Origin of the sequence: Candidatus Leptovillus gracilis (assembly GCA_016716065.1) — a bacterium.
Lineage (GTDB): Bacteria > Chloroflexota > Anaerolineae > Promineifilales > Promineifilaceae > Leptovillus > Leptovillus gracilis.
The window spans coordinates 342,763-387,095 of the sequence record JADJXA010000005.1; the positions used below are offsets into that span (position 1 = coordinate 342,763).

At 59.1% G+C, this 44,333-nt stretch carries 40 protein-coding genes and 1 pseudogene; 11 read left to right on the forward strand and 30 right to left on the reverse strand.

From position 1 onward, the window contains the following. Positions 1-32: 32 nt before the first annotated feature. A complete protein-coding gene (locus tag IPM39_16175) occupies positions 33-824 on the reverse strand; it encodes an enoyl-CoA hydratase/isomerase family protein (protein MBK8987588.1) in 792 nt (263 codons plus the stop codon). A 4-nt stretch (positions 825-828) separates the two neighbouring features. Beyond that, positions 829-2,127, reverse strand: a complete 1,299-nt coding sequence (locus tag IPM39_16180) for an MFS transporter (GenBank protein ID MBK8987589.1) — start codon at positions 2,125-2,127, stop codon at positions 829-831. A 255-nt stretch (positions 2,128-2,382) separates the two neighbouring features. Between IPM39_16180 and IPM39_16185 the strand changes: the two genes are divergently transcribed. The 3 genes from IPM39_16185 to IPM39_16195 are packed head-to-tail and all read left to right on the forward strand — an operon-like array spanning position 2,383 to position 5,114. Further along, the gene (locus IPM39_16185) at positions 2,383-2,880 is read left to right on the forward strand and encodes a DUF427 domain-containing protein (protein MBK8987590.1); all 498 of its coding nucleotides are present in this window, start codon (positions 2,383-2,385) and stop codon (positions 2,878-2,880) included. Between the two features lie 31 nt (positions 2,881-2,911). Then, on the forward strand, positions 2,912-4,075 hold the full coding sequence (locus IPM39_16190) for a CDP-alcohol phosphatidyltransferase family protein (GenBank protein ID MBK8987591.1): 1,164 nt from the start codon (positions 2,912-2,914) through the stop codon (positions 4,073-4,075). Between the two features lie 4 nt (positions 4,076-4,079). Continuing rightward, the gene (locus IPM39_16195; protein ID MBK8987592.1) at positions 4,080-5,114 is read left to right on the forward strand and encodes a flippase-like domain-containing protein; all 1,035 of its coding nucleotides are present in this window, start codon (positions 4,080-4,082) and stop codon (positions 5,112-5,114) included. 86 nt (positions 5,115-5,200) lie between these two features. Here the strand turns inward: IPM39_16195 and IPM39_16200 are convergent, their stop codons facing one another. From IPM39_16200 to IPM39_16215, 4 genes are all read right to left on the reverse strand, one after another. Beyond that, a complete protein-coding gene (locus IPM39_16200; protein ID MBK8987593.1) occupies positions 5,201-6,394 on the reverse strand; it encodes a glycosyltransferase family 4 protein in 1,194 nt (397 codons plus the stop codon). A gap of 67 nt (positions 6,395-6,461) precedes the next feature. Further along, positions 6,462-7,205, reverse strand: coding sequence for a 1-acyl-sn-glycerol-3-phosphate acyltransferase (locus IPM39_16205; GenBank protein MBK8987594.1), 744 nt, complete (start codon positions 7,203-7,205; stop codon positions 6,462-6,464). A gap of 404 nt (positions 7,206-7,609) precedes the next feature. Further along, on the reverse strand, positions 7,610-8,356 hold the full coding sequence (locus tag IPM39_16210; GenBank protein ID MBK8987595.1) for an HAD family hydrolase: 747 nt from the start codon (positions 8,354-8,356) through the stop codon (positions 7,610-7,612). A 78-nt stretch (positions 8,357-8,434) separates the two neighbouring features. Continuing rightward, positions 8,435-10,861, reverse strand: a complete 2,427-nt coding sequence (locus IPM39_16215; GenBank protein ID MBK8987596.1) for a Smr/MutS family protein — start codon at positions 10,859-10,861, stop codon at positions 8,435-8,437. Between the two features lie 86 nt (positions 10,862-10,947). Between IPM39_16215 and IPM39_16220 the strand changes: the two genes are divergently transcribed. Next, positions 10,948-11,328, forward strand: a complete 381-nt coding sequence (locus IPM39_16220; GenBank protein MBK8987597.1) for an MGMT family protein — start codon at positions 10,948-10,950, stop codon at positions 11,326-11,328. A gap of 309 nt (positions 11,329-11,637) precedes the next feature. Here IPM39_16220 and mutY read toward each other — a convergent pair whose 3' ends face one another. Beyond that, positions 11,638-12,732 carry an A/G-specific adenine glycosylase gene (gene mutY, locus IPM39_16225; protein MBK8987598.1) on the reverse strand — a complete coding sequence of 365 codons (1,095 nt, stop codon included), beginning with the start codon at positions 12,730-12,732 and terminating at the stop codon, positions 11,638-11,640. A 17-nt stretch (positions 12,733-12,749) separates the two neighbouring features. Next, positions 12,750-13,832 (reverse strand): MBL fold metallo-hydrolase, encoded by a 1,083-nt coding sequence (locus IPM39_16230; protein ID MBK8987599.1) that lies wholly within the window; start codon positions 13,830-13,832, stop codon positions 12,750-12,752. Between the two features lie 390 nt (positions 13,833-14,222). Here IPM39_16230 and IPM39_16235 point away from each other — a divergent pair, with 390 nt between their 5' ends. Together IPM39_16235 and IPM39_16240 are read left to right on the forward strand one after the other, a co-directional pair. Continuing rightward, complete coding sequence (locus IPM39_16235; protein MBK8987600.1) at positions 14,223-14,681, forward strand: hypothetical protein; 459 nt, start codon at positions 14,223-14,225, stop codon at positions 14,679-14,681. Positions 14,682-14,738: 57 nt separating this feature from the next. Beyond that, entirely contained in the window at positions 14,739-14,987 is a 249-nt protein-coding gene (locus tag IPM39_16240; GenBank protein ID MBK8987601.1) for a hypothetical protein, read from the forward strand. Between the two features lie 107 nt (positions 14,988-15,094). Here the strand turns inward: IPM39_16240 and IPM39_16245 are convergent, their stop codons facing one another. The 10 genes and pseudogenes from IPM39_16245 to IPM39_16290 form a co-directional block, all read right to left on the reverse strand. Continuing rightward, positions 15,095-15,979, reverse strand: a complete 885-nt coding sequence (locus IPM39_16245) for a TIGR03560 family F420-dependent LLM class oxidoreductase (protein MBK8987602.1) — start codon at positions 15,977-15,979, stop codon at positions 15,095-15,097. A 2-nt stretch (positions 15,980-15,981) separates the two neighbouring features. Beyond that, the gene (locus IPM39_16250; protein MBK8987603.1) at positions 15,982-16,383 is read right to left on the reverse strand and encodes a cupin domain-containing protein; all 402 of its coding nucleotides are present in this window, start codon (positions 16,381-16,383) and stop codon (positions 15,982-15,984) included. Positions 16,384-16,710: 327 nt separating this feature from the next. Continuing rightward, positions 16,711-17,088 (reverse strand): MerR family transcriptional regulator, encoded by a 378-nt coding sequence (locus IPM39_16255; GenBank protein MBK8987604.1) that lies wholly within the window; start codon positions 17,086-17,088, stop codon positions 16,711-16,713. Between the two features lie 324 nt (positions 17,089-17,412). After that, a complete protein-coding gene (gene kynU, locus IPM39_16260; GenBank protein ID MBK8987605.1) occupies positions 17,413-18,678 on the reverse strand; it encodes a kynureninase in 1,266 nt (421 codons plus the stop codon). Next, a complete protein-coding gene (locus tag IPM39_16265; protein MBK8987606.1) occupies positions 18,675-19,352 on the reverse strand; it encodes a sensor histidine kinase in 678 nt (225 codons plus the stop codon). The genes kynU and IPM39_16265 overlap by 4 nt, the downstream gene beginning before the upstream one ends. Next, positions 19,349-19,888 carry a hypothetical protein gene (locus tag IPM39_16270; protein MBK8987607.1) on the reverse strand — a complete coding sequence of 180 codons (540 nt, stop codon included), beginning with the start codon at positions 19,886-19,888 and terminating at the stop codon, positions 19,349-19,351. Before IPM39_16270 ends, IPM39_16265 begins: the two co-directional genes overlap by 4 nt. 239 nt (positions 19,889-20,127) lie before the next feature. Continuing rightward, positions 20,128-21,456 (reverse strand): HAMP domain-containing histidine kinase, encoded by a 1,329-nt coding sequence (locus IPM39_16275; protein ID MBK8987608.1) that lies wholly within the window; start codon positions 21,454-21,456, stop codon positions 20,128-20,130. 73 nt (positions 21,457-21,529) lie between these two features. Continuing rightward, positions 21,530-22,051, reverse strand: a complete 522-nt coding sequence (locus IPM39_16280) for a response regulator transcription factor (protein MBK8987609.1) — start codon at positions 22,049-22,051, stop codon at positions 21,530-21,532. A 173-nt stretch (positions 22,052-22,224) separates the two neighbouring features. After that, positions 22,225-23,581, reverse strand: a pseudogene (locus IPM39_16285) (transposase). Further along, positions 23,556-23,795: a response regulator gene (locus IPM39_16290; GenBank protein ID MBK8987610.1), complete on the reverse strand. Its 240-nt coding sequence runs from the start codon at positions 23,793-23,795 to the stop codon at positions 23,556-23,558. The pseudogene IPM39_16285 and the gene IPM39_16290 overlap by 26 nt, the downstream one beginning before the upstream one ends. Positions 23,796-23,977: 182 nt before the next feature. Here IPM39_16290 and IPM39_16295 point away from each other — a divergent pair, with 182 nt between their 5' ends. Both IPM39_16295 and IPM39_16300 read left to right on the forward strand, forming a co-directional pair. Continuing rightward, the gene (locus IPM39_16295; protein MBK8987611.1) at positions 23,978-25,192 is read left to right on the forward strand and encodes a pyridoxal phosphate-dependent aminotransferase; all 1,215 of its coding nucleotides are present in this window, start codon (positions 23,978-23,980) and stop codon (positions 25,190-25,192) included. Positions 25,193-25,558: 366 nt separating this feature from the next. Then, a complete protein-coding gene (locus tag IPM39_16300) occupies positions 25,559-25,960 on the forward strand; it encodes a VOC family protein (GenBank protein ID MBK8987612.1) in 402 nt (133 codons plus the stop codon). Positions 25,961-25,992: 32 nt separating this feature from the next. Here IPM39_16300 and IPM39_16305 read toward each other — a convergent pair whose 3' ends face one another. Continuing rightward, on the reverse strand, positions 25,993-28,446 hold the full coding sequence (locus IPM39_16305; GenBank protein ID MBK8987613.1) for a tetratricopeptide repeat protein: 2,454 nt from the start codon (positions 28,444-28,446) through the stop codon (positions 25,993-25,995). A 168-nt stretch (positions 28,447-28,614) separates the two neighbouring features. On the opposite strand from IPM39_16305, the gene IPM39_16310 reads away from it, so the two are divergent. The 3 genes from IPM39_16310 (at position 28,615) to IPM39_16320 (ending at position 33,439) form a co-directional block, all read left to right on the forward strand. After that, positions 28,615-29,094 carry a hypothetical protein gene (locus IPM39_16310; GenBank protein ID MBK8987614.1) on the forward strand — a complete coding sequence of 160 codons (480 nt, stop codon included), beginning with the start codon at positions 28,615-28,617 and terminating at the stop codon, positions 29,092-29,094. Positions 29,095-29,153: 59 nt separating this feature from the next. After that, positions 29,154-29,507 carry a CSLREA domain-containing protein gene (locus IPM39_16315; GenBank protein ID MBK8987615.1) on the forward strand — a complete coding sequence of 118 codons (354 nt, stop codon included), beginning with the start codon at positions 29,154-29,156 and terminating at the stop codon, positions 29,505-29,507. A gap of 62 nt (positions 29,508-29,569) precedes the next feature. After that, positions 29,570-33,439 carry a beta-propeller fold lactonase family protein gene (locus IPM39_16320; GenBank protein MBK8987616.1) on the forward strand — a complete coding sequence of 1,290 codons (3,870 nt, stop codon included), beginning with the start codon at positions 29,570-29,572 and terminating at the stop codon, positions 33,437-33,439. Positions 33,440-33,530: 91 nt separating this feature from the next. Here the strand turns inward: IPM39_16320 and IPM39_16325 are convergent, their stop codons facing one another. The 11 genes from IPM39_16325 to IPM39_16375 all read right to left on the reverse strand — a co-directional run bounded on the left by IPM39_16325 (position 33,531) and on the right by IPM39_16375 (position 44,087). After that, the gene (locus IPM39_16325) at positions 33,531-33,980 is read right to left on the reverse strand and encodes a Rieske (2Fe-2S) protein (GenBank protein ID MBK8987617.1); all 450 of its coding nucleotides are present in this window, start codon (positions 33,978-33,980) and stop codon (positions 33,531-33,533) included. A 14-nt stretch (positions 33,981-33,994) separates the two neighbouring features. Next, complete coding sequence (locus IPM39_16330; protein MBK8987618.1) at positions 33,995-35,323, reverse strand: hypothetical protein; 1,329 nt, start codon at positions 35,321-35,323, stop codon at positions 33,995-33,997. Then, the gene (locus IPM39_16335; protein MBK8987619.1) at positions 35,320-36,366 is read right to left on the reverse strand and encodes a cytochrome b N-terminal domain-containing protein; all 1,047 of its coding nucleotides are present in this window, start codon (positions 36,364-36,366) and stop codon (positions 35,320-35,322) included. Before IPM39_16335 ends, IPM39_16330 begins: the two co-directional genes overlap by 4 nt. Next, complete coding sequence (locus IPM39_16340; GenBank protein MBK8987620.1) at positions 36,363-37,115, reverse strand: PocR ligand-binding domain-containing protein; 753 nt, start codon at positions 37,113-37,115, stop codon at positions 36,363-36,365. Before IPM39_16340 ends, IPM39_16335 begins: the two co-directional genes overlap by 4 nt. Before the next feature lie 59 nt (positions 37,116-37,174). After that, the gene (gene nrfD, locus IPM39_16345) at positions 37,175-38,371 is read right to left on the reverse strand and encodes a polysulfide reductase NrfD (GenBank protein MBK8987621.1); all 1,197 of its coding nucleotides are present in this window, start codon (positions 38,369-38,371) and stop codon (positions 37,175-37,177) included. Between the two features lie 2 nt (positions 38,372-38,373). Continuing rightward, complete coding sequence (locus IPM39_16350; protein ID MBK8987622.1) at positions 38,374-39,186, reverse strand: 4Fe-4S dicluster domain-containing protein; 813 nt, start codon at positions 39,184-39,186, stop codon at positions 38,374-38,376. Between the two features lie 70 nt (positions 39,187-39,256). Next, complete coding sequence (locus IPM39_16355; protein MBK8987623.1) at positions 39,257-41,434, reverse strand: molybdopterin-dependent oxidoreductase; 2,178 nt, start codon at positions 41,432-41,434, stop codon at positions 39,257-39,259. A 33-nt stretch (positions 41,435-41,467) separates the two neighbouring features. Next, positions 41,468-42,052 (reverse strand): YeeE/YedE family protein, encoded by a 585-nt coding sequence (locus IPM39_16360; GenBank protein MBK8987624.1) that lies wholly within the window; start codon positions 42,050-42,052, stop codon positions 41,468-41,470. 2 nt (positions 42,053-42,054) lie between these two features. Beyond that, a complete protein-coding gene (locus IPM39_16365) occupies positions 42,055-42,588 on the reverse strand; it encodes a YeeE/YedE family protein (GenBank protein ID MBK8987625.1) in 534 nt (177 codons plus the stop codon). 83 nt (positions 42,589-42,671) lie between these two features. Then, the gene (locus IPM39_16370; GenBank protein MBK8987626.1) at positions 42,672-43,619 is read right to left on the reverse strand and encodes a hypothetical protein; all 948 of its coding nucleotides are present in this window, start codon (positions 43,617-43,619) and stop codon (positions 42,672-42,674) included. A 129-nt stretch (positions 43,620-43,748) separates the two neighbouring features. Next, on the reverse strand, positions 43,749-44,087 hold the full coding sequence (locus tag IPM39_16375; protein MBK8987627.1) for a winged helix-turn-helix transcriptional regulator: 339 nt from the start codon (positions 44,085-44,087) through the stop codon (positions 43,749-43,751). Between the last annotated feature and the right edge of the window lie 246 nt (positions 44,088-44,333).

Here is a 44,333-nt window from a genome sequence, read left to right on the forward strand (position 1 = left end):
TGGTTACACCGCGCATCGTTTCCCGTCTGCGGTTATTTTCCTTGCCAGCGAGACGGCCGTTTCATCATAAACGCCTGCGCCCCTTCCATGAGATCGGCCGTGTTAAAAAGCTGGCTTTGCGCCCAGCCTTCCAACTGCAGGCCCCGGTCCACGTCGCTCAGGCCGTCAATCACCCGCTTGGCCATGCCCACGGCCAGGGGCGCGGCCAGGCAAATCTCCGCCGCCAGTTCCTCCGCTTTGTCCATGAGCTGTTCTTCGGCCACGACGTAATTAACAATGCCCCACGCTTCCGCCTGGGCGGCGTCTATGTGCCGGCCGGTGAAGATGAGTTCTTTGGCCCGCGCTGGACCCACCAGCCGGGTCAGGCGCGTTGTGCCGCCCACGTCGGGAATCATGCCCAGGCGCGATTCTGGCAGGCCCAATTTCGTGCCCTCGGCGGCGATGCGGATGTCGCAGGCCAGGGCCAGTTCCAGGGCCATGCCCAGGCAAAAGCCATGCAGCAGGGCGATGGTGGGCAGTTCCAGCCGTTCCAGCCGGGTGAGTACTGCCTGGAAATCGTCGGTGATACGCCGCATCCGCTGCTGCCAATGCGGGCCGTACTGGTCGGCCAGGAGCAGCAGGTTGCTGACGTCTATGCCGGCGGAGAATGCCCGGCCTTCGCCGCGAATGAGGACGGCGCGCAGGCCGGGGGTGCGATTGGCCTGGGTAACGGCCGTATCAAACTGGGCAAACAGCTCCAGGTTGATGGCGTTGCGCTTATCCGGCCGGTTCAAAACAATCTCGAATATCTGGTCACGCTGCTGGGTTACAACAAGTTCAGTCATCGCCTTAACTCCTCACTTTTTGCGCCTGCACGCGGGTCATCGTCACCCAGGCAAAGGCCATGAAGACCGTGCTGAAGATGAACAGCCAGCGGTACTGGTCGCCCAGCGTGTCCACCATCACGCCGCCCAACGTTGGCCCTAAAACGGCCGCCGACTGCGACGAGAAATAATACAGCCCGGTATAGGCGCCAATTTTGCGCTCGTCGCCATAGTCGTAGACCAATGGCAGGCTGTTGACGTTGACGCAGGCCCAAAAGAAGCCAATCAGCGCCAGGATGAGAATAAACGTGACCACACCCTGAATGACAAAATAACCGGCCAGCAGCAGCACCACCAGCCCGGATAAACCGATGAGAATGATATGGCGACGGCCGTATTTCGTCCCCAAATAGCCCGCCGGAATGGCAAACAAAATGAAGGAAACCGTAATCGAACCGGCGTAGATGGAAGCCGTGCCCGGCGACATGCCCAGAGTAAACACGGCAAACGACGACAACCCCGCTTCCAGGGCGTTGAAGGCCATAAACCAGAACAAAATGCTCACCAGCACAAATATCCCGCTTTTGTCTGGATTGCTGAACAGCAGCTTGAGATTGGCGATGACGCTGCCCCCTTTGTCCTCCTCGTCCAGGGTGATTTGCCGCGGTTCCTTCACCTTCCAGACGGCCACCAGCGAGGCGGCGATCAGCACCACCGCCCCGGCGATAAAGGGCGCCGCCCGGCCAAACGCCTCATACAAATAGCCACCAGCAAAAAAGGCCAGCAGCCCACCCACACCGCCCATCAGGTTGATGATGCCGTTGGCCTTGCTGCGGTCGTCCACCTCGAACAAATCGCCCAGCCAGGCCACCGTGGGCGAGCGGAACAGGGCCATGCCAAAATTGGTGATCAAAATAAAGGCGGCTATCGCCAGGGCGGATTGGGCGAACGGGATCAGCAAAAAACCGGCGACGGCGATGGGCATACCCAACAAAATCCACGGTTTGCGCCGCCCAAAACGGTTCCAGGTATGGTCACTTTTGGCCCCGACCCACGGCTGGACAAAGACGTTGATCAGATTGTCCCAGGTCATAATGAACAAGGCCAGCGACGGGGCCAGACCAAAGCCGACCACGTCGGGAATTTCACGCCCCGCTTCGATGAGCTGCCGCTCAAATTCTGGGTTGCCGGCCTGCAAAAAGATAGGGATGTACTGGTTGAAGATGGGCCAGATGATGCTGATGCCCAAGAAACCAAAACCGACGATAAATGTTTTGCTGAAGGTGAATCGTTTGCGGTTTGCCTGATCTGCGGCTGTGGTCATATTGCCTCCTTTGAAAATGGGAGCGCGGACGTCCCGTCCGTCCTGGCAGGCGAGACGCCTGCGCTCCCAGGGTTTTCATCCATCGTGGTGCGCCGCGGTTCATGTTGAACTGCTGATGGTTTTTTAACGACAAGGCGCCAAGGTGCAAAGAGATTAAGAGTTGCTAATGGTCAACGGCCGTTACCGTCATCCTGCGGCACAATGTTAACCCGATGTCGCAAATGTGGCATGGAAATCAAGCAAGAGGATGCGCCTATGTTCAAACCTAAACCCATTCAACCCGGAGCGGGCCAGGAATCGGTGTGGGATTACCCGCGCCCGCCGCGCCTGGAACGAACCGATAAGCATATTCAGATCGTGTTTAACGGCCGTGTCATCGCCGACACCCACCGCGCTTACCGCGTGCTGGAGACGAGCCATCCACCCGTCTACTACATCCCACCGGAAGATATTCAGATGGACTGTCTGGTGATGGCCGACGGCCGTTCCTTCTGCGAATGGAAAGGCCAGGCCAGCTATTACACCGTCAGCGTCGGCGGCAAACAGGCCGTGAAAACGGGCTGGACCTACCGCCGGCCCACGCCGCCCTTCGCGCCCATTAAAGACCACGTCGCCTTTTACGCCGCGCCGATGGACATCTGCACCGTAGATGGCGAGCGCGTGACACCGCAGCCGGGTAACTTTTACGGCGGCTGGATTACGGCGGATGTTGTAGGGCCGTTTAAAGGGGAGTTGGGGAGTATGGGGTGGTGAGGAATTATGAATTTCGGATAACGGATAACGGATGATGGATGACGGATTACGACAACGCGCAATAACTGCCACCGCTTTTTCCACCGGTGTCTGGCTGCTGCTGGCGGTGGGTTTGTGGCGGGTCTGGCCGGAAGGCGGGCGGCGCTGGGCGCTGCTGTCTGGCCTGCTGCTGGTTTATGTGCTGGCCCTGTTCTGGCGCAATTTACCCTACAACCACCGCCAGGGGGAAACGGCCGTCTTGCCCACCCTCGGCCTCGGCAACAGCCTCACGCTGTATCGTGGTCTGGCGACAGCGCTGTTGGCCGGTTTCCTGTTCTCGCCCTGGCCCGGCGGCTGGCTGGCCTGGCTGCCTGCCATCCTTTACATGACCGCCGACATCGCCGACTACCTGGATGGTTACGCCGCCCGCAGAGCCAACCACGCCACCCGCCTGGGCGAAATTCTGGACATGGAATACGACGGCCTGAGCGTGCTGATTGTCACCCTGCTGGCCGTCTGGTATGAGCAGCTTCCGCTGTGGTATCTGCCGTTGGGGCTGGCCCGCTACCTGTTTGTCTTTGGCCTCTGGCTGCGGGCACGGCGCGGGCTGCCCATCTACGACATGCCGCCCAGCGTCCATCGGCGCATCTTCGCCGGTTTCCAGATGGGCTTTCTCAGCGCCGTGTTGTGGCCCATCACACCGCCAGCCGGGGCGACGATTGCCGGGGTGGTGTTTGGCGCGGCCACGGCCGTTAGCTTTCTGCGTGATTGGCTGGTGGCAGCCGGTCGCCTGGACCCGGCCTCGGCGTGTTATCGGCGCTGGCAGCGGCGCATCTATGTGGCGGCCACGCGCTGGCTGCCGCTGCTGCTGCGCCTGATTCTGGCGTTTTGTCTGGCGGCGCTGTGGCCGCCGGATTGGACAGCGTTGTTCGTCACCTGGGGGCTGCCGGGAGCGGCGGCCTGGGCGATTGGCTGGCTGGCGGTGATGGCGGCGGCGGGCACGGCCGCGGCCCTGGGCGTGATGGGGCGGCTGGCGGCCATCTTTCTGGTCTTTCCCCTGGGCTTCGACATGCTGACGCGCGGCCTGACGTGGGCCAATGGCGCGGCCCTGGCCGGCGTCATCGCCATCATGCTGCTGGGAACCGGCGCATTTTCGCTCTGGCAGCCGGAGGAACGCTGGATGGCGCGCCGGGCAGGGGAGAGGGTGACAGGGTGACGGGGTGACAGAACGGCTTGAATCCAAAATCCGCAATCCGCAATCTGCCATCCGAAAGTGGGCGGTTGTGCTGCCCTGGGTGGTGGCGGTTGGGTTGTTAGCTCTGGCGCTGCGGACTATTTCGCTGGCCGAGGTTTGGGCGACGTTGCGACGGTTGAGCCTGGGTGGGTTGGCGGTTCTATCGCTGGTGAATGGGTTGGTGCTGGTGTCGTTAAACGGCCGTTGGTGGATTATTTTGCGCGCCCAGGGCCATACGATTCCGTTTTTTAAGCTCTTTGGCTATCGTCTGGCGGCGTTTGGCGTCAGCTACTTCACCCCTGGCCCACACTTTGGCGGCGAGCCGGTGCAGGTGGCCCTGGTGGAACGGCGGCATGGCGTGCCCCGCGCCACGGCCGTCGCCGCTGTCGCTCTGGACAAATCATTGGAGCTGCTGGTCAATTTCTTTTTCCTGGTAGTGGGCGTGTTGGTGATTATGCGGCAGCGTTTGTTTGGCGCGATGGTGGATGGGACAACGGCCGTACTACCCATCGTGCTACTGGCCGTTCCTTTCCTCTTTCTGGCGGCCACCTGGCGCGGCTGGTATCCCGTCACCTGGGGGCTGCGCCAGATGGCCCGCCTGCCCTGGCCCTGGCGCGCCCGCTGGCAGCCCAGAGCCGACCGGCTGCTGGCCGGGCTGCAAGCCAGCGAAGCGCAGGCGACCCTTTTCTGCCAATCCAGCCCGGCCGCGCTGACGGCCGCGCTGCTGGTTTCGCTGCTGAGCTGGCTGCTGTTGATTGTGGAATATGGGCTGATGCTGCGCTTCTTGGGGTTGGAGTTAACGGCCGTGCAAACCATCGCCCTGCTCACCGCCGCCCGCATCGCCTACCTGCTGCCGCTGCCCGGCGGCCTGGGCACGCTGGAAGCCAGCCAGGTTCTCACCCTGACGCTGCTAGGGCTGGACCCGGCCGCCGGCCTCAGCGCCAGCCTGCTGATCCGCGCCCGCGATGTGCTGCTGGGTGTATTGGGCCTGTGGTGGGGCGGCCGGCAGTGGAGGAAGTAATTATCAAACCTTCGGCAAGCTCAGGACCAATCGGCAATTCTAAAATCCAGCCTGCTGCCTGGCGTGTTAGTTGGGGAGGGGCAGGCTCATGGTTGACGATAGGCCTGCTCCACCAGGTCTGCCAGGTGGGGCCAGGCAAAGTGGGCGGCGTAATGGCGACGGCCGTTGGCCGCCAGCCGGTCACGCTCCTGCGGCTGGGTTAACAGGTGGATGAGGTCGGCCGTCAGACCCGGTATATCGCCAGGGGAGCGCAAGAGGCCGGTTTGGCCGTGCAAAACGTATTCACTCACCTGCCCCACCGCCTCGCCGACAATGGGGATGCCCAGGGCGACCATATCGGCCAGTTTGACGGGGCATTTGGCCCGGTTGAGCAGCGTATCTTCCATGAGGTAAATGCCCACGTCGGCGCGGCGCAGCAGGGCGGGCAGCGCCGCTTCATCTATCCAGCCCACATCTTCCACTGCGTCTAACAAATCGGCGGCGGCCAACTGCTGGCGGAATTGGGCGGCGTCGGCCTGGTAGAGGCCGGCGCCGACGGCAAGGATGTGGAGCTGGGGTACGGCCGTTTTCACCCCGCGCAAAATAGCCACCAACCGCTCCGTCTCAAACTCAAACAATCGGCTGTACAGCAACAGTTGGGGCTCTTCTTTAAGATGGTAAACGGGTCCAGGTTCCCCGTTCACCCTTAACTCTCCCCTCTCCCCTCTCCCCTGTTCCCCAATTCCAGCCCCATTGGGCACATACACCACCCGCTCCGGCGGCGCGCCATGTCCCCAGGCCAACGTTTGCAGGGCGCGGCTGGCGACGGTGAGGGCGTGGCAGTGCGTGAGACCCCACCGTTCCTGCCGGGCGAAGAGCTGTTTTTGCGCCCTGGAGTAGGGGGCCAGGTCATTCCAGCCGCCCCAACCTTCCCAATCGTCGCTGTCTACCACCAGGCGCACCTGGCGGCGGTGGAACTGCCACAGCCACCAGGCGACCAGACCGCTGTACGCTTTGGGCTTGAAGCAGTGAACCACGTCCGGCTGCCAGGCCAACACCTCGCGCGTCAGGCGGTGGGTGATACCTGGCGTTCCACCGGACAGGGGCACGTTACGGATAAAGACGCCATCTTCTTGCCAGGTTTTATCGGCTTCGGCGGGGGTATGCCAGGGGGGCATAAAAATTTGCACAACATGGCCGCGGGCGGCTAACGGCCGTGCCAACCCCAGCGCCCGGCTGCGCATTGTCTTGTTGGGATGAAAGCCAAACGGCCCGACCATGGCAATTCGCATGTGTGTCATTCATATTTCACTGTCCAGTGCGCCTTTACCAGCCTACACACTGAACACTGAACACTGAACACCAACCCTACGCCGGCGTCTCGCCGGACAGACCGGGGTAATTCTGGAAATCGGTGGGGGGAACGGCCGTGCTGTCAGCCCGTTCGGCCAATAAAAGATGCAGTTGGGGATGGTCGGCATACACGCCGCGATACTGTGGCGGCAGCATGGCGGCAATCTGGCACATCACTGCGTCGGTTTGCCGGCGCAAAAACAGATCGCGTTCCTTGCTGCGCGGCATGGGCGGCAGGCTGCATGGTTCACCAATGCGCACATGAATCGTCAACCGCTGCAGCCGCTTCAGTTTGTTAATGACCATACGGTCTTCCGTGCCCCACACGGCGATGGGAATGACCGGCGCGCCGGTTTTGGCGGCCAGGAAAGCCACGCCTTCTTTGCCTTCCTGAAGCGTTTCTGTCTTGCTGCGCGTGCCCTCCGGGGCCATCGCCAAAATTTGGCCTTGTTTTATCCGTTTGATCACTTCGCGCAAGGTGTCGTAATCGGCTTCGTAGCGGTTGAGCCACAGGGCGTCCAACTGCTTCATCACCCAGCGCCAGAAGAAAGATTCTTGATACTTTTCGGCGACCATCAGGACAAAGTCCTCCCGGTTGGAGATGATCACAGCCAGCGCCGCGTCGAGTCGGCCTAGATGATTAGAGGCAACGATGACGCCGCCGGTTGACGGAATGTGTTCAAGCCCTTGCACGTCAATCTCGGCGATGACGCGCAAGATAGGGCGAGTGACTAACCGCATAAAGCGAATAAACTTCATAAGGTTTCCTATTAGGTTATGGCGTCAGCAGTGGTGCAGGGATGGTTGTTGCGCCAAAAGTCGGCGTCATTTTCGCCAAACTTCAGCAGTTAAGGCTTTTTTGGCATGGTTCATCGGGCGAAACATCTTCTTTACAAATTTACGCGGCATTGTCATGCTGAGCGGAGTCTTCGGAGCGAAGCATCCCGCTAACGCCAGAGGAACGGGATGCTTCGGAGGATGCTTCGGCTTCGCTCAGCACAGGCTCTCAGCATGACACGCTTTTTTGCTAAATTTGTAAAGCACAAATCAACTGAAATGAACCATGCCGCATTTTCGGAATTAAATAAGCCTTCAATCCGAAAATGCCTCAAGCGAATTCCGAAATACATCGAATTTTCACTCGATTGTTTTTCGGAATTCGCCTAAGACCAATTGGCGAGTACGGCCGTTAGCTCCATCAAGTTCTGAATCGTCGCATCGGGGGTCAGCCCGGCTGGCAGGTGGAAGCGCTGGCTGGCACGGATAAGGACGGCGCGCATCCCGGCGGCGTGCGCCCCCACAATGTCATGCTCCGGCGCATCACCGATGAAGACGGCGTTGGCCGGGTCCACGCCCAATTCGCCCAATACGTGCCAGTAGGGGGTTGGCTGTGGTTTCCATTTGCCGGCGTCAGCGGAAAAGAGCATGGCGTCGAAGTAGCCGTCCAGCCCAAAACGGCGCAAATCTTGGATATGGGCCGCGCCGCTAAACATGGTGTTGGACAACAGCCCAACCTTGTAACCGGCGGCTTTCAGGTGGGCCAGGATGTCTTGCGCGCCGGGCAGGGCGTGGGCCTGGGAACAAAGCGCGGTCTGGTACAGTTCCGCCGCTTCGGCCAGCCAAGCCGGTTGGATACCATTGGCGCCGCAGCAGGTGTGCAGAATATCGGCCAGAAAATCTACCAGGCGCAGGTTTTGGCCGCCGGATACGGCCGTTTCCCATTTCCCCGGCAAAATCGCAAAGCCAGTGTCCCGGAAAGCAGCAAACTCCGGCAGTTGGTCGCCCTGCTGCCGCAAATGGTCATAGGCCGCCTGCAAACCGGGCGTTTCCAACATCGGCCAGGCATCGTAAGGCCCGGTATACTCAATCAACGTCCCACCCAGGTCGAAGATGACAGCTTTTATGGTCAAGAGTTTACTCCGTGTTCCGTGTTGCGTGTTCTGTAAACCTCAACTGAATACTGAACACTGAACACTGAATACAGGCTTCTAATTGTATTCCACCAACTTGGCCACCGTAACACCGGGGCCGCCTTCGCCGTCTTTGCCCTCTTCCCAGGAGGCGACGTGGGTGTTGCTTTTCAGGGCTTCGCGCACCCCTTCGCGCATCCGACCGGTGCCCTTGCCGTGAATGATGCGCACCCAGGGCATCCGGGAGAGGAAGGCCGTGTCCAGAAAACGTTCCAATTCGGCCAACCCTTCTTCCACGCGCTTGCCGCGCAAGTCCAGTTCAAAGCCGGTGACGGCGGCGACGGTGGCGGTATAGCCGGTTGTCTCTTCTTCTTCCATCGGTCGCCCTTTAAACTCCAGGTCTTCAAACCGGGCGCGCATTTGCAGGCGGCCCATCGCCACCAGCGCCTCGTGGCTGCTAATGGCAACCACTTCCGCTTTGCGGTCCAGCGATTTTACCAGCACGGTATCGCCCACTTGCAGCTTGCGGCGGATTTGTTTGGTGGGTGGTTTGGGCGGCAGGGTAACGGCCGTAATCGGCTTCAATTCCGTCTCTTCCACCGCCGCCACTTCCTGACTGACCTTCTTGAGCTGATTCAGCGACACCGCGTCCCGAATCTGGCGGCGGGCGCGGGTCAATTCCGTCTGCACCGCCTCGATTTCTGCCCGCGCCTGCGCCTGCGCCTCGGCCAAAATCTGACGGCGCTCTTCTTCGATATGCGCCAGCCGCGCCGCCAGCTCATCCCGCTGGGCATCCGCTTCGCGCAGCGCCAGCCGCGTGCCCGCCTGCTCCGCTTCCATTTTTTCGCGCAAATCGTAAATGGTGTCCAGCAGCGTCTCCGCCTTGTGGCTGCCCGCGCCCAGCAGGCGCAGGGCGTCTTCCAAGATGGTCTCATCCAGCCCCAGGCGACGGGCGATGGCAATGGCGTTGGAGCGGCCAGGCAAGCCGATGGTCATCTCATAGGTCGGCGAGAGCGTTTCAATGTCGAACAGCAGCGAGGCGTTGGTCGCCCCTGGCGTTTGCCCGGCGTACAGCTTCAGCTCCGGGTAATGGGTGGCGATGAAGGTCGTCGTCCCTTTGTCGCGTAGGAAGTTGACGATGGCCTGGGCCAGGGCGGCGCCTTCGGCCGGGTCTGTGCCGGAACCCAATTCATCAAACAACACCAGGCAGCGATCATCCACCTGCTGCAAGATGCGGCTGATGTTGTTGACATGCGCCGAGAAGGTAGACAGGCTTTGCTCGATGGACTGCTCGTCGCCGATGTCGGCGAACACGTTGTCGAAAATGGTCAGGCGGGCTTCGGTAGCCGGCAGGTGCAGGCCAGATTGGGCCATGAGGACCATCAGGCCGGTGGTTTTCAGGCTGACGGTTTTGCCGCCGGTGTTGGGACCGGTGATGAGGACGATGAAAATGTCATCCGCCAGCGTCAGGTCGGTGGGCACGACGCTGGCCGGGTCTAGCAGCGGATGGCGCGCCCCTTTGATCCAGATGGCCGAGCCGGGGTGGGGATTGGGCGGCGGCGGCGTCCATTTTTCACGTTCGTTGGCGTGTTTGGGCGGGCGAGGAGCCGCAAAGACGCGCCAATCCACAAAATCCGGGGCAACGCCGTTGATCATAGAGGCGTAGCGGGCGCGGGCAAAGATGAGGTCCAACTCGGCCAGGCGGGCGACGACGCGCTTGATGCTGTCGCCTTGTTCGGCCACCTGCCGCGATAGTTCGGCCAGGATGCGCTGGACTTCATTTTGTTCGGCGATTTGCAGGCCGCGATATTCGTTGTTCAGTTCTACCGTCGCCAGCGGTTCGATCCATAACGTTGCGCCGCTGCCGCTTTGGTCGTGGACGATGCCTTTGATGCGCCCTTTGGCGTCGGCGCGCAGGGGGACTACGTAACGGCCGCTGCGCATGGAGACCAACGGGTCTTGCAGGTATTGGTTTTGGCTGCTTTGCAGGATGCGCTGCAATTTATCCTGGATACGGCCGTGTACCACCCGTAATTCCTGCCGCAGTTTCGCCAGCTTAGGACTGGCGCTGTCCAGCACTTCGCCGCGCTCGTCCAACGTCTGGCTGATGGCCGAGACCAGGCCGGGGCATTCTTCGATTAACTCGCCAATTTCCGCCAGGCGGGGGAATTTTTCTTCGGCTTTCAGCAGGTTGCGGCGCAGGTCGCGGCCGGCCGCCAGGGTACTGCGGATGGCCAGCAGGTCTTCGGCCAGCAGGGTGAAGCCGCGTTCGGCGTTGTCTACCGAGCGGCGCACATCGCGCGCGCCGCCGATGGTGACGCTGGTGTGGCTGTCTAGCAGGCGCACGGCTTCGCTGGTTTCCGTCTGCCATTGGCGGGCTTCCAGGATGTCGGTGGTGGGCGTGAGGCTGCGGGCCAGCTCTTCACCGCCGCTGAAGCTGGTGTAACCGGCCAGAATATGCCGCACTTTATCAAATTCCAGGGTGAACAGACTCTTGGTATCCATGCGGGCTAGTATAACTGAAATTCGCTGCCTATAATAAAAGCTGGACGGTGGATAAAGTGGCCTGTGGAGATAGAGAGGAGCGTGTGATGATGACGCAGCCGATAAATTTTTATGAGCAGGTGTATGCAGTGGTGCGGCGTGTGCCGCGGGGGAAGGTGACGAGTTACGGCCGTATCGCCAACATACTCGGCCATCCCCATGCGGCGCGGGCTGTCGGTTACGCCCTCAACGCCCTGAAAGACAAAGATGCTCCAGCTTATCAGGATGTGCCCTGGCAGCGGGTGGTCAACAGCCAGGGACGCATCAGCATTGTTAACCGGGAGTACGGGGCCAACGTGCAAGCCGATCTCTTGCGCGCCGAGGGCGTCGTCGTCAGCGAAGAGTTAAAAATTGACCTGCGGGTGTATTTATGGGAAGGGCTGAATCTGGCCGAGATTGATGAAATCTTGGCGAGCAAATCAGGCTGAAGGGGAATATATGACAAAGGGACAAAGTAACGAAGGCACAAAGGAATCAGAAAATCGGCATGGTTCATTTCAGGCGATATGTGGTTTACAAATTTAGGGCAAAGACATGTCATGCTGAGAGCCTGTGCTGAGCCTGCCGAAGCATCCTCCGAAGCATCCCGTTCCTCTGGCGGTAGCGGGATGCTTCCCCGTTCGACGTTGCTCAGGGCCGAAGACTCCGCTCAGACCTTGTCCTGAGCAACGCCGAAGGAATGACAATGTCGCGTAAGTTTGTAAAGAAGATGCTCAATGAACCATGCCAAAAATCTCTTACCCAAACGATTCTCTGAGACGGGCGATGATTTTGCGGTCGGTGACAGCGAAGGCGTAGCGGTCCAGGTCGGCCAGGGTGACCCAGGCGTGGTCGGCGACGCCAATGTGTTGGGGATGGCCGCCAATGTGGCTGGCGTGGTAAGCGTGGAGGGTAATGCGGAAGTGGGTGTAGGCATGTTGGATGCTGGTCAGGTGGTCGCCGACGCGAATTTGCAGGGCCAGTTCTTCTTCTATTTCCCGTTCCAGGGCAGCGGGCAGCGATTCGCCGGCTTCCTGTTTGCCACCGGGAAATTCCCACAAGCCACCGAGCAGGCCGTTTAACGGCCGTTGGGCAATCAAAAACCGCTCATCCAGCCCCGGGCCATTTTGCCAGATAATCGCGGCGACTACATCGTAATGGGGGGTGCGCTGGCGTGGTGGTTTCACCGGTCTTTCAAGCTGTGTGCCACGCTGCCGCGCCAGGCAGTGGGCAGTCAGTGGGCACAGCAGGCAGAGCGGCTTTTGCGGCAGGCAGATCGTCTGGCCCAACTCCATGAGCGCCTGGTTGTAATCGCCGGGACGATCCGACGGCACGAGGTCGGCGGCAAGCTGCCAGAGGTGGTTTTTGGTTGCCGTTTGTGTCACATCGTTGGGCAGGTCGGTGAGACGGCTGAGGACGCGGATGACATTGCCATCCAGCACAGGGACCGGCTCGCCATAGGCGATAGAGGCGATGGCTCCGGCGGTGTAACGGCCGATGCCTTTGAGCGTTTGTAATTGGGCGGCGGTGGGGGGGAAACGGCCGTGCCACTCCGTCACCACCGTTTGGGCGGTGGCGTGCATATTGCGCGCCCGGCTGTAATAGCCCAGCCCCTCCCACACTTTCAGCACGTCATCCAGGGGCGCGGTGGCCAGGTCTTGCACGGTGGGGAAACGAGCCAGCCAACGCTGGTAATAAGGCAGCACAGCAGCGATTTGCGTCTGCTGAAGCATAATCTCGGCCACCCAGATGCGGTAAGGGTCGCGCGCGCCGCGCCAGGGCCAATCGGCGTGCCCGGCATCCCACCAGTCGAGGAGGAGGGTAGGAGGGGGAGGGAGGGTGTGGTTCGTCATTTGTGGTCCGCTGCGTGTCAGGCCCGGAGGTACTGCACCACCGGATGGCGCTGACCGGCGATTTCGTCCAGGTTGGCGGCGACGAGTTCGCCGCGCTGATAGAGGTGTTCCACATGCGCCCCGGTCTCTTCCAGCGCCAGCAGCACGTGGTAGCTTTCGACGCGGCCAAATAAATCACGGCTGATGTCGGCGATGGATTTGGGTTCGCAGCAGATGTCCATCACTTTTTGCAGGCGTTCGTCGTGGGATTGGCGGATGGCGGCGATACGGCCGTATACATCTTCCATCGGCTCCTGATGCCCACCCAGCCCCAGCCGGATGCCCGGCACTTTTTCGATTTTCTTGAGTGAATCCAGGTAATGGCCCAGGCCCATGTTATTGGTGATGGATTCGGGCGACTGGTGCGGCGTGATGCGCGACAGAACGTGGTCGGCCGTCAGCAGCACATCGTCTACGTGCAGGCAAACCTGGCCGGGGCAGTGGCCGGGCACATGGTAAACATGGATGCCGCCCACCGTCAGTTCGTCTTCATCCAGCAGAAATTGGACCGGCATAGAGCGATAGTAATTTTTGCCGAAGTGGTAAGCGGCCATCAAGCCTTGCCGATGTTTGTCGGCCACGCCGGCGCGTTCCAGAAAAATATCCAGGCGGCTGGCGGCAAAGACAATGCGCTCCTCGAAATTGGACAATACACGCCGGTCTAAAATGTGGACGCCAATGGGGGCGTTGGTGAACTGGCGCACAAAGGGCAGCCCGCCGAAATGGTCTATATGGCCGTGGGTGATGAGGATGGTGGTGACGGCCGTTAAACCAATGGCTGGATCATACTGCTCGGCAACGGCCGTCACGCCGGCCAGCAGTTCGTCGTTGGCCTTGTCGTAGCCGGAGCCACAGTCCACCAGGATAAGCTGGTCGCCATCGCTGATGAGATAAATGTTGTTGACGAGGGTCGGAAAGGAACGCACCGGAAAGGAATAAATAACCCGGCCGGCGCTGGTGGTGAATTTTTGGATGGTTTTCATGGAGAGGATTATAGAATTGTCAATGGTCAATAGCCAATTGACAATTGACAGTTCGAGCAGGACCAGGCTGGTTTTCATCCGCTGCCGCGTCCTTTTTCGCGCGGTATCGTTCCCTGACATACACTTCGCGTTATAGAACCGTACCAGATTCGGGAGGTCGCCGTCCTCTGCTCTGGCACGGTCTTCCGTGATACGGTGCAGTTGGCGGGTATACTCTATTGGTGCAGCAAGTACGGCCGTCGAGTTGGTGATTGGCAAGTGAAAGGGGTTGGGCGACGCTGTGCAGACGCAGCGCCGGAACGTGGAGCCTGGTGGCCCAAATCGGTATCGACATAATGGGCAAAGCTTACACCGGAAGCGTTTGGTCTGGCAAACCTTTCGGCCGAAAACGTCACCCACCGCGCGCTAAATTGTTCCGGCCGGCATGATACAATCACCGGCAAAGTCAAGATCAACGAAGAGGTTTCAGTGCATGCTGCAACTGCTTCACGGGCGCGGCGGTTCAGAAAACTACTGGTGGCCGTGGTCGCCGGCATCATAGGCGGTGGCATTGCCGGGGCGCTATTTGGCGCCGCCTTCGGATTATTGATTACCTATGGTGGAGAAGACATAGGCATGGGCCTCATTGTTGGCGCTTTAGCTGGCGCTCCTATCGGAATGGTGGTCGGTGCGCTGACCGCCTCAGTCAGCGGGGTGATAGCCCAACTCCACCGCACAGCGCTCACCCCTAGGCTTGGCTCCTGGTTGGGCGCAATCTTCGGCGCGACGCTGACAGCGCTTTGGTTCAGCGGCCAATTCATGTGGCCGGTTTCGCTAACATTCCTCGTTACTGCCGCTGGCGCGCTCTGCGGCGCCGCGGGCGGCTGGCTCGCCGGCCGTTTCTACAGATACGCATGGGCAGAGCCGGACCAGGATGCAAATACGTGATGGGGAAACCAGTGGCTGTCATTCCGCTTCAAGACGTTCGCTTGCGCGCTGAAGTGGATGGTCAGCGCCAGTATCCTGGCGAATAAGCTAAACCGCCACCCAGAGTGGATCAACACCTACGAGCGGGTAACGGTGAATCCCTATACTGGGGCCGGTCTTCCAGACCATACCACATTTGGCTGCGACAACGGCCGTTCCCCATTCACTTTTGGCGATTGGTTGGTGGGCAACGGCCGTTCCCCATTCCCTGTTAGCTGTTGGTGTTGGGGAAACGGCCGTTCCTCGTCCAATTCGGCGCTTCGATAACGTAGTCAAACTCTCTGAGGACGGTTGCGACTCCGGTGTGAATGTCCACCGTTTCCAGGATGCTGATTGCCTCGCGTTCAGCGGTCCACTTTCGCAATGTCTCCTGACTAGAGATCGGCCGCTGCCGGGATAACCTCTTTGGCAAAGGTTTCGAGCGGGGTGATTTTGTAAACATCCGGCATATTGAATATCGCGTGGGAGAAACCCATCGCCGAAAGTTCCTTGAGACGGCCGATGACGCTGTCTAGAGTGTCATCTCCGGAGAGATTCACGGTGCTGAGGGACGTTTTCTCGATTGTGTCGTAATCGCGTCCTAGCGCTTCGCAGTGCGCTTTGAGTGTGTCGAGCGCTTTTTGCATATTTTCCTTACCCACCCACTCGCCGATATTGCAGGCGTCGGCATATTGCGCCACCATTCGCAGGGTCTTATTCGGTCCCGTACCGCCAACCATGATACGTGGATGTGGGGTTGAGAGCGGGCGGGGATTGTTGGTGATGGCCGGCGCGGAATAATGCTTGCCGGCAAAGGACGCCTCATCGCTGTTCCAGAGCGCCTGCGCCAGCTGCAAATTGTCCTCTAGCTGCTCGAAGCGTTCGGATGTGGAGGGGTAGGGGATGCCGTAACCTTTTGCCTCTTCTTCATACCAGGCCGCGCCAATGCCCAGATAAGCGCGACCGCCGGAGAGAATATCAAGGGTGTTGACCATCTTCAGCAAAACGGAAGGGTGGCGATAAATAACGCCCGTCACCAACACGCCGAGATAGGCTTTTTCAGTTAATCCGGCAAAATAGCCGAGCGTGGTATAGCTTTCCAGCATCGGGTCGGTATAAGCTTCGCCGAACAATCCCTTGATTTGATAATAATGGTCCATGACCCAGAGGCTGTAAAACCCGGCTGCTTCGGCGGTGGTGACGATTTCTTTGAGTTTTGGACGGATAACGGCCGTTCCCCCTGGATACTTAAAAGACGGAATTTGTAATCCAATGCGCATGATCAATCTCCTTTTTGATATTGTTCGTCGCTGACCTGTTCCAGCCAGTCAACAGCTTTGCCGTCGAGGTATTCCTGGATGGCGATGTGGGTAACGGCCGTTTCCGGCGCAGCCCCATGCCAATGTTTCTCACCCGGCGCAAACTGCACAACGTCGCCCGGTTTAATCTCCTCAATCAGGCCGCCCCAGCGCTGCGCCCGACCACAACCGGCCGTGACAAGCAACGTCTGCCCCAGCGGATGCGTATGCCAGGCGGTACGCGCCCCTGGCTCAAAGGTGACGCTGGCGCCACCCACCCGCGCCGGTTCTTTGGCCGCAAACAAAGGATCAATCCGCACCGTACCGCTAAACCAGTCGGCCGGACCTTTACCAGCAGGCTGTGTGCCATTTCGTTTGATTTCCATTTGGAACTCCTTAACCTGGACAAGCCAGAACCAAAAAGAGGTCATCAAAGATTACACAGATTACACAGATTGAAGATAAAAATCTGCGTAATCTGTATTGGTTACAATTTGGTCGAGGTCATTCCTTCGACAGACTCAGGACAAGTTCTGAGCGGAGTCTTCGGAGCGAAGAATCCCTATTTATCGGCAGCAAGGGGATTCTTCCTCGAAGACTCGTCAGAATGACATCGTTTCCAACCAAATCGTGACCATTACAAAAATTTGCGTAATCTGCGTAATCTTTGACAATATTCTTGCTCACTGTATAAAAAATTGGCTCGTAAGGTATTAATCAGCCAGTTCTTGCTCTCTCGTCAAGACCGCGTTTTCATACACCTGTATTTTGTGGTTGAGCAAGTTTAAGATTTCTTGCAGTTCAGCCATCCTGGCCATAAGTTGGGCGCGCTGCGCCTGCAAGATTTCTTTCCTGGCTTCAATGGTCTCATCCCCCTGCTGCACAAGCGCGAAATACTCAATCAGCACTTCAATCGGCAGCCCGGCCGTTCGCATACACTTGATGAAATCAACCCGCCTCAGATCAAGTTCGTTGTAATCTCGGATGCCGCCATCAGTCCGGCTGACTGGTGGGAGCAGGCCAACTTTCTCGTAGTAGCGCAGCGTATCTACCGACAGCCCGGATTGTTCGCTCACTTCTGAAATCTTCATGTTTGCACCTCCGCAGGGTAGTGTAACACCTGGAGTTAACTCCAAGTCAAGGGGGAATTTTGCTATTGGCTCACTTTGGGAGTTTTGGCCCAACCCCTCAAAATGGTTCAATCTCGCCTGTGGGGAACAGACCCGCCATATCCTCTGCTCTGGCACGGTCTTCCGTGATACGGCGCAGTTGGCGGGTATAATCTATTGATGCAGCAAGTACGGCCGTCGAGTTGATGATTGGCAAGTGAAGTGTGGCGCGGCGGGACGCCGGCCACAGCCCGCTTGCCAGTCACCAACCTGCCCGCCATATTGCCAACGGTTGACCATTGACAATTAGGTAACGGCCGTCATTTCCCCCCGATATTTCTCGTACAGCTTATCTTCGACGACGGTGCGCAGGCGGGCAACGGCCGTGTAAATCTCGCTAAACGTCGTGTACAGCGGCGTCAGGCCCAGGCGGATGTTGTCTGGGCGGCGAAAGTCGGGGATGACGCGCATTTCCTGGATGTACGCCTGGCTGATGCGCCAGGCGTCGGGGTGGCCAAAAGAGACGTGGGAACCGCGCCAGGCCGCTTGCCGCGGCGAGTTGAGGCGGAAGCCCAGTGGTTCCAACCACGCCTGCCACAAGGCAATCAGGTACTCGCTTTGGCGGACAGATTTGGCGCGCAGACGGTCCATTCCCGCTTCCCACAGCAGGTCTACGCCGGGTTCAACGGCCGTCAACGCCACAACCGGCGGCGTACCGCTGAGGAAGCGGGCCAATCCAGGGGCCGGTTCATATGCCAGGCTGAACTCAAACGGCCGGTTCTGCCCCATCCAACCAGCAATGGGATTTGCCAGCTTTTCCTGCCCGTCGCGGCGAACGTAAAGGAAGGCCGGCGCGCCGGGGCCGCCGTTGAGATATTTGTAGGTGCAGCCCACGGCCAGGTCGGCCTGGGCGGCGTTCAGGCGCACAGGCAGCGCCCCGACCGAGTGGCTGAGGTCCCAGAGCATGAGCGCGCCGTGTTGATGGGCCAGATGGGTAACGGCCGTCATATCATAGGTATAGCTGCTTTTGAAGGCGGTGTGCGAGAGCGTGACCAGGGCTGTGTCCTCATCCACTGCCTGCGCCAACGCATCTACTGGCCCATGAATGCCATCCGGCGATGACACAACTTCAACATAACAGCCTGACCCCAACAAACGGCAGATGCCCTGTAAAATATACAAGTCAGAGGGGAAATTCAGGTCGTCGGTGACAATTTTGTGGCGGCCGGGTTGGGCTTGCAGCGCCGCCAGGGCCAGCTTGTAGAGATTTACCGACGTAGAATCGGCCAGCAGCACCTCGTCGGGCTGCGCGCCGACCAGCCCGGCGATTTTGCCGCCAACGCGGGCAGCCAGGTCCATCCAGCCCTCGTTCCAGCCGCGAATCAGCCGGTCGCCCCACGCCTGCGCCACCACATCGGCCAGCCGGGTTTGCGCCGCCAAAGGCAGCCGCCCCAGCGAATTGCCATCCAGATAAATCAGGTCTGGGTCGGTGATGAGGAACTGCTGACGAAATGCGGCCAACGCATCCTGCGCGTCAAGCTCTTGGGCGTAGGCGGAATCGGTTGGCGTCATGAGGCGAAGATGATGGATAACGGGATGGTGTGGGCAACGGCCGTTTCCCTTTTCGGCGTTGTCATTTGCGCCGCCGGGTGGTCTGGTCGCAGTGGATAAACGGCCGTAAATGTGGTCCCATCGGTTGGGTCTGTGGCAAAGCTGACCCGCCCACCCAAAAAGCGTTCGCTCAACAGCCGCATACTATACGTGCCCAGGCCGCGCTGCGCCCCTTTGGTCGAAAAAGAGCGCAAAAAGACCTGCCGCTGCACGGGGGGACGCATAAAGGTGGGATTATGCACCCAAAAATAGGCCCGACCATTGGCCGACCGGCTGCCTACCGTTACCGTATCGCCCACGGCGCAGGCTTCCAGCGCATTTTTGATCATATTACCCAAGACGCGGCCAAGGACGGCCGTATCCGTCACCAAAAGAAAATTCTCGGCCTCTGGCGACAGACATACTTCACATCCCCGGTCGGTGGCCTGCATGGTGTACAAAGCGACAAGTTCTTCCAGCAGCGGTTGGGACAAAGCGTCGGCCATTTCCAGCTCCAGACGGCCGTTCTCCGCCGCTAACAACTGCTGCTGCGCCGCAATCTCATCCATCAGCTTGTGGGAGGCCCGGTTAAGCATCTGGCTTAACGGCTCGTCACCCATTTGCATTTCCACCAGTTCGGCGACGCCATGAATCACCGTCGCCGTATTGCGCAAATCATGAAAAAGATGTGTTCCAAAACCTGCCGCCGCTTCTCATCGGCGATATTGGTCACGGAGAAAACAGTTATCTTTTCCCCATCTACAGTTAACGGCGTGGCCTTCACGCGCAGATCCAACACATCAAACTGGTTGTCAACATGACGCGCAATCCGGCACTCCTGCACGTTGGCCTGGCCGTCCTGAGCGATTAGAATGGCGGTAATGGCCCCACAAGAACGGCAAAATTCAGTCGTACCGCAGCCGCCGAATGTGGTAAAGGCGTGGTCGCAGCCGATAACCTCGCCCACCCGCAGCCCAATGGCCTCATCTTTGTCAGATAGATTGGCAAACTCGGCTAAGGGTTGATTGATGTAAATGACTTGCCGCTGCGGATTCAAAATGACGACCCCGTTTTCGATGGCGTCTAACACCTGGCACAGAACCCCCAATTGGGAGAACTGCTGGTGGCTCCACATCACTTGAACAGGTTCTTCGCGCGCGGCGCTGGCAAATTGTGTCTGGTAACTGCTCATCCTACGGCCCATCCTCATAACTTCTGGTGGTTTTTGCGCTGTTGCCCACAGCCGATTTGCTCTTCGTATAACGTGCTTTGTGCCAGACCCAGAAAGGGATGTACACAATAAAACCATACTCCATCTGGGCGGTTCTGAAAATAGGCCATAAATCATAGGGGAGAGGGGACGGCCGTTTCTCCCCGCCATCTCGCCCTCAATTATATTCAGGACAAGTCAGACATTACGGCTTACGGCTGCTAGAGCAAAATGGTGAACGTGGCGCCGCTGCCAGGGGTGGAGGTCACCTGAATCGCGCCGCCATGGGCGGCTATCAGCGATTTGGCGATGGCCAAACCGAGGCCAGATTCGCCGCCCTCCTGGCGCGCCTTGTCGCCGCGGTAGAAGCGGTCGAAGATATGGGGCAAATCTTCCGGGGAGATGCCGCTGCCAGTATCGGTGACGCTTAGCTGCAGGCCGTCGGGTTTGGCCGTTGAGGGGTCGGCGCGCAGGGTGATGTGGCCGCCGGTCGGGGTATGGCGCAGCGCGTTGCTGACCAGGTTGCTTAATACCTGGCGCAGCCGGGCCGGGTCTACGTGGGCTGGGGGCAGATGCGGCGAGGCAACCACTGCCAGGTGGACATTTTGCTGCGCAGCCTGGTGGGCATACGCCGACTGGACCTGAATGAGCAGTTCGTGCGGGTCTAATGGCTCTTTGTATAGGGTCAGGTTGCCGGCGTCGGCCAGGGAGAGGGTGCGCAGGTCTTCGACCAGCCGTTTGAGGGTATCCACTTCCTGGGACATCACTTGCAGCCGGGGCGGCGTGGGGGTCAGGTCGCCATCTTCCATGGCTTCCAGGTAGCCAGAAAGAACCGTGAGCGGGGTGCGCAGGTCGTGGGCGATGTCCGCGGTCATCTGGCGGCGCTGCTGGTTAGCGCGGGCCAGTTCGGCGCTCATCTGGTTGAAGGTGGTCGCCAGATCACCCAGTTCGTCCTGGGTACGCACGGGGACCTGCTGCTCCAGGTCGCCGGCGGCCATGGCCCGGCTGGCGGCGGCCAATTCTTGCAACGGCCGTGTCAGGGTCTGCGCCAGGACAATCGCCAGCACAATGGCGACGGCCGTTGCCGTTAACGCCCCCATCAGCAGCGCCCGATTGATTTGCCTGATGTACGCCTGTTCCTCTGAACTGCGCGGCGGTGGTTGGTTCACCGGCAGCACCACACCCACTTGCACCTCGTCTACCATCAAGGGAATGCCCGCGGCCAATTCTTCAGCCGCAATGACCGTATCGCGCCGGTAGGGGCCGTTTTCAATGAGGATACGGCCGTTCTCGTCTGCCAGGGCAAACGGCGAATCGGGCCGCCGGAAACCAACCCCATAGCCATGACCCCGCCGCCCAATGCCGGCCCACGAACCGTTTGCCACGTAATAGGCCAGGGCATCGTCTACAAAACTGCCCCGTACCTGCTCTTGCAACAGCGTGTTAAAGGCCCGCTCATTGGACTGCCGTACGATAATCGCGGCAATCAACGAGCCGGTCAGGCTGACAGCCAGAAAGGTTAAGATGAGTTTAACGCGCAGTGAACGCATACGGATTGCCCGGGGGAAAGTGTTCAGTATTCAGTGGACGGCAAACTGAACACTGAACACTGGTTACTGAACACTATTCCATACAGAATCGGTAGCCCACGCCAAACACCGTTTCCACATAACGCGGGTTAGCCGGGTCTGGTTCGATTTTGGTGCGCAGGTTGCGGATGTGGACGTTGATGGTTTTTTCTGCGCTTTCCAGGGCGATGCCTTGTAGTTGTTCCAATAATTCCAGCCGCGAGAAGGCGCGGCCAGGGGAGGCCATGAACATCGCCAACAGGTCAAATTCCGACGGCGTGAGTTGGGCTTCTTTCCCGGCGACAGTGACACGACGGCCGTTTCGATCCAACACCACATCCGCGACGCGCAGCACTTCGGCCGGCGTGTCGCTGTGTCCCGCGCGCCGCAGCACGGCCCGCACACGGGCCACCAATTCGCGCATCCCAAACGGCTTGGTGACGTAATCGTCGGCCCCCAGTTCCAGCCCCAGCACCTTGTCTGTCTCCTCCAACTTGGCCGTCAGCAAAATGATGGGCGCGTCTGCCTCCTGGCGGAAGGTGCGCATGAAGGTATACCCATCCATCTCCGGCATCATGATGTCTAGCAGGCTGTCGGAAAAATATCTTCTGAAGGCCCGATGATAGACAAATAACGATTTCAAAGCATCAAGACAAGCAGTTTGCAACTCATATTGGCCTCATTACCATGAATTTTGCACGGTTTTACAGCCCGTTTTCGGGCATCAGGCAGGGGGCAATAACGCCCCCATCAACCAACCTGCAAGGTATGCAATCGTTTCAAGTTGTAAGCCAGACAAACCAATGTCCATTCGCCACCGGCAGCAACCAGGCCTCGCAGAGAAAACTGACGGAAACCCAAGGTTTCCTTGATGATACCGATAACCGGTTCAACCGTCGATTTGCGCAAACGGTAGGTGGCTTTGCCGAGGGTGGTCTGCAGTTTGTAAGCCATTTGCTCTTTGACGGAAGCATCATTGGGTGGCGGGTTGGGATTGTCCAGGAAAAGGCACGCCAACCCTGATGGTGTGGGCTGCGACCGGTGGCGATGTAGGGGTCAATGCCGCGCGCTTCCAAGCTGGCGATGTTGTTTTCGCTGAAATAGCCGGTGTCCAAATTGACCTTTTTCGGCTGACCCACGACTGGTGGTACGGTGTCGAGAGTTGGCAGGGCGGCCTGTTTATCGTTGGTATGGTCACACAACCAATTGCCCACTACCAGACGACTGTCATGGTCAACCACTACCTGGACGTTATAATGTTGGTCAAAGCCGCTGTTGGTGGCGTTTTTCATGATGCGCGATTCGGGGTCGGTGAAGTTGTACTGGTCTTTATCTCTGGGTCCTGGAGTGGGTGGCTGCGGTGGTTTGCCCGGCGGCTTTTTCCCTGTGGGTCGGTCTTTTCGGCCCGGGCTTGCATCTTGGCCTCGTATTCGGCTTGCTCGGCTTCATACCGGGCCTGGGCGCGTTCCTCCAGCACCTTCTTGGCTTCGGCCAGCCGCGCCAATTGCTGCTGGCGTCGGGCAATCTCATCGGGAATGTTCATCTCTTCGGGCAGTTGTCCTCCATCGGCAACTTCAGCCAAAGTGAACAACTCCTCGACTTCGGCTTGCAGATAGGCTTCGATAGCCAACAGCCGCTGGTAACTGACCGCTTTGCTCTTGGACGCATCGGCATGGATTTTGCTGCCATCCAGACTGACGTTACCCAATTGCAAATAGCCCATCGCCTGGGCAATCAACAGTATCTGGACAAACAACTCTTTCAGTTCAGCCAGAAATTGTTGGCGGAAAGCCGCAATCGTGTCATGGTCGGGGTGCATGTCACCGGTAATGAAACGAAAGGGAATCACCTCATGGGTGGCGCGTTCAATCTTGCGCGAACTGAATACGCCGCTGGCATAGCTGTAGAACAGCAATCCCAACATCACTTCCGGGGCGTATGGTGGCGCACCCTGCTCACTATACTTTCTATACATGATCCCCAAATCAAGTTGGGCGACGACAGCGACAATGAAGCGAGCCAAATGGTCGGGTGGCAGGACATCGCGCAAGGTGATTTGCAGGTCCAGGGTCTTTTCGTAATCAGCAGTTCTGAATTTTCTTGCCATACCCAAAGTTTACACCGAAATCATTTTTGTTCGGAGAAACGTATCTTCTCCGACAAGCTGCTAGCAAAATGATGTCTGGCTTTTCCTGGCGAGCGGTGAAGAGGGCGACACGGCCGTTTTCGGCCGTCACCACCCGGTAGCCTTGCTCGGTCAGATATTCGCGCAGCAGCGTGCGCACGTTGGCTTTGTCGTCTACTACCATGATTGTTTGCATAACGCCTTCATTATACCTGAGCAATGGTTAAGATTTTATTTAGACCAGATTTATAGTTGATTTACGATTGGTCCTGAGCTTGCCGATGGGTTGATGATTGACAGGGGCGAATCTGTCGCGCAGCGACATTGACAATTGACGATTGACCATTGACAATTGACCATCATTTCTTGGAGGCAACCATGACGTTTAACTTTGACACCGAAATTGACCGCAGCGGGACCGACAGCGTGAAATGGGGCTATGTGTTTAGAGACGGCCGTTTTACTGCCAGCGACCAAAGCCACGCCAAACACGGCGCGCAGCGGCTGCTGCCGATGTGGGTGGCCGACATGGATTTTAGCGCGCCGCCGGCGGTCATCGCGGCGCTGCAAGCGCGAGCGGCGCATGGCGTTTTTGGCTATACAGTGCCCGGCGACAGCTATTATGAGGCCGTAATTGAGTGGATGGCGCAGCGTTACGGCCGTCCCGTGCAGCGCGACTGGTTTGTGCTGACGCCCGGTGTGGTGACGGCGCTCAACTTGTTGGTAAGCACCTTTGTGCAGCCCGGCGAGAAGGTATTGGTGCAGCGACCGGTGTACTACCCGTTTTTTAGCGCCATCACCAACCACGGCGCCGAGATTGTGTCTAATTCGTTGGTGCTAGAGAACGGCCGTTACCACATAGACTTCGACGATTTAGCCGCCAAAGCCGCCGACCCGGCCGTCAAAATGGCAATTCTGTGCAGCCCGCACAACCCCGTAGGCCGCGTCTGGACGCAGGAAGAACTGACCCGCTTCGGCGACATCTGCCTGGCAAACGACGTCCTGGTGGTCTCCGACGAAATCCACTGCGACCTCATCCACCCCGGCTCCACCTTCACCTCCTTCGCCGCCATCAGCGAAGAGTTCAACCAGAAAAGCATCATCTGCACCGCGCCCAGCAAAACCTTCAACCTGGCCGGCCTCAAAACATCCAACATCCTCATCCCCGACAAGGCCATGCGTCTGGCTTTCCACAAAACCCTGGACCACAACGGGCTGATGGGCGGCAGCGTCTTCGGCCTGACGGCCACCGAAGCGGCTTACCGACATGGCACAGCCTGGCTGGAAGAGGCATTGGTCTACATCCACGACAATTACCGCTTCATGGCCGACTACATCGCCCAACATCTGCCCCAACTGCACGTCATTGAGCCACAGGGCACGTATCTGGCCTGGGTGGATTTCCGCGCCCTGGGCCTAGACCCGGCCCGCCGCAAACAACTGCTCATGGACGAAGCGCGGGTTTTTCTGGATGACGGGGAAATGTTCGGGCCAGAGGGCGGCGGTTTTGAACGTTTCAACCTGGCCTGCCCCCGTTCCATTTTGGTCGAGGCGCTGGAGAGGATTCATACGGCCGTATCCCGCCTGCCATAATTTTGTGTGCGGCAATTCCAATTTTGCTAGGGGCGGGACGGCGTGGACAGGCAGCAGCCGCAGCGGACGGCATTTTCCCGCGCCGTCTCGCCCACTGTCGTCTGAACCGGGCGAGACAGGCGGCAGCAGAGATGTTGGAGAATGGCCGCGACGTTGGCCCGCCTGTCTCGCCGCTACGAGCAAGTTCACAATTGGCATTGCTGCTTCGTGCCAACGTACCCGCTATAATTGGGGCAAAACATTCCTTCAACGGGCAGGTATGTTCTCAGGTGGGGGAATGCACCGCCGGGCATAAGATGCTGTCGGCGACTGGACAGGCAGTTGCTATCAAATGATAGTGGCTGCAAACAAAAGAGGTGGGTCATCATGAGTTACAAATATGAGTTTACCCGGTTACTGGTCTCTAACTTCAAAGCGTGTTTCCTGTTTTATCGAGATGTATTGGGTTGGCAAGTTGGGTTTGGAACAGAAAATGACACCTATGCCGATTTTATTTTAGGCACAGTTAACATATCTCTGTTCGACAAACATGAGATGAGCGAAGTAACAGGCACAACCAATCTACCCGCTCAGACGAATGCCCAAGACAAGGTCTGTCTGGTATTTGCTGTTGAGGATGTTGATGCAACTTGTGAGCAGTTAAAAGCATCAGGCGTTCAATTGAGTACCGAACCGACCGATCGTCCTGATTGGGGCATCCGCACGGCCCACTTCCGCGACCCTGATGGCAATTTGATTGAAATCAATCAATCGCTTCACACCCCCTAACTGTTAACTGCGGCTGAAGCGCAAAACACGGCTCACAGTTCACGGCTCACGGCCAACGCCACCGCCGCCACCAGCGACAACGCCTGGCCTTCCCGCCACGCCTGGGCAAATGCGGCCTCCCCCAACAAAGCCCGCGCATGGCCGATTTTGGCTTCCGCTTCGGCCTGGTAGCTGGCCGCCGGATTGATGCCCAACTCCTGCCGCAGCCGCTCGCTGGCGGCAAACAGCCGCGCCGCCCCGGCCGCGTCACCCAAATACATGCGCGCCATGCCGATGGCCCCCAGCGAGATCGCCAATTCTGGACGGTCGCCCAACTGTTGGCGCAGTTGGATGCTCTCCCGAAAATAACCCAGCGCAACGTCCGGGTTGCCCCGCTCCACGTTCACTTCCCCCAGGCCATGCAGCGTGTAGCTGAGTGAACTCAGGTTGTTGCTCTGGCGGCACAACTGCGTGCCTTCCAGATACAAGCGCTCCGCTCCGGCCAGGTCGCCCAGGCGGCGCAGCACAATCGCCAGATTATTCAACGTGGATACAACCGGGCGCGTCTCGCCGGACTGCCGTTGAATCGCCAGCGTTTGCTCTAACAGCTCGCGGGCACGGCCGTAATCCCCCTGCGTGCCCGCCAAAATCGCCAGGTTCTCCAACGAGCGGCACAACCCCGGTTGGTCGCCCACCCGTTCCTGAACCACCAACGCCTGCTCATGGCAGGTCTGCGCCAGGGAAATGTCGCCCTGCACTCTAGCAAATTTACCCATGCGGTTCAAGATCAGGGCGTGCAGTTCATTCTGTTCCTGGCTCAAGGCCAGCGCTGTTTCCAACCAATGCCGCGCCTGGTGCAAATGGCCGCGAACATACCAAAATTGCTGCAAATTCTCAACCAGTTCCAGGACAGCGCGGACCTGGGCGGGCGCCTGGGTGCGCCCGGCCAGCGCCACCACCCAGGCCAGGGCGGCGCGCAAGTTGTGGTGTTCTTGTTCCAACAGCGCCAGCCACAAAACCTGGTCTGCGCTGGCGACCAGATGGGGCTGCGCGGCCGCGGCCAGTGCGGCGTAGTAATCGGCGTGGGCTTGCTGCACGGCCGTTAACAATCCCCGCGCCTGCAGCTGCTCCTGCGCATATTCACGCAAGGTTTCCAGCATAGCAAAACGGGGTTCCCCCGCCGCGCCTGGTGTATAGGTGAGCAGGCTTTTGGCGGCCAGGGTTTGCAAGACGGCCGTTAACCGGGCTTCGTCCGCCGCCTGAGCCAGACCCAACGCGGCCATGACGGCGCGCGCGGCCGTCGCATCGGCCCCGCCCACAAAAACCCCCATCACCTCAAACAACGCCCGCTCATCGGCCGCCAACAGGTCATAGCTCCAGGCAATGGCGCCGCTGAGCGACTGCTGGCGCGGCGTCAGGTCGCGTGGGCCGCCGGTAAGGGCTGCCAGGCGTGTGCGCAACTGGGCAAACACCTGCGCCGGCGTCAGCCACTTCACCTGGGCAGCGGCCATCTCAATTGCCAGCGGCAGGCCATCCAGCCAGGCGCAGATGCGGGCCACATCGGCCACGTTATCGGCCGTCAGGCGAAAATCGGGCCGCGCCGCCCGCGCCCGCTCCTGAAACAGGCGTACAGATGGGTAACGGGAAAGATAGGACACGGCCGTATTGGTCGGCAGGCGGTTCACGTCTGGCAGCGAGAGGGGCGGCACGGGGAATTCATGCTCGCCGTACACATGCAGCACCTCCCGGCTGGTTACCAGCGCCTTCACGCCGGGGGCGGCCGCTAACAAGTCGGTGATGACGGCGGCCGCGCCTACTACTTGCTCGAAGTTATCCAGAACTAGCAGCAGGCGACACGGCCGTAAATACGCCTTCAGCGCCTGCTGCAGCGGCGCCAATCCATCCCCGGCGCGCAGAGGTTCGGCTACGCCCAACGCCTCGGCGATGGCCGCGACCACCAGGTCGGGGTCGGTGATGGGGGCCAGGGGCACAAAAAAAGCGCCTTGCGGGAAAACGGCTGCGGCCGCCAACTGCTGCCCGGTGGCCGCCAACTGCCCAGCGGCGGCCAGACTGAGGCGAGTCTTGCCTGTGCCCGGCGGCCCGGTGAGGGTGAGCAAGCGTACCCCCGGTTCCTGGAGCAGTTCACATACGGCCGTCACCTCTGGCTTCCGACCGACAAAACTGGTGAGGGGAGTGGGCAAGTTGCCGGCGGCCGGTTCTGGCGCGGCCGACGTCATGCCGACCGGCGGCGAATAGGCGTCTGGCGGCGGCGGCGTCTGGCTGATCCCGCGCGCAAACAAGACAAAATTCTCGCGCTCGTCGGCAGCCAGACCCAACGCTTCGGCCAACAAACCGGCTAACTGGGGTGACGGCCGTAAATCACCCGCTTCCAGACGACGCACAGCGCTGACCGAACAATGCACCTGCCGCGCCAACGCCTCGCGGCTCAGATCAAACGCTTTGCGGCGGCGCTTCAACCAGTTAGGAAAAGGCTCAGGCGTGGACATAGCCCCGGATTATAACAGCAGCCCCGGCAAAGTGTGTCAGAAATGGTGACACTTTCTGACACTGACTGGCGGCGGCGGCGGCTTTACACTGGTATGAGTTGGTTTGTTGATTAGCAAACTAACAAACCCATCAAACCAACAAATTCGTTCGCAAAACAGGAGTGAAAAATGAAAAAACTATCTTTCTTGTTACTGTTTGTCTTACTATTGGCAGCGTGTGGCGGCGGATCGGCGGCCACTATCAACGATATTGCCATTTACCCAGACGCCGCAGCCCTGGAGCCGGGGGTAGACCCGGTGGCCGATACCCTGGTGAACAACATGGTGCAAGACGCCCAGGTCCGCAGCAGCGCCGGTGTGGGCGGTCAGATCGAGCAAAAGGCATATCGCCTGCCGGCGGGAACCACCTGGCAGCAGGTCGAGAGCTTCTACAACGATAAACTGGGCAGCGACGATTGGAAAAGCGGACTGGGTGGCATTGCCGGTAACATTGCTGGGGATGTGATGAGTTCGGTCAACCAGAGCAACGACCTTTTCCAGACCGGCATCTGGTCTAAAGGCAAACAAACCCTCACCCTCATTCGTGTGGCCGATTCAAGCGCCGGTGATGATGCCTTCTTTCTCATCATGTCCCTGGCGACCAATTAGCTACAAAAGATTGGTCCAATCTTGGAGATTGGACCAATCTGCCAATTCAAGGAGCTGCTATGATGCGTGATTTTGCCCAACCAGTCTGGCGCGTGTGGTTGAAGTGGGGCGGGGGAACGGCCGTTCTCCTGCTGGCCACGTTGTTTGTTTTTGCCCAGCGGCCGGTACACGCCGCCAACCTCACCGTCAACACCCTCACCGACAAACCCATCAACGACCCCACCATAGACGACGGCCTCTGCTCCCTGCGCGAAGCCGTCGAAGCCGCCAACAACAACGCCCCGGTCAGTACCAATGATTGTCCGGCCGGCAGCGGCGCCGACACCATCACCTTCAGCGTCTCCGGCAGCATCCAATTCGTCGAGACCATGTACATCAACCCGACATCACCATCAGCGGTCCCATCATTTTAGATGGCAACCAGGCCAGCAACTTTTTCACCGTTTCCAGCAGCGGTAAACTAAGCCTGCTCAACATGACCCTGCAAAACGGCAAGAGCGGCTTTGGCGGGGCCATTCAGGGTAATGGCGATGGCAAAATCAACGCCGTCGGCGTTTCTTTCATCGGCAACGAATCCACTTTCAGCGGCGGGGCCATCAACACCAACGCTGCCCTCAACTTGTTGGGCTGCAATTTCTCCGGCAACAAAGCCGGTGAGAATGGCGGGGCCATCCGCTTCAACGGCGGAGCCAGCGAAGCGCTCAACATTGCTGGCAGCAACTTCGCCGGCAACATCGCCGAGGAAAAAGGCGGAGCCATCGCCCTCATTACCACGTCACCCATGTCCATCAGCGACGCCATCTTTTCCGGCAACATTGCCACCGGGTCACAAAGCGACCACGGCGGTGGGGCCATCTACATAGACAACAGCTACGAAGACAACGCCATCAGCATTGTCCGCAGCGCCTTCAACGGCAACCTGACGCCCGGCGGTTCTGGTGGGGCGATGCAGGTGGCCGGCGATATCCCCGTGACGGTCATGAACTCGTCATTTAACGCCAACATCTCTGGCGGCAGCGCCAGCGGGCGCGGCGGCGGCGTCTATGTGCGCGGCGGCAATCTGAATCTGGTCAAAACCGCCTTCAACGCCAACGTCGCCTCCCCAAAATTCGACAATACTGCCGGGCAGGGGGGCGCGGTGTATAACCTGGGCGGCACGGTGCGGGCAGCCAACAGCTCCTTTTTCCTGAATGTGGCCGGGTTGGGCCAGGGTGGGGCGCTGTACAACAACGACGACACGGCCGACGCCATCATCGAACTGCGCAACGTGACCATTTCCGGCAACCGGGCCAACAGCGGCGGTGCGATGTTGAACTTCAACGCCGAAAACCAGCGCATCAACCGCATCGCCTTGTGGAACACCATCATCGAAGAGGGCAGCACCGGCAGCGGTGGAACCTGCGCCGCCGACGCGCCGCAAGACAACGGCAGCAATCTGCAATACCCGGGCACAGCCTGCGGCGCGGCCGTCGCCAGCGCCGACCCACTGCTGGAAGCGCCCTTTTTTAACGGCGGGGCGATTGCCTCGCTGCTGACGCAGGCGTTGGGCGCGGGCAGCCCGGCGCGAGACGCGGGCAGCAACACGGTTTGCGCTGCCGCGCCGGTGGACAACGAAGACCAGCGCGGCGACCCGCGCCCCAAGGGGGCAGCTTGCGACATCGGCGCGTTTGAGGCGGAACCGGCCGTCGCCGGCTACGGCTCGACGCCGGTGCAGCCGGGACCCATCGTCATTGGCAATACCAGCGTGGGTGTGCCGATCACCAACACGTTTGCCATTTTTGAAACGGGCAACACCACCCTGACGGTGAGCAACCCGACCCTCGGCGGGGCGAATCCGGCGGAGTTTGCCGTGCTGACGCCGTTCCCGCTGAACATCCCCAACGGCAGCCGGACGGTGGTGTTGCAGTGCAACGGCACGGCCGTTAACAACCACAGCGCCACCCTTACGCTGAGTACCAACGACCCAAACCTGCCGACTGTCAGCTATACCTTGCTGTGCAATGTGCAGGCCGCGCCCGTGCCCGGCTTTGGCTCTATGCCGGCCGCGCCCGGCCCGTTGGATTTTGGCGCGGTGGAAGTGGGGCAGTCCAGCGTGCTGGACCTGACCTTCATGGAAACAGGCAACGCCACCCTTGTGATGGGACCGATTGACATTGCCGGCCCCAACTTTACCGAATTCACCTTTAACGCCTTCGACACGACCATCAACGATGGCGAGCCGCCGGTGGTGCTGCCGATCACCTGCACGCCGCAAGATGTAGGGCTGCGCACGGCCGTTATCACCCTGCAAACCAACGACCCGACGCGCCCCAGCGTGACATACAACCTGGTGTGCGAAGGCGCGCCGCCGCCATCGCCCCATCTTTATCCGCCGGGCATCAGCTACATCAACGGGCAAAACGGCCTCAACAACATGGATGGCATGTACGATGTGGTGGTCAGTCCAGACGGCCGTCATGTCTACGCCACCGCTTACAACTCCGACCGTATCATCCTCTTCAGCCGCAACCCGTCCAATGGCGAACTGACGCAGGTTGCTGCCTTCGGCCACGTGAATCTGGACCAACCACGCGGCATCGCCATCAGCCCAGACGGCCAACGAGTGTACGTGGCCGGCGGCGTTTCCGACAATTTCCTGGTCTACAGCCGGAACAACAGCTCTGGCATGTTGGCTCTGGAAGACGTATGGACTTTGGGCGCTTTTCTGCCCGGTCTGGATGGGCCGGAGGGGATTGCTGTCAGTCCCGACGGCCGTCACATCTACGTCGCCGCCAACAATGGTGATTCGGTGGTCATCTTCTACCGCGACAGCGATGGCTTTGTGGGCTACGAAGACACCGTGACCGATGGGACCAACCTGGATGGTGCGCGGCGGTTGGCTGTTAGCCCAGATGGGGCCAATGTGTACATCGCCAGTTTTACCGCGGCGGGCAACGGCCGTATCGCCACCTATCAACGCAACGCGCAAAATGGGACGCTTACTTTCCAACAACTGCGGTTTGAGGGGCAGCTTGTAAACTGCAACCCCCTCTGCCTGTTTATTGATGGGTTGGATGGAGCCTTCGATGTGCTGGTCAGCCCAGATGGACGACACGTTTACACCGCCAGCCTGAACGACAACGCCGTCGCCCGCTTTGTCCGCGGCAGCAACGGCACGCTGACCTGGGGCGGGCGGCTGAAGGATGGCAGCGGCGGCATAGACAGCCTGGCCGGTGCGCGTGGTCTGGAAATCAGCCCCGATGGATTGTCTATTTACGTCGCCGCTTACACCGACAAGGCGCTAACCGTGCTGGACCGCAATCCTAACAATGGGGCCATCTCGCTGCGCCAGGCCATCTTCCGCAATGCGGTTACAGGGCTTCCAGCGCTCAACGGCGCGTACAGCGTGGCCGTCAGCCCGGATGGGTCCAGCGTCTACACGGCGGCTTACCTGGATGACGCTGTGGTGCTGCTGCAAACGGCCAATCCCATCGCCACCCTCACCAGTTTACAGCCGGCCTCGGCGCAGGTGGGCGCGCCGGCCCTGACGCTGGTGATTGAGGGCGAAGGCTTTGTGCCCGGCTCCATCGCCCGCGTGAATGGCGCCGACCGGCCGACGACATTTGTCACTAGCAGCCGCATCGAAGCCAGCCTGCCCGCTTCAGATATGGCCGCGCCGGGCACATTGAGCATCTCGGTGTTTAACCCCACGCCAGGCGGCGGCGTGTCGAACAACAGTTTGCCATTTGTGGTACGGCCGTTAAACCAAAACCCCACGCCGTCCATCAGCTACCTCAGCCCGCAAGGGGAGGCGGCCGGCGGCCCGGCCTTCAGCCTGGCGCTGATTGGCTCGAATTTTGTCTCTGGGGCGGTGGTACAGTGGAATGGGGCCAACCGGCCAACCACCTTTATCAGCGCCAACGAGGTACGGGCGGAGATTGGCGCGGGCGATTTGCTGTTGCCGGGAACGGCCGTTATCGCCGTCATCAATCCAGGGCCGGGTGGGGGTACGTCTAATCTGGTCTCGTTCACCGTGGCCGCGCCGGGGCAAAATCCTGCGCCCACGTTGACCGGGCTGACGCCAACGGCCGTGCCGGCTCGGGGCGCAACCAGCCAACCGCTGCTGGTAACACTGCATGGCGCGAATTTTGTCCAGGGAGCGCAAGCGCATTGGCAGGGCAGCAGCCGCCCCACCACCTTCATCAGCAGCACAGAACTGCAGATGACGCTGACCGCCTATGATGTCGCTTTCCCAGGGTTTGGGACGATTGCGGTGGTGAATCCGGCTCCCGGCGGCGGTGAATCCAATGCGCTGACGCTTACTTTGGTCGCCTACCAGGTATATTTGCCAATGACGCAGCGATAAGCCAGGCCAGGCACGCCGCGCGCAGTCGCCGATGAAAGTGTAAAAAACCACAAAAGTGTCAGAAGCTTTTGTGGTTTTTTGCATCGGCCACTTAATCGGCGATGAGGATAATAACGGTATCGTCGGGGCGGGTTTGCACGGTGAGGGTGCGCAACGGCCGTTCCGCCGGTCCCTGCTCCAATTCCCCGGCCGCGCCAAAGTGGCTGCCGTGGCAAGGGCATTGGAACCCGGAAACGGCCGTGATCTTTTGCTGCACCAGGCAGCCCAAATGGGGACACACCGCGTCCAACGCCGTCAGATAACCGGCGTCATTGCGCAGCCAGGCGCGCGCCGCCGCCACGTAAGTGGTGGAGCCGGGGGGGAAATCGGCCAATTTGCCAGCCTCTACCAGCAGGGAGGGCGTATTGGGCAGCCCCTCCGCGTCCAGAAAACGCCCTATCTGGTAAAGCGACACCCCCAGCGCGGCCATCCAGCCACCGTGGGTCAACAAGGCCAAAAAACGGCGGCGGGATAAGTTAGAAACCTGTGTTGCTTCGTTCATAGGCCACAGAACTATCAATCACCAATCGCCAATCGCTCATACGCATGGCATTCGTGGCAGTAATGGCTTTCCTGCTGGTCGGGCTGCTGCTGGCAGCCGCTGCCCAAGACTAGAGGCACTTCGTAAAGACGGCCGTCTACTTTGCCCGTCTCCACCAACCGCTCACCGTCCCATTGAATCCAGCCAAAAGTCTCGCCGCGCGTTGTGGCGATGACAGTGTCGCCGACGGCCACACTGTAGTTGGGGTTGAGATTGGCCGAAAGGATGGCCGGGTGGCGCGGGTCGCTGATGGTTGTCAGCAGGGGCATCTCGGTCAGCGTGCCGTGACAGGTCTGGCACTGCACATATTGAATCTCGGCCTGGCTGGAATGAATGTCGCCATCACCCATCACCTCGCCGTTGGTGTGGCAGTCTACACAGTCCAACACCCATTCACACAGCGTAAACTGGGCGATAGGCTGATAATATTCCAATTCCCGCTGCTCTTGGGCCGTTAAGCTGTGCGGCCCAGGCAAATCATCCCGCTGCAGAAAGGCCATCTGGCGCAGCGAATAGTTGCCGCGATTGTGGCAGTGGTTGCATTGGTAGTAAGGGATGGCGGTGGTCAGTTGGTGCGCGGCGGCATGCCCCGGCTCGTCTCTGGGGATGGTCGGGTCGCTGCCGCGATAGAGGCCATCGTTTTCGTAGATGACGTGGCAGGCGGCACAGCCGGTGGCGCGGAAAAAGTAAGGCTGGGCCAGGGGCACGGCCGTTACGTGGCAAAGCTGGCAATCCTGGGCAAAGGTGTGGATGGCGTCCGGCGCGTCTGGGCCAGGATTAAACGGCGTCAGCGCCGCGACGCCGGTCGCTGTCGTGATCCAGTCGTCTTGCACGGCGACGATGCCGTAACGGGCCACAGGGTCGGGCTGCCCGCCAAAGGCGTAATTGACCTGGGCGATAGCGCCGGCGTAGGTGGTCATGACGGTAGTCATGACGCGGTGGATGTGATCACGGCCGTCGGCCGCCGCCCCACTATGACAGGTAGAGCCGCCGCACGATTCGGCGACAACGGCTAAATCGCTGGGATTCCCGGTCGCGCCGCGCATCGTCGCGTGGGCCAAGTCGGCGTCTACTGCCAGCCCATCGCCGCCGTGGCAAAGCACGCAGCCAAACGCCTCTTGCGGGTGGCTGGGGCTGATTTCTTCGATGCCCTGGTGGCAGGTGAGGCACAATTCTGGCCGGCCGGTGAGGGTGGGCGTGAGGCTGATGATTGCCGGTTGGCGCGACTGGCGCGCAACAGCAGCGACAGTGAGTAAGAAGAGAAGCAGGCCGAGTACGGCCGTTACTTTCTGATAACGGTTCATCGCCACCACTCCCACAGCGTCAGCGACACAAGGGCGCTGAACAAAAACAATACCACCACCTGCGCCCACCGCCCTTCCCGGTTAAACCAGACGCCCACACCCGTCTGGGTACGATCCAGCGTCCAGGGCAGCAGCGCCAACAGCGCCAACAGCGCCAACGGGATCACAATCCCGGCCAGCAGCGGCGGCAGGTGGCGCAGCAGGGCTTGAATCCATACTAAAAACCAGGGGGTGATGATGATGGGGGTAACGGCCGTAACCAGAATATTCACCCCATCCACTGCCGGAGCCAACGGCGCATCCAGCCACAAAGCCAACCCCATGAGCAGGCACAACAGAGCCAACACGGCCACCCCTGCCCGCTGCCGCCATTCGCGCCACATGAGGCGAACGTCCGGCGGCTGAGCCGCGGCGGCCGATTGCCTGGTTGCCCAGCCGCCATTGCGGCGCGCGCGAAAGACGTGCCAGCCAAGCAGAAACAGAACCGGGAGACTGAGGCCGAGGGTATGCCAGGTGTGAAACCGCACCAGGGTGGCGTCGGCAATATCTGGACCGCCGACCAATAAACCATAGAACCAGCCGCCCAGCAGCGGCGTCTGGCGGATGGTGTTGGCGGCCACTGTCAATGCGCCGACGGTGTCTACATCCCAACGCAGCACATAGCCGGAAAAGCTGAGGAGCAGACTGAGCAGCAGCGCCGCCAGCCCTAACAGCCAGTTCAAACGGCGCGGCGGCTTGTAGCCACCGGTCAGGACGACGCGCAGCAGATGCAGCGCGCCACTAAGCAGCAGCAAAACGGCCGTCCAGTAATGCAGGTTGCGCAGCAGCCAGCCATAAGGCAGGATAAAGGTGATGGCGCGGATGGATTCGCTGGCGGCGGCGGCTGTGGGCGTGTACGCGGCCGTCAACGGGATGCCGGTGACGATAAGGAGCAAGTACAACAGCAGAGAGATGCCCCCCAGCCCCAACGTGGCGCTAAAGCGAGTTTCGCGGGCAGGCAGAGTTGGGGGATGCAGGCGGGCAATAAAACTGGGGCGGTTCATCCCCGCGTTAATCCGCTCAGGTCGGCTATGCGCTGCAAGCGATTGAGCATATCGGCCCGTTCCAGGCTGATGATGGCGAAGGTGTCGGCCAACTTTTGCAGCCATCGGCTGATTTTGGCCTGCGTCGCTTCGTTTAGAACGTGTGTGTCGCGGTCGGCGGCGGCTAATTCGGCCGCATCCAGACCATGTTTTTCGGCTAACCGCTCAATCTGCGCCTGACGAACGGCCGTGTCGGGCGGCGCTGTAAAAAATTGACCGGCGACAAACATGGCCGGGGCCACGCCATCCACCTCAATCCGCGCCCGCGCATATTGGAAGCCGGCGTGGCAGGTGGAAAATTGGGGCAGTTTTTCGTGTTGATGCGCCAATTTTCGCCAGGATTCGATGCACGCCTGTTGGCCGGATTCTGTGTTAAGGATGAGGTTGCAGAAAGCGCAGGAGTGGCTAATGGTGGTGATGGGCACACCTTCGGTATCAGTGATGATCGCGCCTACGTCTACCGCTTCAGCGCTGACATCCTGGATGGCCTGGAAGCAGTGGACGGGTAATATGTCTCTGGATAATTGGGGGGCGTTGTGGTCTGGCGCGGGCGCGCCGGAGAGCAGCGCTTCCACTTCTGGCCGGGGGAAGCGCCACTGTTGACCAACTTTGACGCCCTGGAGACGGCCGTCTTTCAACATGCGGTAGATTGTGGTGCGGTCTACCTGGAGATGTTCCTGTACTTGTTTGGCGGTTAGTAGTTCTTCCATCGGAAAGATTATAGAGAAAAGGTTGGCGACCAACAAAGCCAAACCTGACCAACAGCAAATTAATCGGCGGCGGCTGGTTGTAACGATTGGCGCGGTTGACGGCCGTCGGCCTCGGCCGGCGCCACCACCACCACCGTTTCATCAAATACAGGAAAGTAGTGGGCGACCAGCGAGTATACCAGAACAGCGCTGGCGGCTACGCCGACCAAAATTGCTACCTCCATCCAATGGGGCTTATAAATGCCCCCGTCCAGCGGCCGGATGGCAAACCAGGAGGCATTAAACCGGTTCAACGTGACCCCGGCCAACACCAACAGCGCCCCGGTTAACGCGCCCACCCGACTATTGCGGACCTTTTCAAAGGAAAGCAGGATGATGGGCAGCACCACGCCCACAAACAACTCCGTCAAAAACAACACGGTATACACACCACTGGTCAACATAAGATGCAGCTCGTCGGTGATCAGCAGTTCGCCCAATTTCAACACCAGGTAAATACCCAACACCCAGGGGATGAACCAGGCCAATTCGGCGATGATATGTTTTGGCAGGGTTCGTTTGAACACCCAATAGCTCACGATGGCCCCACTGATGACCATAGCCAGACCGGCCGCCAGTGAAGAGATCAGGAAAAAGACCGGCAAAAACAGCGAATACCACAAGGGATGCAGCCGCGAAGACATGACGATAAACAACGTGCCCAACGACGATTGATGCAAAGTAGACAGCGTGACGCCGGCAATCACCAGGGGCATGGTCCATTTTTCGATGAACGGCAGGAGGCCGCTGAAGCGAGATTCTTGCAGGAAGACCGGACTCAATTCGTAGATTAAAATGGTGGAGTAGAGGGCGATGCACCAGCTGACCTCAAACAGCGCCGAGTTGATGTTGGGGAAAATCAGGAAGTGGTAAAAGCGGTCCCAACGCCCTAAATCCATAAACAAGATGACCAGCACCGAGGAATAGCCGATCAGCCCGGCCAACACGGTGGGGCGCACGGCCGCGTGCAGGCCATGCAGATGAAAAACGTACACCAGCGCCGCCAGGGTAAACGCGCCGCCAGAAAAAGCGACGGTGGATAGATCGAAGCTGATCCAGATGCCCCAGGGAAAGGCTTTGCTAAGATTGGTCGTTTCGCCCAGCCCGGCGTACAAACGGTATGCGCCGACCGACAGCCCGGCGGCGGCAATGACCGCCAAAATGTAATAACCGACCGACAAAGATTTGATCTCGTCTATGACCTTTTTGATGAACATGATTATGCCTCTGTGGTCTCGTCTGGGGTGGGGGCAACGGCCGTTTCTCCCTCTCCCTCTGCGCCAGCCACCAATGGGCCGGCATGGTGGCGCTTAATTGTCAGGTAAATGCCGCTCAGACCAATGGCGACACTGCCAGCGACGGCCGGCGTGCCATGCGTCACCAACCGGTTAGAATAGGCTGGCGATATAGAGCCGCCCGTCGGAAAGCCCATCTCCTCAAAAGGAACCGGCGAGACGTAAAAGGTAGACGTACCGCCGTTTTCCGTTTCGCCATAAACATGGTCTACGTATTTATCCGGGTTCAGATCAATCCGTTGATGGGCCTGGGCCAGCATACTGCTCTTTTCGCCAAACATGATGGCGTCGGTGGGGCAGGTCGCGGCGCAGGCCGGTTCGGCTTCACCTTCGCCCAAACGCGCCACGCACATATCACACTTGACAATCAGCGGCAGCTGCGCCTCCCATTCAAAGTTGGGCACTTCAAAAGGACAGGCATACATGCAGTAGCGGCAGCCAATGCAGCGGTCAATGTCGTAAGTGACAATGCCGTTGGCGTCCCGTTGCAGCGCGCCCACCGTGCAGGCGGATACGCACGACGGATCGTCGCAGTGCATACAATGGTAGGGAGCCGAATAACGAGACAGATTGGGAAACTGCCCGGTGACACCCGTTTCTTTGATCCAAATGCGGGAGATGGTATTAGGCACTTCGTTTTCGACGCTGCACGCTACCAGGCAGGCGCGGCAGTCAATACAGCGCGAGGCGTCAATGAGAAAGCCAAATTCTTTTTCGCTGGTTATTTTTTCTGACATAGCTAGTAATTCCTCGGGGCGGGGCGTCTTGCCCGCTGCCACTGCGAGCGAGACGCTCACGCTCCGGTTTTTAGACGGCCGTTACCCGCACAAACGTCTGCGTCAACGCCTGCCCACCGCTCACCGGGTCGGTAAACGTCACATGCAGCGCCGAAGAACTGGCCCCCACGCCAAATGCTGTCGTCAATCCCTGAGACAGCTTGCCAAAGCCCGGGCCCATATACACACAATCCGGCCGAATGGCTTGCGTCACTTGCAGCTCAATATGGACCTCGCCCACATCGCTGATCACCTTCACCAGGTCAAGATCGGCCAGCCCCAGCGCTTTGGCCGCCTCTGGATTCATCCACAGGCGCGGCTCGTCTTCATATTTATGCAGCAGTTGGTTGTTTTGCGTGGCAAACTGCGTGTGCCGCCCCACCTTGCCGGTGAGCAGATAAAACTTACCTGTCGGCGGCCGTGGCGGCTCTTCCCAGGTAGGCACGGCGGCAAAGCCAGCCCGGTTCAACGTCTCCGAGAACAATTCCACCTTGCCCGATGGCGTATTCCAGGCGTATTCGATCTCGCCGCCTTCCGCGTGCGGCAAATTGACATAACCCGTCTCGCGTACCTCTTGCAGCGTCACGCCCAGAGGCGCAAGCTGCTGGCGCAAGAAATCCTCTTCATCTTCATATTGGAAGAAATCGCCCAGGCCCAGCCGCTGCCCCAACTGCTTATAAATCCACAGCGCCGATTTGGCCTCGCCCTGCGGTTGAATGACCGGCTGACGCAGAAAAGCGCGGTCGCCCACAATGTTCAGCGGGTCGTAACGCTCCAGGTAAGAGGCTTCCGGCAGCACCACGTCGGCAAACCAGGCAGTGTCGTTCAGGGAAATGTCTACGACGACGATAAAATCCATCTTGCTCATGGCTTCCAGGGTGCGAGCGCGGTCAGGAATGGACTGCACCGGGTTTTGCCGCGAGATGAACCAGCCGTGCGCTTTGTAGGGCGTTTCGGTCAGAATGGCGTCGCGCAGTTCCTGGAAAACGCCCAGTTTAAAAGGCACGAGCGGGTATTTCCAGGGCACGCCGTCCAGGCGCATGGCGCTGGCGCGGGGGTAAGGCGGCTGCGGCGGCGCGCCCAATGGCCCGCCCCCTTCGCCGGCCGACGGCTTCAGGTGGATGCCCCAATTGCCGACCAGGGCATTGAGGCAGGAAATGGCGCGTTGGGTCTGGAAGGAGTTAACAAAGTTGGAGGTGCGCCAACCGTTGTGGGCCATAGCGTGGGGCGCGGCGTCGCTAAATTCGCGGGCAATGCGGCGCATGACATCGGCCTGGATGTCGGTGATCGGCGCGGCCCATTCGGGGGTAAACGGCCGTATCTCCTCCGCCAATTGTGCAAAGCCCACCGTATAATTCGCCACAAACGCATGGTCATACCGGTCTTCGCTGATGATCACGTTGAGCAAAGCCAGGTGGAAAGCCAGGTCTGTACCCGGACGGATGGCGCACCACTCGGTTGATTTAGCGGCCGTTTTGGTGAAGCGCGGGTCCACAGACACCACCTTCAACCCCCGGTCAATCGCGTGGCTAAGAATGCTCGTCTCCGACGTAGAAATGGCTTCCATCAGGTTACGGCCGGTTAAAATCAGATATTCCAGGTCGCCATAGCTGCGGTCTGGCTCTTCCATGCCATAGGTCATCTGGTTGGCGACAATCATGGCGTTAAAACAGAGGCTGCGCTGCGTGCCATAATTCGGCGAACCAAAGACATTCAACAAATTCTCAAACTGCACCTGGGAAAGATTATGCGTAGACGAGAAAATCATCGCTTCCGGGCCATACTTTTCTTTAATCTCCAGCATATTTTGGGCCACCAGGTCCAGCGCCGTTTCCCAGGAGACCTCGCGGAATTTGCCCTCGCCGCGCTGTCCCACTCGCACCAGCGGCTTCAACACCCGGTCTGGATCATACGTATTCATCAGGCCGGCCTGGCCGCGGGCGCACAAAAAACCAAGCGAATGCGGATGAACCGGATTGCCTTCCAGCTTCACCACCCGCCCCTCTTTCACTTTGGCGCGCACGCCACAGCGCCAGACGCACATTTCGCACATGGTCGGGATGAAGCCATTGCCTTCAATATCCAGGAAACCGGCCGCTTTGGCCGCCTCGGCCACTTCAATGGGCAGAAGCTGCCCAATCGCCAGCGCCCCCACCGACGCACCAAAGACTTTCAGGAAATCCCGGCGGGAAAGAGTTGTTGTTGTCATAATAAATCCCTGATAATGATGAGCTGCTAACAGTTAACCGTTAACTGTTAACCGTTCATTGTTAATTGCTAGTTTGTCTTGCCGCTGCATCTGGTTGCGGTCAATCAGGTAGAACAGCAAGAGGCTAAACAAGGTGAAGAAGGCAATAACCAGGGCCGCGCTCACGTTCCAGAGTTCGGGCATGATGGCCGAACCAAAATTAGCAATAGCCGAAATCTTGGGGAAAACCTGCGGGTAGATCAGGCCATAAATAGCTGCGCCGGTGGTAAAACCCAATAGGCCAGGAACCAGATAATCCAACTTACCTTCACCGGCGCCAGCGACACACGTGCCCGGACAGTAGCCACTAAACGCCATGCCCACGCCAAAAATCAGCCCACCGATGACGTTCCCGGCAATATACGTAGCCGGGACGCCAGGAAAAGTGATGACGCCCATCCATTTGAGGATGTACAGCCCGGTCATGGAGACGATGAGGGCGGTCATCATAAACTTGAGGACAGCCATATCGGTGAAGCGAAACACGTTGACGATTTTGTGGTATTTGGTCAGCCCTGCTTTTTGCAGCGACAGGCCAAAAAAGAGGCCTAAAATAAGAGCCAGAATGTAGTTGGTCATGTTTAGAATCTCCTGCCATAAACGAGCCAGGCGGTGGCAATGCCGGAGGCAAACATCGCGCCAATGAAAATGAAAGCGGCCGGCGCGAGTAACATCCCCCCAGAGATGGCTAACCCGCTGGTGCAGCCGCCGGCAATGCCCGCGCCTATCTCCAATACAATTGCGCCCAGGAAGGCGAACAACCATCGTTTCGGCCAACTGGGGCCAAAGACCTGTTTCCACTGTTCGTCCGAATTCAGGCGCAGCTTCCAGGTGCGGCTGGACAATGCGCCAACCATGCCGCCAAAGAAGATGCCAATGAGCAAAACGCCAGACCAGGTGATTTCCGGGCGCATGACGTAGTTAAAATATAAATTGTCGAACAACTGTGGGGCGACAGTCTGCCCAATGGCCCCGGCCAGGTTTTCAAACGCGCCGGATGCGCCCAACAAACTGTCGCTGAGCCAGACAGCCAGGATGCCGACGATGCCCAATAAAACGCCGGCCGCATAAGGCGACCATTCTTCTTTTTGAAACTGTTCCTTTAACCTATCCATGGTTTGTCTCCAGTTGATAGTTTGTGTTTGTTTCTAAGGTGGTCAGATTGGTTCAATCATGTAGGTTGAACCAATCCTGGTTATTAGTTATTGGCCAGGGCCAGAAGGAGGGCCTGCGATTCGCGGTCAAGCTCGCGGATTTGTTGGATGAGGTCGGGTTGCAGCCGGGTCAGGTCGCGCAGCAGAAGCTGCGCCCTGGTGGGGTCTTCGAGGAATTGGTAGAGGTTTTGCAGGGCGTCGGGCGGCAGAGCAGCCAGGCGGGGCAGCAGGGCAACAACCTGTGGTGGATAGTCGGGGTAATGGCTGTTTTGTTGGGTGAGAACTTCCGCCGACAGGGGGATGTGGTTTTTCTGGCGCAGCCGTTGTTCGTTCCAGACCACGAAACCGCCGCCGCCAACCAGGGTGATGGCGATGAGGCCCATGAGAATGCGGTTGCCCCAGTTAACTTGTTTAATACCCAGGACGGTCTCGTTGTAGCGGGCGACGTAGTCTATGACGTTGGGATCGTTGATGACCAGGCCGACCGGGACGGGGGAGCGAGCGCTAGAGCTAGAGGGAGAGGAGGGGGGGACAACGGCCGTTACCTCTCCCCCAGTCCCATTATCGCTCGCCGGAGGTTCTGAACCGGAACTGCCGCCGCTGCTGCCGCTGCCGGCGCCAACTGTCACGCCCAAAGCAACGGCGTACACATCGGCGCGTTCAGCCAGATCGGCGGCGTGGCAGTTGCCACAACTGACCTGAATGTTATCCAGTGGCGCTTCCATGCCGACGTGGGCGGCGTCCATGTCGGTGGCCTGCACGTTACCGGCGTGGCAAAATTCACAAAAATCGCCAAAGGCATGGGCCTCATGCCAATTCGTGCCGTCGTTGTTCACTGGCGCCTGCGCCTGAATCTCGTGGCAATTTCTGCACGACGACGCGGATGAGCCACACTGCGCCTGGGCTGGTTTGGGCAGGGTCAGAACGATAAACAGCGCCAGGCTGCCCAAAAACAGAAGCCATACAGTTGCGTGGGTTTTGTTTTCTATCATGATGAATATCCTGTTTGTCGTAACTACTTACCACGGAGACACGGGGGCACAGAGATTAAACCTGTAAACCCTCCGTGTTCTCCGCACCTCCGTGGTGAAATCCCAGAGAGGCTTAGTCGCTACTGTTTGTCACGCTGGGACACGGCCGTTCAGCACGGCCGTTTTCCTCTCCAACGACTCATATACCAGCAGCCGCAAGGTATCCAGCACCTCAATAATGCGCGCATCCATGAGTTGGTAAGTTACACTGACGCCATCACGCTCCGAATAAACAAGAGACTGTTGGCTGAGAATACTCAGGTGGCGCGAGACTGTGGATTGGGACAGGTTTAAATCCTGGGCCAATGCGCCAACATGGCGCGGCTGCTGCGCCAACGCATACAAAATCTGAATCCGTTTGGGATCGGCCAACGCCTGACAACAACTGGCGTGTAACTGCGTTAACTGCGTATCTGAAGAAATCATCATGACACCATTTTGCCTACGGCCGTTCCACTCAATGAATCATTGTTAATGCTTGCATTATCTTGCTATAGTTTGCAATAGTATTTTATTGCACAATCACCACATAGTGACATTCGTCACCTGGATAGGTGACATAGTTCATCTCATTCAATCGCTCCTGTTGTCCACCGCCACTAAACAGCAATTAACGATTAACAATTGACAATTGGCTATTGACAATTGACAATTGGTGCTTGAACTGAAACCTTT

What these genes read in the sequence shown, in the direction of transcription:
- IPM39_16175 (MBK8987588.1), bottom strand. Translation starts at nt 824, where the DNA reads ATGACTGAACTTGTTGTAACCCAGCAGCGTGACCAGATATTCGAGATT.
- IPM39_16180 (MBK8987589.1), bottom strand. Translation starts at nt 2,127, where the DNA reads ATGACCACAGCCGCAGATCAGGCAAACCGCAAACGATTCACCTTCAGC.
- IPM39_16185 (MBK8987590.1), top strand. Translation starts at nt 2,383, where the DNA reads ATGTTCAAACCTAAACCCATTCAACCCGGAGCGGGCCAGGAATCGGTG.
- IPM39_16190 (MBK8987591.1), top strand. Translation starts at nt 2,912, where the DNA reads ATGATGGATGACGGATTACGACAACGCGCAATAACTGCCACCGCTTTT.
- IPM39_16200 (MBK8987593.1), bottom strand. Translation starts at nt 6,394, where the DNA reads ATGACACACATGCGAATTGCCATGGTCGGGCCGTTTGGCTTTCATCCC.
- IPM39_16205 (MBK8987594.1), bottom strand. Translation starts at nt 7,205, where the DNA reads ATGAAGTTTATTCGCTTTATGCGGTTAGTCACTCGCCCTATCTTGCGC.
- IPM39_16215 (MBK8987596.1), bottom strand. Translation starts at nt 10,861, where the DNA reads ATGGATACCAAGAGTCTGTTCACCCTGGAATTTGATAAAGTGCGGCAT.
- IPM39_16220 (MBK8987597.1), top strand. Translation starts at nt 10,948, where the DNA reads ATGATGACGCAGCCGATAAATTTTTATGAGCAGGTGTATGCAGTGGTG.
- mutY (MBK8987598.1), bottom strand. Translation starts at nt 12,732, where the DNA reads ATGACGAACCACACCCTCCCTCCCCCTCCTACCCTCCTCCTCGACTGG.
- IPM39_16230 (MBK8987599.1), bottom strand. Translation starts at nt 13,832, where the DNA reads ATGAAAACCAGCCTGGTCCTGCTCGAACTGTCAATTGTCAATTGGCTA.
- IPM39_16240 (MBK8987601.1), top strand. Translation starts at nt 14,739, where the DNA reads ATGGTCAGCGCCAGTATCCTGGCGAATAAGCTAAACCGCCACCCAGAG.
- IPM39_16245 (MBK8987602.1), bottom strand. Translation starts at nt 15,979, where the DNA reads ATGCGCATTGGATTACAAATTCCGTCTTTTAAGTATCCAGGGGGAACG.
- IPM39_16250 (MBK8987603.1), bottom strand. Translation starts at nt 16,383, where the DNA reads ATGGAAATCAAACGAAATGGCACACAGCCTGCTGGTAAAGGTCCGGCC.
- IPM39_16255 (MBK8987604.1), bottom strand. Translation starts at nt 17,088, where the DNA reads ATGAAGATTTCAGAAGTGAGCGAACAATCCGGGCTGTCGGTAGATACG.
- kynU (MBK8987605.1), bottom strand. Translation starts at nt 18,678, where the DNA reads ATGACGCCAACCGATTCCGCCTACGCCCAAGAGCTTGACGCGCAGGAT.
- IPM39_16270 (MBK8987607.1), bottom strand. Translation starts at nt 19,888, where the DNA reads ATGAGCAGTTACCAGACACAATTTGCCAGCGCCGCGCGCGAAGAACCT.
- IPM39_16275 (MBK8987608.1), bottom strand. Translation starts at nt 21,456, where the DNA reads ATGCGTTCACTGCGCGTTAAACTCATCTTAACCTTTCTGGCTGTCAGC.
- IPM39_16280 (MBK8987609.1), bottom strand. Translation starts at nt 22,051, where the DNA reads ATGATGCCGGAGATGGATGGGTATACCTTCATGCGCACCTTCCGCCAG.
- IPM39_16290 (MBK8987610.1), bottom strand. Translation starts at nt 23,795, where the DNA reads ATGCAAACAATCATGGTAGTAGACGACAAAGCCAACGTGCGCACGCTG.
- IPM39_16295 (MBK8987611.1), top strand. Translation starts at nt 23,978, where the DNA reads ATGACGTTTAACTTTGACACCGAAATTGACCGCAGCGGGACCGACAGC.
- IPM39_16300 (MBK8987612.1), top strand. Translation starts at nt 25,559, where the DNA reads ATGAGTTACAAATATGAGTTTACCCGGTTACTGGTCTCTAACTTCAAA.
- IPM39_16305 (MBK8987613.1), bottom strand. Translation starts at nt 28,446, where the DNA reads ATGTCCACGCCTGAGCCTTTTCCTAACTGGTTGAAGCGCCGCCGCAAA.
- IPM39_16310 (MBK8987614.1), top strand. Translation starts at nt 28,615, where the DNA reads ATGAAAAAACTATCTTTCTTGTTACTGTTTGTCTTACTATTGGCAGCG.
- IPM39_16315 (MBK8987615.1), top strand. Translation starts at nt 29,154, where the DNA reads ATGATGCGTGATTTTGCCCAACCAGTCTGGCGCGTGTGGTTGAAGTGG.
- IPM39_16320 (MBK8987616.1), top strand. Translation starts at nt 29,570, where the DNA reads ATGACCCTGCAAAACGGCAAGAGCGGCTTTGGCGGGGCCATTCAGGGT.
- IPM39_16325 (MBK8987617.1), bottom strand. Translation starts at nt 33,980, where the DNA reads ATGAACGAAGCAACACAGGTTTCTAACTTATCCCGCCGCCGTTTTTTG.
- IPM39_16330 (MBK8987618.1), bottom strand. Translation starts at nt 35,323, where the DNA reads ATGAACCGTTATCAGAAAGTAACGGCCGTACTCGGCCTGCTTCTCTTC.
- IPM39_16335 (MBK8987619.1), bottom strand. Translation starts at nt 36,366, where the DNA reads ATGAACCGCCCCAGTTTTATTGCCCGCCTGCATCCCCCAACTCTGCCT.
- IPM39_16340 (MBK8987620.1), bottom strand. Translation starts at nt 37,115, where the DNA reads ATGGAAGAACTACTAACCGCCAAACAAGTACAGGAACATCTCCAGGTA.
- nrfD (MBK8987621.1), bottom strand. Translation starts at nt 38,371, where the DNA reads ATGTTCATCAAAAAGGTCATAGACGAGATCAAATCTTTGTCGGTCGGT.
- IPM39_16350 (MBK8987622.1), bottom strand. Translation starts at nt 39,186, where the DNA reads ATGTCAGAAAAAATAACCAGCGAAAAAGAATTTGGCTTTCTCATTGAC.
- IPM39_16355 (MBK8987623.1), bottom strand. Translation starts at nt 41,434, where the DNA reads ATGACAACAACAACTCTTTCCCGCCGGGATTTCCTGAAAGTCTTTGGT.
- IPM39_16360 (MBK8987624.1), bottom strand. Translation starts at nt 42,052, where the DNA reads ATGACCAACTACATTCTGGCTCTTATTTTAGGCCTCTTTTTTGGCCTG.
- IPM39_16365 (MBK8987625.1), bottom strand. Translation starts at nt 42,588, where the DNA reads ATGGATAGGTTAAAGGAACAGTTTCAAAAAGAAGAATGGTCGCCTTAT.
- IPM39_16370 (MBK8987626.1), bottom strand. Translation starts at nt 43,619, where the DNA reads ATGATAGAAAACAAAACCCACGCAACTGTATGGCTTCTGTTTTTGGGC.
- IPM39_16375 (MBK8987627.1), bottom strand. Translation starts at nt 44,087, where the DNA reads ATGATGATTTCTTCAGATACGCAGTTAACGCAGTTACACGCCAGTTGT.